General features: G+C 48.9%; 50 protein-coding genes and 1 tRNA gene (1 of these 51 running past the window's edge). 34 read left to right on the top strand and 17 right to left on the bottom strand.

Going from position 1 to position 57,671, the window contains the following annotated elements:
* Nucleotides 1–235: 235 nt before the first annotated feature.
* Complete coding sequence (tal, locus tag ACFVYJ_RS01460; RefSeq protein WP_419414405.1) at nt 236–1,186, bottom strand: transaldolase; 951 nt, start codon at nt 1,184–1,186, stop codon at nt 236–238.
* Nucleotides 1,187–1,199: 13 nt separating this feature from the next.
* Nucleotides 1,200–2,225 carry a tRNA dihydrouridine(20/20a) synthase DusA gene (gene dusA / locus ACFVYJ_RS01465; RefSeq protein WP_419414406.1) on the bottom strand — a complete coding sequence of 342 codons (1,026 nt, stop codon included), beginning with the start codon at nt 2,223–2,225 and terminating at the stop codon, nt 1,200–1,202.
* Nucleotides 2,226–2,611: 386 nt separating this feature from the next.
* Between dusA and ACFVYJ_RS01470 the strand changes: the two genes are divergently transcribed.
* The 11 genes from ACFVYJ_RS01470 (at nt 2,612) to ACFVYJ_RS01520 (ending at nt 11,445) form a co-directional block, all read left to right on the top strand.
* A complete protein-coding gene (locus tag ACFVYJ_RS01470) occupies nt 2,612–2,989 on the top strand; it encodes a diacylglycerol kinase (protein WP_419414407.1) in 378 nt (125 codons plus the stop codon).
* A gap of 69 nt (nt 2,990–3,058) precedes the next feature.
* Nucleotides 3,059–4,555, top strand: a complete 1,497-nt coding sequence (gene gltX / locus ACFVYJ_RS01475) for a glutamate--tRNA ligase (RefSeq protein ID WP_419414408.1) — start codon at nt 3,059–3,061, stop codon at nt 4,553–4,555.
* Nucleotides 4,556–4,693: 138 nt separating this feature from the next.
* Nucleotides 4,694–4,769: transfer RNA gene (locus ACFVYJ_RS01480), tRNA-Ala, on the top strand.
* Nucleotides 4,770–5,136: 367 nt separating this feature from the next.
* A complete protein-coding gene (locus ACFVYJ_RS01485; protein WP_419414409.1) occupies nt 5,137–6,123 on the top strand; it encodes a thiamine pyrophosphate-dependent dehydrogenase E1 component subunit alpha in 987 nt (328 codons plus the stop codon).
* Nucleotides 6,124–6,153: 30 nt separating this feature from the next.
* A complete protein-coding gene (locus tag ACFVYJ_RS01490; RefSeq protein ID WP_419414410.1) occupies nt 6,154–7,170 on the top strand; it encodes an alpha-ketoacid dehydrogenase subunit beta in 1,017 nt (338 codons plus the stop codon).
* Nucleotides 7,171–7,172: 2 nt separating this feature from the next.
* Nucleotides 7,173–7,406 (top strand): biotin/lipoyl-containing protein, encoded by a 234-nt coding sequence (locus tag ACFVYJ_RS01495; protein WP_419414411.1) that lies wholly within the window; start codon nt 7,173–7,175, stop codon nt 7,404–7,406.
* 16 nt (nt 7,407–7,422) lie between these two features.
* Nucleotides 7,423–8,106, top strand: coding sequence for a 2-oxo acid dehydrogenase subunit E2 (locus ACFVYJ_RS01500; protein WP_419414412.1), 684 nt, complete (start codon nt 7,423–7,425; stop codon nt 8,104–8,106).
* Between the two features lie 7 nt (nt 8,107–8,113).
* The gene (locus tag ACFVYJ_RS01505) at nt 8,114–8,893 is read left to right on the top strand and encodes a lipoate--protein ligase family protein (RefSeq protein WP_419414413.1); all 780 of its coding nucleotides are present in this window, start codon (nt 8,114–8,116) and stop codon (nt 8,891–8,893) included.
* A 48-nt stretch (nt 8,894–8,941) separates the two neighbouring features.
* Nucleotides 8,942–9,484 carry a Twin-arginine translocation pathway signal gene (locus ACFVYJ_RS01510; protein ID WP_419414414.1) on the top strand — a complete coding sequence of 181 codons (543 nt, stop codon included), beginning with the start codon at nt 8,942–8,944 and terminating at the stop codon, nt 9,482–9,484.
* An 18-nt stretch (nt 9,485–9,502) separates the two neighbouring features.
* Nucleotides 9,503–11,083: a GMC family oxidoreductase gene (locus tag ACFVYJ_RS01515; protein WP_419414415.1), complete on the top strand. Its 1,581-nt coding sequence runs from the start codon at nt 9,503–9,505 to the stop codon at nt 11,081–11,083.
* Between the two features lie 173 nt (nt 11,084–11,256).
* Entirely contained in the window at nt 11,257–11,445 is a 189-nt protein-coding gene (locus tag ACFVYJ_RS01520; RefSeq protein WP_463254774.1) for a hypothetical protein, read from the top strand.
* Nucleotides 11,446–11,625: 180 nt separating this feature from the next.
* Here the strand turns inward: ACFVYJ_RS01520 and ACFVYJ_RS01525 are convergent, their stop codons facing one another.
* Nucleotides 11,626–12,831 carry a porin gene (locus ACFVYJ_RS01525; RefSeq protein WP_419414417.1) on the bottom strand — a complete coding sequence of 402 codons (1,206 nt, stop codon included), beginning with the start codon at nt 12,829–12,831 and terminating at the stop codon, nt 11,626–11,628.
* A gap of 1,139 nt (nt 12,832–13,970) precedes the next feature.
* On the opposite strand from ACFVYJ_RS01525, the gene ACFVYJ_RS01530 reads away from it, so the two are divergent.
* A complete protein-coding gene (locus tag ACFVYJ_RS01530) occupies nt 13,971–14,432 on the top strand; it encodes a YncE family protein (protein ID WP_419414418.1) in 462 nt (153 codons plus the stop codon).
* Between the two features lie 30 nt (nt 14,433–14,462).
* Here ACFVYJ_RS01530 and ACFVYJ_RS01535 read toward each other — a convergent pair whose 3' ends face one another.
* The 3 genes from ACFVYJ_RS01535 to pqqA form a co-directional block, all read right to left on the bottom strand.
* On the bottom strand, nt 14,463–15,689 hold the full coding sequence (locus ACFVYJ_RS01535) for a HupE/UreJ family protein (protein ID WP_419414419.1): 1,227 nt from the start codon (nt 15,687–15,689) through the stop codon (nt 14,463–14,465).
* 66 nt (nt 15,690–15,755) lie between these two features.
* A complete protein-coding gene (locus ACFVYJ_RS01540; RefSeq protein WP_419414420.1) occupies nt 15,756–16,340 on the bottom strand; it encodes a VOC family protein in 585 nt (194 codons plus the stop codon).
* A 243-nt stretch (nt 16,341–16,583) separates the two neighbouring features.
* Nucleotides 16,584–16,658, bottom strand: coding sequence for a pyrroloquinoline quinone precursor peptide PqqA (gene pqqA, locus ACFVYJ_RS01545; RefSeq protein ID WP_419414562.1), 75 nt, complete (start codon nt 16,656–16,658; stop codon nt 16,584–16,586).
* Nucleotides 16,659–17,095: 437 nt separating this feature from the next.
* Between pqqA and ACFVYJ_RS01550 the strand changes: the two genes are divergently transcribed.
* The 6 genes from ACFVYJ_RS01550 to ACFVYJ_RS01575 all read left to right on the top strand — a co-directional run bounded on the left by ACFVYJ_RS01550 (nt 17,096) and on the right by ACFVYJ_RS01575 (nt 24,812).
* Nucleotides 17,096–18,709 (top strand): pyrroloquinoline quinone-dependent dehydrogenase, encoded by a 1,614-nt coding sequence (locus tag ACFVYJ_RS01550; protein ID WP_419414421.1) that lies wholly within the window; start codon nt 17,096–17,098, stop codon nt 18,707–18,709.
* An 84-nt stretch (nt 18,710–18,793) separates the two neighbouring features.
* Nucleotides 18,794–19,225 carry a c-type cytochrome gene (locus ACFVYJ_RS01555; RefSeq protein ID WP_419414422.1) on the top strand — a complete coding sequence of 144 codons (432 nt, stop codon included), beginning with the start codon at nt 18,794–18,796 and terminating at the stop codon, nt 19,223–19,225.
* A 13-nt stretch (nt 19,226–19,238) separates the two neighbouring features.
* Complete coding sequence (locus ACFVYJ_RS01560) at nt 19,239–20,000, top strand: substrate-binding periplasmic protein (RefSeq protein ID WP_419414423.1); 762 nt, start codon at nt 19,239–19,241, stop codon at nt 19,998–20,000.
* A 315-nt stretch (nt 20,001–20,315) separates the two neighbouring features.
* Nucleotides 20,316–22,343 carry a sigma-54-dependent Fis family transcriptional regulator gene (locus ACFVYJ_RS01565; RefSeq protein WP_419414424.1) on the top strand — a complete coding sequence of 676 codons (2,028 nt, stop codon included), beginning with the start codon at nt 20,316–20,318 and terminating at the stop codon, nt 22,341–22,343.
* A 260-nt stretch (nt 22,344–22,603) separates the two neighbouring features.
* Nucleotides 22,604–24,322, top strand: coding sequence for a PQQ-dependent dehydrogenase, methanol/ethanol family (locus ACFVYJ_RS01570; RefSeq protein WP_419414425.1), 1,719 nt, complete (start codon nt 22,604–22,606; stop codon nt 24,320–24,322).
* A gap of 70 nt (nt 24,323–24,392) precedes the next feature.
* Nucleotides 24,393–24,812: a c-type cytochrome gene (locus ACFVYJ_RS01575; protein ID WP_419414426.1), complete on the top strand. Its 420-nt coding sequence runs from the start codon at nt 24,393–24,395 to the stop codon at nt 24,810–24,812.
* Nucleotides 24,813–25,186: 374 nt separating this feature from the next.
* Here the strand turns inward: ACFVYJ_RS01575 and ACFVYJ_RS01580 are convergent, their stop codons facing one another.
* The 3 genes from ACFVYJ_RS01580 to ACFVYJ_RS01590 all read right to left on the bottom strand — a co-directional run bounded on the left by ACFVYJ_RS01580 (nt 25,187) and on the right by ACFVYJ_RS01590 (nt 28,268).
* A complete protein-coding gene (locus tag ACFVYJ_RS01580; protein WP_419414427.1) occupies nt 25,187–25,420 on the bottom strand; it encodes a hypothetical protein in 234 nt (77 codons plus the stop codon).
* Nucleotides 25,421–25,660: 240 nt separating this feature from the next.
* Nucleotides 25,661–27,142, bottom strand: coding sequence for an aldehyde dehydrogenase family protein (locus tag ACFVYJ_RS01585; protein ID WP_419414428.1), 1,482 nt, complete (start codon nt 27,140–27,142; stop codon nt 25,661–25,663).
* 250 nt (nt 27,143–27,392) lie between these two features.
* A complete protein-coding gene (locus ACFVYJ_RS01590) occupies nt 27,393–28,268 on the bottom strand; it encodes an AraC family transcriptional regulator (protein WP_419414429.1) in 876 nt (291 codons plus the stop codon).
* A gap of 161 nt (nt 28,269–28,429) precedes the next feature.
* On the opposite strand from ACFVYJ_RS01590, the gene ACFVYJ_RS01595 reads away from it, so the two are divergent.
* Complete coding sequence (locus ACFVYJ_RS01595) at nt 28,430–29,308, top strand: SMP-30/gluconolactonase/LRE family protein (RefSeq protein ID WP_419414430.1); 879 nt, start codon at nt 28,430–28,432, stop codon at nt 29,306–29,308.
* 69 nt (nt 29,309–29,377) lie between these two features.
* Here the strand turns inward: ACFVYJ_RS01595 and ACFVYJ_RS01600 are convergent, their stop codons facing one another.
* Genes ACFVYJ_RS01600 through ACFVYJ_RS01610 form a run of 3 tightly spaced genes read right to left on the bottom strand, consistent with a single transcriptional unit; the run spans nt 29,378 to nt 31,678 of the window.
* Entirely contained in the window at nt 29,378–30,256 is an 879-nt protein-coding gene (locus ACFVYJ_RS01600) for an NHL repeat-containing protein (RefSeq protein ID WP_419414431.1), read from the bottom strand.
* Nucleotides 30,253–30,744 carry a hypothetical protein gene (locus ACFVYJ_RS01605; protein WP_419414432.1) on the bottom strand — a complete coding sequence of 164 codons (492 nt, stop codon included), beginning with the start codon at nt 30,742–30,744 and terminating at the stop codon, nt 30,253–30,255. The genes ACFVYJ_RS01600 and ACFVYJ_RS01605 overlap by 4 nt, the downstream gene beginning before the upstream one ends.
* A 25-nt stretch (nt 30,745–30,769) precedes the next feature.
* On the bottom strand, nt 30,770–31,678 hold the full coding sequence (locus tag ACFVYJ_RS01610; protein WP_419414433.1) for a hypothetical protein: 909 nt from the start codon (nt 31,676–31,678) through the stop codon (nt 30,770–30,772).
* 79 nt (nt 31,679–31,757) lie between these two features.
* Between ACFVYJ_RS01610 and ACFVYJ_RS01615 the strand changes: the two genes are divergently transcribed.
* The 6 genes from ACFVYJ_RS01615 (at nt 31,758) to ACFVYJ_RS01640 (ending at nt 38,052) form a co-directional block, all read left to right on the top strand.
* Nucleotides 31,758–31,994: a hypothetical protein gene (locus tag ACFVYJ_RS01615; RefSeq protein WP_419414434.1), complete on the top strand. Its 237-nt coding sequence runs from the start codon at nt 31,758–31,760 to the stop codon at nt 31,992–31,994.
* A gap of 185 nt (nt 31,995–32,179) precedes the next feature.
* Nucleotides 32,180–32,743, top strand: coding sequence for a QcrA and Rieske domain-containing protein (locus ACFVYJ_RS01620; RefSeq protein ID WP_463254783.1), 564 nt, complete (start codon nt 32,180–32,182; stop codon nt 32,741–32,743).
* Nucleotides 32,744–32,813: 70 nt separating this feature from the next.
* The gene (locus ACFVYJ_RS01625; protein WP_419414436.1) at nt 32,814–34,604 is read left to right on the top strand and encodes a PQQ-dependent dehydrogenase, methanol/ethanol family; all 1,791 of its coding nucleotides are present in this window, start codon (nt 32,814–32,816) and stop codon (nt 34,602–34,604) included.
* Between the two features lie 76 nt (nt 34,605–34,680).
* On the top strand, nt 34,681–36,120 hold the full coding sequence (aldA, locus tag ACFVYJ_RS01630) for an aldehyde dehydrogenase (protein WP_419414437.1): 1,440 nt from the start codon (nt 34,681–34,683) through the stop codon (nt 36,118–36,120).
* A gap of 107 nt (nt 36,121–36,227) precedes the next feature.
* Nucleotides 36,228–37,082 (top strand): YncE family protein, encoded by an 855-nt coding sequence (locus ACFVYJ_RS01635; protein WP_419414438.1) that lies wholly within the window; start codon nt 36,228–36,230, stop codon nt 37,080–37,082.
* A 442-nt stretch (nt 37,083–37,524) separates the two neighbouring features.
* The gene (locus tag ACFVYJ_RS01640) at nt 37,525–38,052 is read left to right on the top strand and encodes a DUF1097 domain-containing protein (RefSeq protein WP_419414439.1); all 528 of its coding nucleotides are present in this window, start codon (nt 37,525–37,527) and stop codon (nt 38,050–38,052) included.
* 941 nt (nt 38,053–38,993) lie between these two features.
* Here ACFVYJ_RS01640 and ACFVYJ_RS01645 read toward each other — a convergent pair.
* From ACFVYJ_RS01645 to ACFVYJ_RS01660, 4 genes are all read right to left on the bottom strand, one after another.
* Nucleotides 38,994–40,208 (bottom strand): hypothetical protein, encoded by a 1,215-nt coding sequence (locus ACFVYJ_RS01645; protein ID WP_419414440.1) that lies wholly within the window; start codon nt 40,206–40,208, stop codon nt 38,994–38,996.
* Nucleotides 40,209–40,511: 303 nt separating this feature from the next.
* On the bottom strand, nt 40,512–40,967 hold the full coding sequence (locus ACFVYJ_RS01650) for a hypothetical protein (protein WP_419414441.1): 456 nt from the start codon (nt 40,965–40,967) through the stop codon (nt 40,512–40,514).
* A 68-nt stretch (nt 40,968–41,035) separates the two neighbouring features.
* Entirely contained in the window at nt 41,036–43,063 is a 2,028-nt protein-coding gene (locus tag ACFVYJ_RS01655; protein WP_419414442.1) for a sigma-54-dependent Fis family transcriptional regulator, read from the bottom strand.
* A gap of 593 nt (nt 43,064–43,656) precedes the next feature.
* Nucleotides 43,657–43,953, bottom strand: a complete 297-nt coding sequence (locus tag ACFVYJ_RS01660) for a late competence development ComFB family protein (RefSeq protein WP_419414443.1) — start codon at nt 43,951–43,953, stop codon at nt 43,657–43,659.
* A 439-nt stretch (nt 43,954–44,392) separates the two neighbouring features.
* On the opposite strand from ACFVYJ_RS01660, the gene ACFVYJ_RS01665 reads away from it, so the two are divergent.
* The 5 genes from ACFVYJ_RS01665 to ACFVYJ_RS01685 all read left to right on the top strand — a co-directional run bounded on the left by ACFVYJ_RS01665 (nt 44,393) and on the right by ACFVYJ_RS01685 (nt 52,810).
* Nucleotides 44,393–44,779, top strand: a complete 387-nt coding sequence (locus tag ACFVYJ_RS01665) for a hypothetical protein (RefSeq protein WP_419414444.1) — start codon at nt 44,393–44,395, stop codon at nt 44,777–44,779.
* Between the two features lie 270 nt (nt 44,780–45,049).
* Nucleotides 45,050–46,678, top strand: a complete 1,629-nt coding sequence (locus tag ACFVYJ_RS01670; protein ID WP_419414445.1) for a flavin-containing monooxygenase — start codon at nt 45,050–45,052, stop codon at nt 46,676–46,678.
* A gap of 55 nt (nt 46,679–46,733) precedes the next feature.
* Nucleotides 46,734–47,774 carry an alpha/beta fold hydrolase gene (locus tag ACFVYJ_RS01675; RefSeq protein WP_419414446.1) on the top strand — a complete coding sequence of 347 codons (1,041 nt, stop codon included), beginning with the start codon at nt 46,734–46,736 and terminating at the stop codon, nt 47,772–47,774.
* Between the two features lie 1,025 nt (nt 47,775–48,799).
* A complete protein-coding gene (locus ACFVYJ_RS01680) occupies nt 48,800–49,354 on the top strand; it encodes a helix-turn-helix domain-containing protein (RefSeq protein WP_419414447.1) in 555 nt (184 codons plus the stop codon).
* Between the two features lie 408 nt (nt 49,355–49,762).
* A complete protein-coding gene (locus ACFVYJ_RS01685; protein ID WP_419414448.1) occupies nt 49,763–52,810 on the top strand; it encodes a CHASE domain-containing protein in 3,048 nt (1,015 codons plus the stop codon).
* Nucleotides 52,811–53,073: 263 nt separating this feature from the next.
* On the opposite strand, the gene ACFVYJ_RS01690 is transcribed toward ACFVYJ_RS01685, so the two are convergent.
* Nucleotides 53,074–53,418, bottom strand: a complete 345-nt coding sequence (locus ACFVYJ_RS01690) for a hypothetical protein (protein WP_419414449.1) — start codon at nt 53,416–53,418, stop codon at nt 53,074–53,076.
* A 273-nt stretch (nt 53,419–53,691) separates the two neighbouring features.
* Between ACFVYJ_RS01690 and guaD the strand changes: the two genes are divergently transcribed.
* The 4 genes from guaD to ACFVYJ_RS01710 all read left to right on the top strand — a co-directional run.
* A complete protein-coding gene (gene guaD / locus ACFVYJ_RS01695; RefSeq protein WP_419414450.1) occupies nt 53,692–54,993 on the top strand; it encodes a guanine deaminase in 1,302 nt (433 codons plus the stop codon).
* 181 nt (nt 54,994–55,174) lie between these two features.
* Entirely contained in the window at nt 55,175–55,813 is a 639-nt protein-coding gene (locus ACFVYJ_RS01700) for a hypothetical protein (RefSeq protein WP_419414451.1), read from the top strand.
* A gap of 147 nt (nt 55,814–55,960) precedes the next feature.
* Nucleotides 55,961–57,400 (top strand): diguanylate cyclase domain-containing protein, encoded by a 1,440-nt coding sequence (locus ACFVYJ_RS01705; RefSeq protein ID WP_419414452.1) that lies wholly within the window; start codon nt 55,961–55,963, stop codon nt 57,398–57,400.
* 77 nt (nt 57,401–57,477) lie between these two features.
* Nucleotides 57,478–57,671: the beginning of an EAL domain-containing protein gene (locus ACFVYJ_RS01710; RefSeq protein ID WP_419414453.1), read on the top strand. The gene runs 1,024 nt beyond the window's last position; only the first 194 of its 1,218 coding nucleotides appear in the window; the start codon lies at nt 57,478–57,480; its stop codon lies beyond the right edge, outside the window.

Here is a 57,671-nt window from a genome sequence, read left to right on the forward strand (position 1 = left end):
TTTTTTGGCTTATTAAATACAATTTTAATAAAAATTAGGAAAAATTCTCATAGCGCTATATCGGCAACATATTAGAATGGGTGCTGTTAGGGGTCGAGACAGATGGAATTGTCACAGCGCAGGGACGCGCATCGACTTCGACCAATCAGGGACGATTGGATTCCAGCATGGATGCTGGTGGAAAAAGCCCGGTGGCTGATTAGCCTCCGGGCTTTTTTTATTCTGAATAGCAGGTTTAACTGGAGAGTAACAGTTGTTCTAGTTTTACCTGATCTGCAGCAAAGTTGCGGATACCTTCTGCCAGTTTCTCTGTAGCCATGGCATCCTCATTCATATTCCAGCGGAACTCTGCTTCAGTGATGGCCCAGCGCCCTTCAGTGCTGGTGGCATTCTTAGCCGCCAATTTGACGTCTAGCGGCGCATTTATCTGCTCGAGTTCTTCCATAAGTGTAGGCGCAATGGTCAGCCGGTCGCAGCCGGCCAGTTCGCGAATTTCATCTGTATTCCTAAAGCTGGCGCCCATAACAATGGTGTTATAGCCATTGTGTTTGTAGTAATTGTAGATACGGCTGACTGATTGTACGCCGGGGTCGTTCGCTCCCTGAAAGTCAGCGTCCTGATGCTGTTTGTACCAATCCAGAATACGCCCAACAAAGGGGGAAATCAGATATGCACCAGCATCTGCACAGGCCACGGCCTGGGCAAAGCTAAACAGTAGTGTCAGGTTGCAGTTAATGCCTTCCTGCTCCAATTCCCGAGCTGCGGCAATGCCTTCCCAAGTGGCTGCAATTTTGATCAGAATACGCTCGCGGGAAATGTCGTTGGCTTCATACATGCCAATGAGTTTGCGTGCCCGCTGGAGGGTCGCTGCAGTATCAAATGACAAACGTGCATCGACTTCTGTCGAGATCCGCCCGGGAATGATCTGCAGAATTTCACTGCCGATATCCACAGCCAGGCAGTCAGTCATGTTGTTGAGCTGCTCAGCACTGCTGCCGCCTTGGCGGTCTGCCCAGGTTTTGGCTTTCTGTAGCAGTGGGGCATAACGGGGGAGTTGTGCCGCTTTTAGTAGCAGTGAAGGGTTGGTAGTAGCATCTACCGGGCGGAAGCGTTCGATCGCCTCAATATCGCCGGTGTCAGCTACGATAGTGGTAAGTTGTTTCAATTGTTCCAGCTGATCTGACATCTTGTAAAAATCCTTAAATTCGTCGACTTATGCAGGCCAGTGCGTCTAACAGCGTGTCGGGAGTGGCCTGTTTATGGTGTCCATGTTCGCTTATGAAACGACGGAATTTTTTACCGCCAGGCTGAGCATGAAACAGCCCCAGCATATGGCGGACAATGTGGTAGAAAGGTGTGCCCTGAGCCATCTGTTGTTTTATGTAGGGTAACATGGCGCGTGCTACCTGATCCCGTTCGGGCTTAGCATTATCGGCGTTAAATAGCGCCTGATCGACATCTGCCAGTATGAAGGGGTTATGGTACGCCTCTCTGCCTAGCATAACCCCGTCGACATGGCTAAGGTGTGCGAGGGACTCATCCAGTGATTTAATGCCGCCGTTGATAATAATTTCCAGCTCTGGAAAAGCCTGTTTTATTTGATACACCCAGTCATATTTCAGGGGTGGGATCTCTCGGTTTTCCTTTGGGCTGAGGCCATCCAGAATCGCTTTGCGCGCATGGATGATAAATACGTTACAGCCGGACTGTCTTACGGTATCGACAAAAGCAAACAGTTGTTCATAGCTGTCCATATTGTCTATGCCCAAGCGATGCTTTACGGTAACAGGAATAGATACTGCTGACTGCATGGTATGCAGGGCATCGGCAACTATTTGTGGGTGTGCCATCAGGCAAGCGCCAATCATATTATTCTGCACCCGATCGCTTGGGCAGCCAACATTCAGATTAACTTCACTGTAACCATATTGCTCTGCCATCACTGCGCATTTAGCCAGATCCGCAGGGTTACTGCCGCCCAGTTGCAGCGCCACCGGCTGCTCCTCTGGGTTGAACTGTAGAAAGCGGGCAGGTTCAGCATGCAGCAGAGCCCCGGTTGTCACCATTTCGGTATAGAGCAAGGCATGCTTAGTCAGCAGGCGATGAAAATAACGGCAATGCCTATCCGTCCAGTCCATCATCGGCGCTACGCAGAAGCGACGGCTGAAACCGGTTTGAACTGTTGTTGGTGTTATAACTGTGTTGTGATCGATTACAGGTTGCATGCAGTCTGACTAATTGCAGTTGGTTCCGGTGGGGTTCGCGCTGTTTGCAAGGCTGAACGTACTCGTGGTTACCGGAAGCAACATGGATGCTGTTGAGCAGAAAGTGTTTTCGAGTCTCTGCTATATTGGTGGCCATTATACACGCCTGGCATGATGGCTTCATGCAACATGCCCGGGTAGGAGAGTGCGACATCATCAATAGATCTTTGCCATGCCTCTCAATTATATTGCCGATGACTTGTTGGCGTTTCTCTTCTTCTGCATGTGCCAGTAAAAGGCTTATTCGTATGCAGTTACGGTCGCGATATGACATGTAATTGCCATAATAAGCACCGAGTTGGCATGCTAGAATCATCACTTTATTGTACTGATGGCGATTAACTTCCATGCAAAGCGTGAGTAAACAGACCGGTTTGAAACGTTTTTATTATGCCACCCGGTATTCTTGGCAGGGAATGTGTGCGGCATATCGCCAGGAACCTGCTTTCAGATATGAAGTATGGGCCAGTGCTGTGCTGATTCCATTGGCTTTTTTTGTGGCACAAACCCCTCTGCAGTTTGCCGCGTTGGTGAGTAGTTGTTTGTTGGTGATTGCTTTTGAGTTGGTCAATACCGCAATTGAAGCGGTTGTAGATCGTGCGGGCACTGAATACCACAGCTTGGCTGGTCTGGCTAAAGACCTTGGCTCTGCGGTCGTGCTGGTGTCGCTTCTGATCGGGGCTCTGATCTGGGGAGCGATAATCTGGCAGAATCAAGGCTGGTAGAGTCCGCTGCACTGGCCGGGTATAATCCGCTTTCTATCGCTAACGCTGTTTTAACCATCAAGGATATCCATGACCGTTCGTACCCGTGTTGCGCCGTCACCGACTGGTGATCCCCACGTCGGCACCGCTTATATCGCTCTGTTTAATCTGGCTTTTGCTCGTCAACATGGGGGGCAGTTTATTCTGCGTATAGAAGATACGGATCAGACCCGTAGTACGGCAGAATCGGAGAAAACCATACTAGATTCAATGCGTTGGTTGGGTCTGGAATGGGATGAGGGGCCGGATGTAGGCGGTCCGCACGGGCCATACCGTCAAAGTGAGCGCAAGGATAGTTATCGTGATTTTGCGATGCGTTTGGTGGAAGAGGGTAAAGCTTTTCACTGTTACCGGACCGCTGAAGAGTTGGATGTCCTGCGTGAAGCGCGCCGAGCTGAGGGTAAGCACACCGCGCTGAAACAAAGTGATTTGCAACTGCCTGAAGATGAAATAGAGCAAAGGCGTGCTGCCGGTGCACCTTATGTTGTGCGGATGAAAGTGCCAGAAGAGGGCGTATGTGTTATTGGCGATATGCTGCGCGGCACTATCGAGCTGGATTGGAGCCAGGTGGACTGTCAGATTCTGCTGAAATCCGATGGCATGCCCACGTATCATCTGGCGAATGTTGTGGATGATCACCTGATGGAGATTACTCACGTGATCCGTGGTGAAGAGTGGATCTCTTCAGCACCCAAGCACAAACTGCTTTATGAATATTTTGGCTGGGAGATGCCGCAGCTGTGTCACATGCCATTGCTGCGTAATCCCGACAAATCGAAGCTGTCCAAACGGAAGAATCCGACCAGTATTCTTTATTATCAGCGTATGGGTTACCTGCCTGAAGCGCTGCTCAATTATCTGGGGCGTATGGGCTGGTCCATGCCAGATGAGAGTGAAAAATTCTCACGCCAGCAGATGTTTGAGAATTTTGATATTCAGCGTGTCTCGTTGGGTGGTCCGATCTTTGATCAGGAAAAACTGAGCTGGCTAAATGGCTTGTGGTTACGAGAAGACCTGACGCCTGAGCAATTTGCCCAAGCTTATCAGCAGTGGGCTCTGAACCCTGAATACCTGATGCAGATCGTGCCGCTGATTCAGCAGCGGGTGGAAAAATTATCGGATGTTGCACCGCTGGCTGGTTTTTTGCTTTCAGGGATGCTGGATCTTGAAGCCTCCGACTTTGACTATAAAGGTTTAGATCTGGAGCAGACGCGCAGGGTACTGCAGTTTGCTTCCTGGTTGTTGGACACCGAATCGCAGTGGCACAAGGATCGGTTATTCGCTCAGCTCAAACAGTTGGCCGGAGCGATGGAACTGAAAATCAGAGACTTCCTCTATCCGCTGTTTATCGCTATAGCCGGCACTAACCAAACGGTATCTGTGATGGACTCCATGGCGATTCTGGGACCGGATATGACGCGAGCCCGCTTAAGGCATGCGCTGAATATTGTTGGAGGTCCGTCGAAAAAAGAGGGTAAACGCTGGGATAAAGAGTTTCGGGCAATGCAAGCTCAGTTCGAAGACTGATTCTGTTGTGGTTATACGGTCTGATCTTGGTTTGCCGGGCTGTATAACCTTTTGATTAAGAACACCTTTTTAAATTTCGTTTTTTTGAAATTTAAACTTGACTCAAAAAGCCGCTCTGCTTACCATAGCACCGCTCTTGGGGCCTTAGCTCAGCTGGGAGAGCGGTTCGCTGGCAGCGAACAGGTCAGCGGTTCGATCCCGCTAGGCTCCACCAAGAATTCAAAAAAAACCAGTCCGTTGCGGCTGGTTTTTTTATGTCTTTTTTCGGGCGTTCTGCTGTTTTCAGCTTCTTAATCAAGGCTGATTTATCGCCCGCAGAGCAAATATTGGACTTGTTCGCAGGTTCCCTCATCTTGCGCCTTCTTTACCCATCCTCATATCGTGACTTTGCGCTGAAACAGAGTGTCGCAGTCTTTGCGTCATCTTGATGTATGCGGCCTTCTTGGTTTGTTTTTTTTATAAAAAATCCCTTAATAAACAGTCATTTGTCTTAATGGCACGCTGATTGCTCCTATTGGGTCTGAAACGATTTTACATTGTGAAATTGTGTAGTGGCTGCATATCAGACTCGGGAGTGCGTAATGAAACCTAGCCAAGAACAAGAAATATGGATGTATAAGCACATGCTGATCAGTCGTTTCTTTGAAGAGACGATTGAAACTATTTATATGGAAGGTAAGAGCCCAGCCTTCAATATGGCCAATGGTCCCATCCCAGGTGAGATGCATCTGTCCAATGGCCAGGAGCCATGTGCAGTAGGCGTGTGTGCTCATCTTAATGCTGAAGATGTAGTGACTCATACCCACCGTCCACACCATGTGGCGATTGCTAAAGGCGTTGACCTGAAGGCGATGGCTGCAGAGATCTTTGGTAAAAAAACCGGTTTGAGTGGTGGCCGTGGTGGTCACATGCATATTTTTGACCCCAAAGTGAATTTCTCTTGCTCGGGCATTATCGGCCAGAGTATTGGTCCTGCTGCCGGTGCTGCTTTGTCACGTGTGATGCAGAAAAAACCGGGTGTTGCGGTGGCGTATCTGGGTGAGGGTGCGGCTAACCAAGGTGCGTTTCATGAGGGCCTCAACCTGGCTGGCGTTTGGAAGTTGCCCGTAGTCTTTATCATCGAAGATAACTCATGGGGTATTTCTGTTTCCAAGCGTGCCAGTACTGCGGTTGAGCGTAACTCAGATCGTGCGGTGGCGTATGGCATGCCGGGTGAGTTTATTGAAGGTAACGACCCTATCAAGATTTTTGAAGTGGTAGGCAAAGCTATTGAACGCGCGCGCCAAGGCGGTGGGCCGACCCTGATCGAGATTGAGACTTCGCGTCTGGCAGGTCATTTCATGGGTGATGGCGAAGCTTATCGTCCAGCGGGTGAGAAAGAAGCATTGAAGAAAATCGACCCGATCCCAGTGATGCAACAGCGCCTGGAAAAAGAGTACGGCTGGAGTGCTGAGGACGATGAGGCTTTACGTACCGAGGCACGTGCCATTGTAGACGAAGCAATCACATTTGCCCGTGAGAGCGACTACCCAGCGCCTGAAGAGGCGATGGATAAAGTCTTTGTTTAATGGCCACGATCAGTCTTTGGAGAATAGCAAATGAGCAAGGTTAAAGAACGTAAATTGACGATTGCACGTGCGATGGCTGAGGCCATTTCAGTGGAAATGAAAGCTGACGAAAAAGTCTTCGTCATGGGTGAGGATATCGGTGAGCTGGGTGGTGTGTTCGGTAATACCCGTGGCTTGTATAAAGAGTTTGGTGCAGAGCGCGTCCGCGATACACCGATTTCTGAGACTGCTTTTATTGGTGCGGCGGTAGGCGCTGCCTCCGATGGCATGAAGCCAATTGTTGAGCTGATGTTTGTCGATTTCTTTGGTGTGTGCTTTGACGCCATCTACAACATGATGGCCAAAAACACCTATTTTGCCGGCGGTAATGTCACTGTTCCGATGGTATTGATGACGTCTACCGGTGGTGGTTATTCCGATGCGGGTCAGCACTCTCAGTGTGTACATGCGACGTTTGCACATCTGCCAGGCATGAAAGTGGTCGCACCTTCTAATGCCTACGACGCTAAAGGCATGATGATCTCAGCGATCCGTGATCCTAACCCAGTGGTATTTATGTTCCACAAAGCCCTGCAGGGCATGGGTTGGTTGGGTACAGAAAAAGATGCCATCGTGCATGTGCCTGAAGAAGCGTATGAAGTACCACTGGGTAAGGCTGCAATTGTGCGTGAAGGTACCGACGTCACCATCGTGGGTATCACCTCCGGTGTGCATCATGGCTTGAAAGCGGCGCGTGAACTGGAAGCTCAGGGTGTTAGTGCTGAAGTTCTAGACCTGCGCTCTCTGGTGCCACTGGACCGTGACGCCATTATTGAGTCTGTTAAGAAAACCGGCCGCCTGATTGTGGTGGACGAGGATTATCACAGCTACGGCATGACCGGCGAGATCATCGCCACTGTAGTTGAGGCCGGAGTGCCTATGAAGGCAGCACCAGCGCGTGTTGCATATCCGGATATCCCAATTCCGTTCACCCGTCCTATGGAACAGTGGGCACTGCCAAGTCCGGAAAAAATTGTTTCTGCGTTTAACACTATGAAGGAAGTATGAGTATGACAACTGATGTAATTATCCCTGCAGACCTGTGGGAAGAAGATTCTGAAGCCGTAATCACCTCTTGGTTGGCAAGTGATGGTGGTGATGTCACTGAAGGTGATGTGATCGCTGAGCTGATGGTTGAGAAAATTCAGTATGAACTGGAGTCTCCGGCTACAGGTAAGCTTTCCATCTCTAAAGATGTGGATGAAGTGGTAGCTAAAGGCGACCAGATTGCCAGTATTGGTTAAGTAAGAGGACGTTGTAATGACTACCGCAGAAGCAATCAAAGTTACACCCCTGCGTGGTTTGCGGGGAATGATTGCTAACAACATGCGACGCAGCCTCGATGAGGCTGCACAACTGACACACCATGCGGTGTGTTCAGTTGACAACATGTGGTTACGCAAAGAGAAGTTGGCAGAGCAGGGTATTAAAATTTCGGTAGAAGACCTGCTGGCTGATTATGTTGTCCGTGCGCTGAAAAAACATCCGGTGATTAACGGTCGGGTAGAAGATGGCGAAATTCGGATTTTCAGCAATATCGATATAAGTTTTGCTATTGCTTTGCCAGGCGGTAAATTGATGGCACCGGCGGTCTTTTCCGCAGATAAGAAAGACCTTGAAGAGCGTGCCGAGTGTCGCAAAGACGTGGTAGAGCGCGCCCGGATTAACAAGCTTACTGTATCAGAGATGACCGGTGGCACGTTCACGATGACCAACCTTGGGCGCAGTCGGGTACGGTTCTTCACGCCGATTGTCAGCCTGCCACAGATCGCCATCCTCGGCATTGGTGAGACCTATAACGAGCTGGGTCTGACGGAAGACGGTGAGTTAATCAGTCGCAAAATGATGGGTCTGTCCCTGACGTTTGATCACCGTGCGATCGACGGTGGTCCAGCAGCAGATTTCTTAACTGACTTGTGTCTGGAAATAGAAAGTGAACAGTAATTTGCTTTTGAAAACAGATCGTATTGCCAAAGTAGTGGTACCACAACCCGTGAATATCACTACTGGGCTCGAACTGGAAAAAAAGCTGATGGATGCTGTCATGGCGGGTACTTCAGATAAAGGGTACCTGTTATGGCGGAGCCGCCGGGCCTTGGTTGTGCCACGTAGTGCCACGCATAAGCCGGGATTTGCTGCTGCCAAAGATTATTGTGATTCCAAAGAATGGCCGGTTATCACCCGATCAACCGGCGGTGAGCTGACCCCGCAGGATCCAGGTTTTATCAATCTGTCCATGGTGGTCAAGTTAGATAAAGGCCAGCTTAGTATCAAAGGGAGCTATGAGCTGATCTGTGATGCTATGTCGCGCTGGCTGAGTAAGTACGGCATCAAGAGTACCTATGGTTCTATTGATGGAGCGTTTTGTGATGGTGACTACAATCTAGTAGTCGACGGTAAAAAAATTGCCGGCACGGCACAACGCTGGCAGCGTATTCGCAACCCCGATGCGCTAGCTCAAGGTGGTGATACCGCGCTGTTGATCCATGCCGTTATCTTATGTGATGGCCCGTTACAGCAGATGTGGCAGATCTGTAATGAATTTTATGAAAAGTGTGAGCTACCTCCGTTTATTCGGGATGAGTGTCACCTCACGCTTTCTCAATTGATGGGACAAAACGGCGAATATTTTGTTCAGAAAGTGATGAATGACCTGGCTGACGAGATGAGTCGTTACATCGATCAATTGAATTTTGTTAATGCTGAAAGAGTTGTAGAAAAAAGGGCTTAATTGCTTATTTTTCCTTAACTAATAAGGAAGTGAATGACTGGAGGCACTATGAATAAAAATAACAAAACGGTCGGACCGATGATGAATCGCAGACGTTTTTTATCCACTACCGGGGTTATGGCGGTAGGTGCATCAGCAGCATTACTGGGTGGTGGTTTATTTGCGCCCGATAGTTTTGCCGCTCAGCAGATTGGTAAAGATGCCAACGCAACACTGCTGAAAATGGCACGTGATATCTATCCGCATGACACACTGGAAAATAAATATTACAGCCAGGTGATGGATCCGATGGCCAAAGGTGCCGAGTCAGATCCGGAATTGCTGAAACTGCTATCTGAAGGTGTGGCGCAACTGGATAAGGTTGCGATGGATAAATTCGGTAAAAAGTATGCTGCGATCGCCAAGGAAACTGATCGTGTGGCGGTACTGAAAACCATTGAATCCAGTCCGTTTTTCCAAAAGATTAAAGGTGCCCTGATGATGGGTATCTATAACAACCCTGAACTTTGGCCACGATTTGGTTATGGCGGCTCTGCCTGGGAAAAAGGCGGCTACATCAACCGTGGTTATAACGATATCGACTGGCTGTAAGTAAGGGAGTTGTGAACAATGTCTACTAAATTTGATTTGAATGACGATAGCCTGGTGGTAATCATTGGGTCTGGTGCCGGTGGTGGTACCCTCGCCAATGAACTGGCTCAGAAAGGTATCAAGTCCGTGGTGTTAGAAGCAGGCAAACGCTTCAAGATGGATGATATTGAAAACGACGAGTGGAAAATGTTCGGCAAGATTTCCTGGCTGGACAAGCGTTACGTCGTTGGCCCAGCACGTATTGCGGAAGATTTCCCTAACTTGCCCGCCTGGATTGTAAAAGGTGTCGGTGGTGCCACTATGCACTGGGCGGGTGTTGCCATGCGTTTTCAGGAACATGAGTTCAAAATGAAAACCACCAATGGTGTTGTGCCTGGTGCTAACGTGCTTGATTGGCCGATCTCACTTCAAGAGATGAAGCCTTATTACGAAAAAGCTGAGGATAAAATGGGTGTTACCGGTACTAAAGCGACCGGTATGCCACACCACAGCCCGAGTAACCATGCCAAGGTAGTGGCCGAAGGTGCAAAACGCATCGGTGCTAAATGTGAAGCGGCAAACCTGGCGATTAACACTGAAGTTCGTGACGGTCGTCCGGCCTGTCAGGTTAATGGTTTCTGTATGCAGGGCTGCCGTATCGGTGCCAAGTGGTCCACCATGTATACCGAAATTCCTAAAGCGGAAGCGACCGGTAATACCGAGGTTCGTCCTCAGTCTATGGTGCTGCGTATCGAGCATGATAAAACCGGTAAGGTAACCGGTGTGCTCTATGCCGATAAAGATGGTAATCAACATCTGCAGAAAGCTCGCGTGGTCGCTGTTGCGGGTAACTCAATTGAATCACCACGCATGTTGCTGAATTCGGCATCGTCTATGTTCCCGGATGGCCTGGCAAATTCCTCCGGCCAGGTAGGTCAGAACTACATGACGCATACCACTGGTGGCGTATATGCTGAATTCGAAAAACCGGTCCATATGTACAAGAGTACGGTGGTGCCGAATATTGTGCATGAGTGGCGAGATAACGATCCAAGCCGAGGCCATGTTGCAGGTTATGAGCTGGAAACCCTGCATCTGGGTCTGCCATTTATGTCAGCCTTCCTTAATCCGGGTAAAGGTGGCTGGGGCCGTGAACTAGCAGACTCCCTGGCTAACTATGACAACATGGCGGGTTTCTGGGTTTGTGGTGAGGATATGCCGGTTGAATCCAATAACATCACCCTGCATCCAACTGAAAAAGATCAGTATGGTCTGCCAGTACCCGTGGTCTACAAAACTGACCATATGAACGATTACAAGATGCGTGAACATGCTTACGCACGCTCTAAAGAGTTGTTCGACGCGGTAGGTGCAATCAAGGTAAATAACTTACCGCCGTATCCTGCTAGTCATAATATGGGTACTAACCGCATGAGCGAACACGCAAAGGACGGTGTCGTGAATCGCTGGGGTCAGGCCCATGATATTAAAAATCTGTTCGTGTCAGATGGTAGTCAGTTCACCACCAGTGGTACTGAAAACCCGACCCTGACAATTGTCGCACTAGCGATTCGTCAGGCCGATTATATCGCTGATCAGATGAAGAAACGGGAGATCTAACGTTTAGCATTGTCGCTCTGGAGAGTAACTTGCACGCCTTCGGGCGTGCTTTTTTTTGCCTGTTTGTCAGATGGCTCTGTCGAACAGAGTGATAGCAGGCGCAGAGCATTGAGTGTCAATTCGAGCCTGCTTGCCTGCCGCAGAGTCTTTGAGCCTCAGTACGTTTAGCAGCAATGAATACTCAGGAACAGGAACAGGAACAGGAACAGGAACAGGAACAGGAACAGGAACAGAAACAGAAACAGAAACAGAAACAGAAACAGAAACAGAAACAGAAACAGAAACAGAAACAGAAACAGAAACAGAAGGCTGGGGGGCGGAGCATTACTGCTGTCCATGGCAAAACAGGACATGTTCAGTAGAGCGCAGTGGGTTTAACGGAGTGTTACAGATAATCGAGTATGTCGTTCTAATGATTAAAGGAGAGAATTAATCGTGCGTAAACGGAGGTTGTAACAGCAGGTGAGCTAGGCAGCCAGGCAGGAACTAGAACAGGCCATTGGAAGCCGAAACTTCCAACAGCCTGCGGGGGCGAAATGATATTAGAACGCGAAGTTCAGACCAACGTTGATCAACGTGGTTTTCTCATCTACCGGAGCTGGTGTGGCTACGATAGAGGTCGCGTACTGGGAGATAACACCCATGTCGTCAGCATCAACATATGCCAGTGCGGCATACAGAGTGGTTGACTGGCCCATGGTGTATTCGTTGCTGATCACGAGAGATTTAGTTTCTGCACTGTTAGCAGGTGCATTATCTTCGTTGATGTAATAGGCAACAGTGGCAGTGTTTTTCGCACTCCATTTGTAGTCCACACCTACGCCCAACGCATCCAGATCCAGCACTTCATTACCGCTGGAATCGTTGTTTTCAGTGTTCATGAAGTTGGCTTTCAGAGTGACATCACCCAGGTTGTAGCCAACACCCACTGCCCAGCTTTCAACTACATCTTCAGATGTCTGCTGATCTTTCATGTTATGGAAAGAGCCGGACAAGGTCAGAGGTCCGGTGGTGTAAGCCGCACCCAGTGCGATTACATCACCATCTTTCTGGGAGCCTTCCTGGCCGCCAAAGGAGTACAGCACACCGAAGTCCAGGCCGCCGATGGTGTTACGGTATTGAACAGCATTTTTAAAGAAGATGCCCACGTCGTTGTTTGCGTTACGGCCGGCTCCACTGGCAGAGTCATTTACTGTGGTGAATAGCTGGCTGTAAGCCCAAGCATACAGGTTAGAGAACTGCTCTTTAAAGATACGTGGTTCAGTACCCAGATGCGCCAGCAAGGCAGGCCCATACTGGCGACCCATGATGACAGTACCCCAGTCACCACTCACACCCAGGTTAGCTTGACGACGGAACAACAGGCGACCGCTGCTATCGTCTGCGTCTGTTGCAGCATCACCGGTACCGTGGAACATACCGGTATCCAGGTCAAAATGTGCTTCTAGGTTAAAGAAGGCGTTCCAGCCGTTGTCCAGTGGACGCAGACCTTTGAAACCGATAACAGTCTGACGCAGACCACTGGTTTCCATGCCAAGTTTTTCATCACCATCAGTGGACACGTTGTCCTGGTAAAGTATACCCACATCCAAAATACCGAACATGGACAACTGAGTGCCACCCGCTTCACCGATCAGAATGTCTGCAGAAGCTGTGGATGCTGCAGTAGACAGCATAACCATGGCAGAAAGTGTTTTAAGCGAGCTGACCATGCCCCGTTTGGCGCAGGTTACTTTTTTATTATTCATCTGTGTACTCCCCCTAAGGAAACATAGGTATTTTTTCAACAATTAATCTCTGGCGGCACTTATTAAGTGTCAGGTAAGCAGAGATGAATCGGATCGCGTTCTGAATATTCAAAAATATGCAGCGCTATGTTGGTGTGTGCACTAATGGTGCCAATTTTTATCAAGCGGCTTTTTTTAGTCTGTTATGTAGTTTTTAGGTGGGATTAGGCATTAATTGCTAGTGGTTTTTAAGTTTTACATACCAAGCTGGCCGTAAAGTAGATTTTGTGAAAAAAAATTACATAATTCTAAGCACGATAATTTTGATTTCATCATAACCTTTGTAGAAATTAGAACAGACTGTTCCAGTTTTTTGAGACATTGTGTTGCATGCAGGAGGCAGTCTGCCTGACGGCTGAAATTTCCATGTAATTGAGAAATATGAACAGCGATTCTTTCAAAAATAGGAATGCCTTTTCTGTCACCCAGGTAACCGGGGCTGCTACAACGAGGTGTCGCACCTGCGCCACTAAGTGTTGCAGCTGTGCTTTTTTGTGGCTAGGGTTTTAAAAATAAATTCATATAAATCAATTATTTATTAAGTTGGTACTCTAATTGCTTTTATCTTCTTCGATGTTCGCGAATTGGAGTTCGCCCCCTGATTCGTGAAGTCATGTTGTGAGTCTTTTCGGCCACCGATCCTGTAATGCGCCGTCCTTCTTCGTAATTGTTGCAGGAGTTAAAGGTTAGGTGCTGGTCTGTAATGCGAGATATGGATCAGCATAGAAACACCCTAATTAGCCGATGATGCCCGGTTGAACCTGATTATTTTTATCGACCCCTTCAGATAATAATCACGTTGAACCGGGCTTTTTTTTAGAGGTTTAATCATGGTTTTTGCGTCATTGTTTTCACGATCAAAGCAGTTGTTTGCTCTGCTTGTGTTCGTTGTTATGGTTTTGACGTTAGGTATTTTATATTTATCTTCATTGTCGGGTATGTCCGAAGAGGGTGAAGGGTATTTTTATGTGAGAGAGTCTAATAGCACGGTATTTGTTTATAGCGATGTTACACGCTCTCCTATTGGTTTATTTCAACTGCCTGCATCAGGCAGAGTGGGTGATATAAAAATATATGGCAAACAGCTTTATTACTCCGATATGAGTAACAAAGCGGTCATGATGCTGGATATCGAGTCCGGTGTTATCAACACGCATATTCGTCTGGAAACACGACCAGACCGTTTCTGGATCTCCGAACGCCAACAGCTGCTCTACATTCTCAATGAGTTAAGGTCGCAAATCTCGGTATACAGCCTCGATCATCCCGGTTTGTTAAGTCAGATACCCCTGGGTGAGTTTCGGGGAGAGATGGTATTTGATGCAAAATCCGACCGCTTGTATGTGGCGCTGAATGATCAGACCGTCCAGGTAATTGACCTGGCGCTGTTTCGGTCTTTGGGGTATGTCAGTGTAAAGCAGGATATTGATGTGATGCACCTGAATATCGCTGATGAGCAACTTTGGGTACAGGAGGCTAATAACCATGTGGTTTCCGTGGTCGATCTGAAGAATCATGAAATCATCAAGCAGATGGGGCCTTCCAACGAAAATGATCGTTAAATCAGGGCTGATCTTATCAGCCCTGATGCATTACGTGACCGCTTCAATAATCGGCATTACGCGGGTTACTACCCAGTATTGTGAGACGATTAAAGCCAGGATTGACACGTAAAATCCCAGTTGCCGTTTAGGTGGCGCATAATGATGGATTAGCCATGTCAGGCAGAATGCCAGTAGGTAAATCATAAGCTGTCCGGCTTCAATGCCTAGGGTGAATGTGCCCAGTGTCAGCCAATCACTTTGTCCTCCCGCTTGTTCAAGTTCACGGAATACAAACGAAAAACCAAAGCCATGAATAAAGCCGATGCATAGCATCGGGGTGCTGTTAAGGTGATGACCTTTATCCATCAGCAAAGCAATTGCCGTAAGGGTAATCGACAGGGCGATTAGCAACTCTATCCCGGGAATAAACAGGCTGGAGTTTATGCTGATATTTTCGCCCACCAGTAAGCTGAATGAGTGACCGATGGTAAACGCTGTGGCCAGCGTGATCAGGCGTATAATGCTGTTGGAGGTGAAGAAAATCAGCAGGATAAACAGCACATGGTCCAGGCCAATAAAAATATGCACCAGACCTTCCCAGAAGCCTTTGGCACCACGCTGTAGGGCCGACGGCATATGTTGTGAAGAAATGTCCAGAATGCCGACGGTCGTCTGTGACTGTCTGTTGTCATTGCGATAGATATTCACCACATTTGCCAGCCGGTTGATGGCTTTAAATTTGTCACCAAGGGCGCTGAAGATGGTTAAATCGTCAGTGATGAGTGAAGTGCCTTCCAGGCGGAACCTGATATCAATGCCGGTATCAAACATTTTGACGACGTTGTCTTCGATGCTGATCGCTGAGCTAAAGTTGGATTCCGCTGAGCTGATATCAACAAAGGGGCGCCGGTCATCAGAGTTAAACAGGTGTATCGCTTCGATAGAGGCTGCCTGCTGTTTACCATTGATGTTGAACTGATAGCCTTGCTGAATTCTCCGCAGCAGCTCGTCCGGGGTATTTGTCAGTCGTGGCAGGTCCAGTAAGTAGTCGGTACCGTTCTCGGTTTGAATTTGACGGGTATATTCCACTGAGCTGTTGGCATCTATACCGCCCCAGCTGTCATCAAGCAGAACTAATGGCAGCGGCATACGCATCAGAACCATAACGTCTTGCTGGTCCTGATAGATATGTAAAATTCTGGGTTCAAAATGTGTAAAGTGTGCCTGTGCTTGTGATGTTAATAGAAAAAGCAGCAGGTATAAGCCGTATTTCATGATTCGCCCTCGAAATATGGGAGCACCCTATGGGTGCCCCCGGGTTGACGCACTGCTACGTCATAATTAGTAGCGAGGGTCCCACATGCGGCGACCGGTCTCTTTCTCGTAGCCCTGTCCATATGGGTAGCTGACAATTTCCAGCTGCATACCCCAAGGGGCCATAAAGTAAACCCAGGTCAGGCCTTTCATGCCTGTTTCAGTGAAGGTATGTGGTTTGCCTAGTACTTTGATGCCTTTTTCTTCCAGAAAGGCAACAGCGGCTTCCATGTCATCCACATAAAAAGCCAGGTGGTGTCCACCGATATCGCTGTTACGTGGCGGTGTTTTGTTCTGGTCCGGGGATGTGTATTCAAAGATCTCCAGTGCCGGTCCATTGCCGCAACGCATCAGATGAGCTGTTTTGATTACCGCTTTTTTATGGACATTCAGGTTTTCGGTCATCCAGTCATCGTCAAAAGGTCCAAATGGGCCAATTGAGTAGAAGGACTCGCAGCCAATAACGTCTTTAAAGAAAGCAGTTGCTTCTTCCACATTGGGAACGGTAATACCCAGGTGCTGCGTACCCCGCATTCCAGGCATTCCAGCCAGAGCTTGCGTGCTAAACACTGCCATCAAAGCCAGTGCAGAAAGGGTTTTTATTGTTCTCATCCTTAATTGCTCCATTTATGTATAAACAACTAGAGCAATTCAAAATGCATGCCAGCTAATAATGTTGACATATTCCGCCGGTTTACGGGGAAGTGGGCGCTGGCAGCTGGGCGATTGCATCAGGCAGGGTGATGCAGTGGCACATTGTGTTTCAGGTAGTGATGCACAGTGTTGCTATATTGTAGGAGGGTTTTAGTCGAGAGGGAGGCAACCCCTTGCTGGGTAGGAGTTGCCTCTGGATCTTCAGCGGTTAGCGAAGTACATAGTAACTTCGAAACCAATTCGCAAATCTTTATAAGCAGGTTTTTGCCAGTTCATATTTTTATTCTCCGTTGTATGTTCAGTGTAGCGATGATTAGTCGCGATAAAGATAAAGCAAGCTTTATGCCTTAAGTTTATTTTTAAGCGAGTGACGCTGTTTTTTCTTCTGTTTTGGTCTCGTGACACACTGTCTCAACGGGTGACAAAGTGTGTCAAATCGCAAGCATTAAGCGTGATATATGGGGAGTTTTTGTATGTTTTGGCTTTTGCTGTTTTTTATAAAAATCATTTAAATTCAATTGGATATGTCTTTGTGTTTTGTTGTTTAATTGATTTGGCCTGTTTGTTGCTGCATCAGGTTTGGTTACAGCCGCAGACAGATTTCCACAAAGGTACCGTCTGCTTTTCATTCGTTAGATGGAGAAGATGAAGTGATTACAATAAGAAAACTTATGCTGTCGGCCAGTGTTGCATCAGCGCTTGCAATGTCTGGCATGATGTCCACAACCGTTGCAGCGGATTCTTCCAATGTCAGCCCCAATGACTGGCCGCAGTACCATCGTACGTCCGATGCCTGGCGTTACAGCCCACTTGATCAGATCAATGTAAAAAACATTGATAAGTTGAAAGTGGCCTGGATTCATCAGCCGGGGGATATTCAGATGGGTCTGCAGGCAACGCCAATCGTTATTGATGGCGTAGCTTATTATATTGGGCCAAATAATAACGTGTTTGCGCTTGAAGCAGATACGGGTAAGCAGTTGTGGCACTACCAGCCAGAACTGGATGAAATTGTAAATGAGGTGTTCTACGTCGCTGCGAGTCGTGGTGTTACTGTCGGACACGGCATGGTTTATATTGGTTCTCTTGATGGCCGTTTTATCGCGCTTGACCAGAAAACCGGTGAAGAGAAATGGTCTACCCAGATTACTGATCTGGAAAGCTGCTACGGCTGCTTGTTCTCCTCTCCACCACAGCTGGCGGGTGATGTCCTGTTCGGTGGTACCACCGGTGGTGACCAGCCAACTCAGGGTAAAATCTTTGCGGTTAACGCTTTGACTGGTAAGCCAATGTGGACCTTCGATATTTTGCAGAAGGATGATCCAAAGAGCTGGCCGGGTGATTCTGGTGAAGTCGGTGGTAGTGGTGCATGGTTGCCAGGTACCTACGACGCGAAAACCGATACCATCTATATCGGTACAGCCAATGCGGCGCCTGATTTCTACGGTGCTGACCGTATGGGTGACAACAAGTGGAGTGCCAGCCTGCTGGCCATCGATCCTCAGACGGGTAAGCTGAAATGGGGTCGCCAGGAAATCCCTCATGATGTATGGGATTACGATGCATCCTATGAAGCACTGGCTCTGAAACACAAAGGTAAAGACGTTCTGGTTCACCTGAACAAAAGCGGCTTTGTTTTCGTTGTCGATAAGAAAGATGGCGGCATTGAAAACGTATGGCCACTGGCTCAGAACATCAACTTTGTTGATGGTATCGATCCTAAAACCGGTGCACTTGGCAAGCGTAAAGCGATGCCTGTGGGTGAAGAAACCACTATCTGCCCATACCTGCTTGGCGCACGTAGCTGGAACCACGGTGCCTATAACCCTAAAACCGGGTTGTGGTACACCAATGCCATGGAAGTTTGTAACATCGTAGTGCCAGCAGCACAGGAACATGAAAGTGTTGGTCTTGCGGGTCTGTACCTTGGCGTAAGCAAGCTGGTTGCCGTACCACCTCCAGGTGGTAAAGCCTCCGCTCGACTGGATGCTCGTGATCCAATCACCGGTAAACTGAAATGGACCATCGACTATCCGCTGCCAGGTTTGAGCAGTGTACTGACCACTGGTGGTGATTTGGTATTCAACGGTTCACCGAAAGGCATGCTGCATGCCTATGATGCGAACAATGGTAAAGAAGTGTGGAACTTCAACGCCGGTTCAGGTCTGCGTGGCGGTATTGTCAGCTACTCCGTGAATGGTAAGCAGTACATTCTTGCTGCTACCGGTATGGGTTCTCATGCGCCAGGCTTCATGGCGAGTGCTTTCCCAGAAATGGGTGGCCTGCCAGGTGGTGCTGCGCTGATCGCCTTTACACTGGAAGACTAAGCTAGACGGCTATAAGCCTATATAACAATAGAGGGGCAGTTTATCTGCCCCTCACTTTAGTAAGAAATCTTGGGAATGTAGAACATGATGTTTGATATTAAATCTGTTGTTAATCGTTCTGTGCTGTTGGCAAGCGTATTGGTCAGTGGGGTTGCCCTCGCTGTAGCTCCGCCAGCAGATAGTGGATCAAGCAAGAAAAAATCCAAACCGAAAGAAACGCCTGAGGTGGTTGCCGCCGCAAAAGCAACCGTATTTGGTCAGTTAGATGAATCAGTCGCCAATGGCGAAAAGCGTTTTAATCAGTCCTGCGTATATTGTCATGGCAATCGGGGTTCCGGTGGCAAGGCGAAAAAGTTGCAGGGACGTGATTTCGAGCCAGAATATCTGTTTAAAACCATCAGTAACGGTAAGCGCCGTGGTGCGTTGGTTATGCCGCCCTGGAAACGTTCGTTCAGCCCTGAACAGCGCTGGGAGCTGGTGACCTATATTCTTTCTCTCAGTAACAGCGAAAAGTAGAAGGAGGCAGCATATGCGCCTTAACTTTCGAAACACCTTATTTGCTGTTGCACTGATTGCAGGTGGCCAGAATGTGCTGGCCGACAGTTTGCAGCATATACAGGATTCCGGTGAGCTGGATGTCTGTGTAAACCCGTTTCAGCCGCCTTTTTCTGTACGCCAGCCTGAAGTACAAGGCTTGCAGATAGATGTGGCAAAGGCCTTGGCTGACAGCCTGGGTGTTAACCTCAATCTGTCATGGATTGTGCAGAAAAGAGACTCCAAAAAGACCCGCTGTGATCTTTATGCTGGAGTTGCCAGGCTGGGTGACGGTAAGTCTAAATATGTCCGCATTACACAGCCTTATATGGAGCTGCAATTCAAGCTTGTACTGCCCGCCGATAGTCAGCCAGTGAAGGGGTTGGATGATTTGAAACAAACGGTAGTTGGCGTACCTGCAGGCAGCATGGGTGCGCACTTGCTTAACGAGGGCGCGGTACCCGTTGCGATTCGTTTCAATGATGAGTTATCGCGTTTGCAGGCTGTGGTTGATGGCGAAATCGGTGCTGCGCTGGTCAGTAATGTCACACTGGGTTATATGCAAAAACAAGGTCACAGTTTCAATGTTTATGATGCTGAGGCTTTGCTAGGTAATAAGTTAAATTACCTTTACGCTCTGGGTTTGCGTAAAGCGGATGATGCAACTGAAACTCAATTTAATGAACTACTAAAAACATTAAAAGAAGATGGGAGTCTGGATAAGGTTTTGAACAAGTATGGCGTTAGTGCGCTGTAGTTGAATGGTATGCCCCAACTTCGCTTCTGCGCTCCCAAGCAGAATTTTGAGCGCGTGCAAACGCGCTCCTTTTTTTCTTATCGGGAATGCTGAAAGGTTAGAAGCTAAAGGTAGCAATATGTTCACTTGCATGCGTACAGAATACGGACAGGTCGCAGGCAGAAAGTAAAATCCTTAATAAATCTAAGGAAAAGCTTGAACTGAATCAATGCTACAATCTAAGATGATCTTTAAGAGTGTATACCTCTTATAAATATAAAAAATACCTGGCAGCCAAGATGGGCTCGTGGAACTGCACAGGTGAGGGTGAAATGAATGACTTACAAGAAGGACCATCTCCTGGCCGGATCTGCCAAGAGTGATTCCGATGTAACATGCAAGGATAGCGACGGCGAAGTTAATAACTATATTCAAAATTCCTGGGATCGTTGCCGGGACCGATACAAAATTGATCCGAATTCCGATATCGAGTTGGTGAACCTTTCCGACTCCGAAGTACGCCAAAAGCGTGAACCCCTGGAAAAACTGCTCGCTGACTCCGCTGGTGTATTTGATAAAATCCGCGCGGTTTCCAAAAACAGTGGTTATACCGTTTTACTGACAAACACCGAAGGGCTGGTTGTTAAATCATTTTGTGACTCAGGTGTGAGTCATGAGCTTGAATCTCGTGGCCTGCGTCAGGGTAGTCTCTGGGCCGAATCATTGATTGGTACCAACGGTTTAGGCACCTGTCTCACCGAAGCTGTGCCAGTCACTGTGTATGCCGAAGAACACTATGGCTCGGCATTGCAGAATTTTAGTTGCTCAGCAGCTCCGCTGATTGATCCCGCCGGGAACCCGTTTGGTGCGTTGGATGTTTCTACTTTTGCCACTGGTAACCGTTTAGGTCAGGCGCTGGCATTGAATCTGGTGTGTGAAACAGCAGATGAAATTGAAACACTGATTTTCCGTGAAGCCTATGAAAACCAGCGTATTATCAGTATGTCGACATCAACAATGCTGGCACCGACGACAGCACTGGTGGCAGTAAATGAATGCGACACCATTATTGCGGCAACGACCCCCTTGTTGCTTGCCATGGGCTGTAGTGACCGCTATCAACTGGTTGGTAAGAAATTTTGCGACACCTTCGAGCTGACATTCGAACAACTTGAGTCAACCGTCATTGTTGAGCACTCCATCCGGATTGGTAACTTCCGCAAAAAATTCTTCGCTACATTGATTCCTCCGGTTAATAAAACCGCGAAAATCAGTAAAGCGCACATGCTCAAGCTGGATGTGGCCAAAAAACACACTAAAACTGCTGATCCTGAGTGTTGTCCATTGCAGGCAGCAGCGGGTAAAGACAGTGGCCTGCTGAGGCAGGCCGCTCGCTGTGCCCGAATCGTTGATAAAGGCATCAGTATTTTGCTCGAAGGCCAGACGGGCACCGGTAAAGAGGTTTGGGCGCGGGCGCTGCACAATAGTAGTAGCCGTCGTGATAAGCCTTTTGTCACCCTGAACTGTGCGGCAATACCAGAATCGCTGATTGAGAGTGAGCTTTTCGGTTACAGTGCGGGTACATTTACCGGCGGGTTGAAGTCCGGCAAGGTCGGTAAGATTCAGGCCAGTAATGGTGGCACACTGTTTCTGGATGAAATTGGTGATATGCCGCTTGAATTGCAGGCTCGTCTGTTGCGGGTATTGGCTGAGAAAGAGATTATCCCATTGGGTGAAGTGAACCCGCTTAAGATCAATCTCAATGTCATCTGCGCAACCCACCGTGACCTGAAAGAGTTTGTCGGTCAAGGCGATTTCCGAGAAGACCTGTACTACCGGATCAGCGGTTTCCGGATTCATCTCCCCAGCCTATCTCAGCGGGAAGATAAACCGCATATCATCAACAAGGTGTTGACCGAGTTGTGCCGTGAAGAGTCTGATGCCGACAATGTGTTCCTGGCTAATGATGCCATGGCTCAGCTTAGTCAGTACTCATGGCCGGGTAATATTCGTCAGCTGAAAAATGTGCTGCAGTTTGCATTGTGCATGCGTGAAGAAGACATGATCCGGCTGGTAGACCTGCCGGAGGAAGTTTTTGCTGAAGAGCGGTTAGCACCTGTAACAGAAACGCCGCATGACGATGCGGTCAGTAATTACCCTCCTTCTCGTTTGGTGTCGATCAGTCATCAGGACAGCGCAGGACTGTCAGAAAAAGAAGAGTTGGAGCAAGTGCTCGAGCAGCACCGCTGGGTAGTGACCCGCGCGGCTAAGGCGCTGGGTGTTAGCCGGTCAACGCTGCATCGGAAAATTAAAAAACATGGTTTGCTAGTGGAAGGCCAAGAGCCGGAAGCTGTTAACGAATAAACTGTTTTGTCTCAATCTAAAAAAGCCATGCAACTGCATGGCTTTTTTTGTTTTGGCCTGCAGCAGCCTGTAGCAGGTGCCACACTTTGTCTCGAAATCTTTTCTCTTGCCTTTAGTAAACTCTAAATAATTCAAATGCTTACGCACATGGCATGTCTTTTGCGGCTGTTTTGTCGTACCAAACGCAAGAACATGGAACAGCCTTGTATAGGGTAACTGTTTAAATATTTTTGTTCATAATATTAATAAGAGGCATCAATATGAGAGCACGATTTGGAGTAGGAAAAGCAGCAGGCATAGGCTTATTTGCGCTGACGGTTTCTATGAACAGTCATGCATTAGGTGTAAGTGTACTGGAAGGTACCCACCTGAATAACTTTGTAACGGATGACATGCTGCTGAATGCGGACAAGGATCCTAATAACTGGCTGCATTACGGCAGGGATTATGAAGGTACCCGCTATTCGCCCTTGATGCAGATTAATCAGGAAAATGTCAGTGATTTAGTGCCTAAATGGAATCTTTCATTTGGCGTAATCGGTGCGCAGGACAGCCAGGTTATGGCGGTGAATGGTCGTTTATATGTGACGTCCAGCCACAATATCGCTTTTGCATTGGACGGTACTTCGGGTGATGTGCTGTGGAAATATCAGCGTGCACTGCCCGGCGATCTTGGCCCTAAACTCTGTTGTGGTTCAGTTAACCGTGGTGTGGCTGTTTATAAAGACAAAGTTTACATGGCCACTCTGGATACGCACATGGTGGCACTGGATAACAACACCGGTGAAGTGGTCTGGGAAAAGAAACTGGGTGACTACAAAACAGGTGAAATTTTAACCTCTATGCCGATGATTATTGATGGCATGGTGGTTATCGGTAACTCCGGTGGTGACCTAGGTGCCAATCCGGGTACTGTTTATGCGCTGGATGCAGATACCGGTGAACTGATTTGGAAAACCTACACGGTTCCGATGACCGGTAAAGAGAAAATCGCTAAGACCTGGGCCGGTGATTCCTGGAAAACTGCGGGTGGTACTCCATGGCTGCCGCCTTCATATGATAAAGAAACCGGCTATATCCTGTATGGGGTAGGTAACCCAGTACCGGATTTCGATGGCAGTGTGCGTGAAGGTGACAACCTGTATACCGGTTCCACTGTAGCGATCGACCCGAAAAACGGCAAAATTGTTAAACACTTCCAGTACACCCCGCACGATGTCTGGGATTATGACGGTACTAACGAAGCGATTCTGATTAAGGATAAAGAGGGTCGTAAAACCTACCTGCATGCAGACCGTAACGGTCACCTGTACTCCATTGATCGCGAGACCTATAAGTGTAACTGGGTTGTGCCAATGCAGCGGGTTAACTGGGTTGAGAGCTTTGATAGCAACTGCCGTCCAAAAGTAAATCCGGATAAAGTGCCAACTGAAGGCAAGGTAACCACTGACATCGCTCCGACCCTGGGTGGTGGTAAAGAGTGGCACCCAGCGGCCTACAGCAAGCGTACCGGTATGATCTATGTGCCAGTTATCGACATGTCCATGGACCTGGAAGCTAAGAAGCAGGAGTTCAAGCCAGGTCAGTGGTTCCTGGGTACTAACACACTGCGTCTGCACCCTGGTGCGGGTTACCTGAAGGCGTTTAATGCGACCACCGGTGAACTGGAGTGGATGCGTTCACAGAATGTACCGGCAACGGGTGGTGTCCTTACCACAGCGGGTGGTTTGGTCTTCAACGGTGATGCTGAAGGTTTCTTCCGTGCAGTGAAAGATGACACGGGTGAAACCCTGTACGAATATAACGTTGGTACCGGTATCCACAGTAACCCAACTACCTACATGGTGGGTGATACTCAGTATGTTGCTGTGTTGGTCGGTCCTGGTGGCGGTAGTTTGTGGCCATTGGTTTACGGTGAATTCTTCAAGCACAACACCAAGGGTGGTGGTCTGTTTGTATTCGCTCTGCACAAGAAATAAGGACTGGTTTCTATAAGGAAATAGGGAGGGGGCCGCAGGCTCCCTCCAGCTAACTTTTTAGGGTTTAGGTATGCGTCGAGTTAAACAAATTACATTAACCTTGTTGCTGTCTGGCATTGTGTCGGGTGCGTGGGCATTCAGTCCTGAAGGACTGCAGCAACAGGGGCCGAGTGAAGAGGTACTGGCGGAACTGTCCGGTCAGCACCTGGATAATCCGGATTCAATTGCAACAGGTCGTCAACTGTTTGGTAATACTTGTCTGTTCTGTCATGGACCTGAAGGTAAGGGTGCCCGAGCGCCATCGCTGGTGACGGGTGCCTGGCGTCCGGGTGGCGGTAATACACCAGAATATTTGTATTCTGTGGTGATTAATGGTCGTCCGGGTACCATCATGGGGTCGTTTCGAGAAAGTCATACAGATGAGCAGATCTGGCAGATCATAGCGTTTTTGCGGGATGTCTCGACAAAAATTGCGGGTGAAGCAAAATAAAGACTATAAAGCCGGTTAACACCGGCTTTATTACAGGGCCTTCATTCAGAAGGACATCGGTTTGGGGGATTCGCGGCTTTCGCCAATCTCCTTCCAGCAGTAATGTGTTGCCAGGTTCGGTTGTTTCTTATAATCGTGCTTGCGGCCATAAGCTGTCCAGCGATACATAGTTTGCTGGGGGGCAGGCCGTTGTATCCCGCAAAAACAGCTATGGTTCAGTTCACCCAACCCTAGCACATGATCTTCTCGGTGGTTGAATAAGCCCACTCTGACACCTTGTCCACGATAACGCTCAAGCAAAACTGGCTCACCACAATAGTACAGTCGGTTGAGATTAAAGGCTGCTTGCCAGAAAGGACTTTGACTGGTCTATCTCATATTGTCGCGGTATACCGCTTGCGGTTCCGACGACATTTCCCCCCCCCCTCGAATGCCAGCACAATCACACTGCCGGGTGAGTCGATATAGGTTTGCAGATAACGTTCCTTGTATGCCAGATCGCCACCATATACATAAGGAAAGTCATAAGAGAGCGGAGTGCTCAGGCGGACCAACTGCGGAATGTATTGCTGTAACGGTTCACCTGAATAGCACTGTAAACGTAGCATGGTAAATCTCTTACGTGGCGAAATGATAATGCAGCGGGTACGCGCATATCTGCAGTCCAAGTGTCTGAATGGTATTTAATCCTGTTACTGTCGGGATAACAAAATATAAACAAAATTGATGAGTAGGCCAGTTGTGTCGGCATGTTAGGCACCGGTACAGCGACTTAATGTATGGCTTCAATTACACTGGCGGGCAGTGAAGAAACCCAGACGGTATGCCTGGGTTTCTTGGCAGGGGGGTTAATCCAGTGGGCGGGCCACTGTCAGGTCACGCAGGTAATCATAAAATGTCTCGGGGCAGTTTACGCCGCCACCGACACCGCTTTTATTAATACCGCCATATGGCAGGCCATAGGCAAAAACGTTGTGTGCATTAATCCAACTGTTACCGGCAATCATCTGCTCGGCTACGCGGTTACACCGTTCCAGGTCTTCACTGAATACACTGTTGGCCAGACCGTAATCCAGACTGTTGACCAGTTCGAGTGCTTCAGTTTCGCTGCTGAATTTCACCAGGTAAGCCGCCGGGCCGAAAATTTCTTCACGGAAGCAAACATTATCTGCCGAGCCGCCCAGTAGGTAAGGGGCGACATAGAAACCACCTTCACTGCCTGAAATGCTGACGGCACCACCTTCCAGAATGGCTTCGGCACCTTCGGACAGGCCCTTATGCAAATAATCCAACACGGTATCTTGCTGGGCCTGACTGACTAACGGGCCCATTTCGGTTGCAGGGTTCAGGCTCGGGCCAATCGCAGTTGCCTTAAGGGTCGCCGTGACTTTTTCGACAAATTTATCGTAGATTGATTCGTGGATCAGCCAGCGTGTGGCGGTACAGCATACCTGCCCGGTATTGAGGGTAATGGCTCCTGCTAGCTGCGTAACGGCTTTATCCAGGTTTGCGTCTTCAAAGACCACGGCTGCGCCTTTACCGCCAAGTTCCAGCTTACATGGTATGGGACGTTCTCCACACATGGAGGCGATTTGCTTGCCAACTGTGGAGGAGCCAGTAAAGGAGATACGGCGTATTTTTGGGTGTTGTACCAAAGGCGTGCCGACCTTACGGCCTGCACCAACCACTACGTTAATGACGCCTGGGGGGATACCTGCCTCTTCTGCCAGTTTGCAGAAATACAACGTGGTCAGGGGTGTCAGCTCAGCAGGTTTGATGACTACAGTGTTACCGGCAGCCAGTGCTGGAATGACATTCCACATTAAAAGATCAAACGGGAAGTTCCATGGAAAGATAAAGCCGCATGCACCGTACGGTACACGGTGTACCCGGGCATCGATAGCGGTCAGATTAAGTGGCTTGCTGTATTCCGCCCGGGTTGCCAGGTCGGCATAATAGCGAACACACTCTATGCCAAATGGAATGTCAAAGCCTTTGGCGTTGACGACGGCTTTACCGACATCCAGCGCTTCCAGCTGCGCCAGGGTATCGATTTCTGCTTCAAGTTTGTTGGCCAGTTTATTCAGCGTCGCGGCACGTGATTCGGGTGTACGCTTCGACCACTCCCGAAAGGCCATATCAGCGACTTCTACAGCCATGTTTACATCTCGCTCGTCGCCGGAGGCGACACTGGCGATACTTTTGCCGTTGGACGGGTTGATGACATCTGTACTCGCACCAGATTTGCTGGCCTGCCAGGTGCCGTTTATAAACAGCTGTAAAGGCTGGCTAAGAAACGCTTTGGCTTCAGAACATAAGATATCTGACATATCTGTCTCCACATTATTATTGTTGATGGACAATCCAGATATTGGCTTTCGCACTTTACGTGCCAGATTGAGATGTCAGTGATAATCTGCCGTTTGTCTTTTTAATTAATTGAATTAAAAAGACTTTTTATAACAGTCCTCAATGTGTGGGTATTGCTTCCTATGTTGTGTTGTAGAGCAGTTGCAACAAACGTATAGCGCCCCTGCGACAAATGTTGAGTGAAGAGGCGCGCGTTTTGACAGGATTAGGCTAGTGGGTCAGGTCCGCTCTCGGAGATAAGCCAAATAGTCGGCTGTATTCCCGGCTGAATTGAGATGGGCTTTCATAACCCACTTCATAGGCTGCGGCGGATACTGAAAACCCTCTGCTCAGCATAAGTTTACGTGCCTCTGTCAGGCGCAGGCGTTTGATGTATTGCAGCGGACTGTGCTGAGTGACTTTCTTAAAATTCTGATGAAAAGAGGAGATGCTCATGTTGGATAATTCTGCCAGTCTGGGTATCGATATGCTGTTGTTCAGGTTGCTCTCAATATAGCCGGTCACCCTATGAATCCGGTGAGAGATATTATCCCCTCTCACTAACTGAAACAGCAGATTGGCTGGCATACGACGTAATAGGCGAATGTATATCTCCTGTAATCGGATCTGTTGCAGGTCAGCAAGGTCGTCAGGCTGGGCAATCAGTTGCAGGTAATTTTCAACACTCTGTAGCAGTGTGCTATCCACAGGTACGACCTGCAGGCAGAACAGGTCAGGCTCTTCTGTGCTGCCGATATCCAGCTGCATTTGCTCAGCGGTCAAACTGAGCAAATCAAAATCCAGTTCTATTTGTAAGCCAAGAAAATCACTGGTCAGGTTGCATGATTCTATGTGGGTTGTGGCGGGCAGGTTCATAGAGGCAATCAGCCCGTCCCCCGCGGAATAAGTGACGTTGCGGCCGTTGATGTCAGCTGTTTTCCGGCCTTTGATGACTAGGCACAACGAGGGGGTATAGAAAGCCGGGCAGCTATTGCCTTGGCCATTTAGCCTGACAAAACTGCAGTGTGAAAGTGGCGTTTGTAGCTGGCCAATATCGGTGCTGAAACAACTTAATAAGTGTTCAATACGCTGGTAAACGTTATGCATGGTTCTGTCCCGAAGTATGTCTAAGCAGGTTTATCCGGGTTAAAAGCAAGTTTCTGACCACTTTTGTAGAAATAGGCATACCTGCTGTAGCTATTAACCTGCCTCCGGTGGGTTATAGAGGTTATTTTTGTCAGAGTGTAATTATGTAATTAGGTGTGCCAATGAAATATTCAAAACGATCTTTATGTGCCGCAATGGCACTCTCGCTCTCAGTGGCTGCAAGTGCCGCGGAGCCTGAACTGAAACCTGTATGGCAAACCGGGCCCGTGTTTGAACATCCGGAATCGGTTGCCTATGACACCACGACTAATGCGCTGTACCTGTCCAATATTAAAGGTGAGTTTGGTGCGGCAGATGGCGATGGTTATATCGCTAAGCTGTCCCTGGCTGGCGAGGTGCTCGAAGCGCACTGGGTGACTGGGTTAAATGCACCTAAGGGTATGGCGGTTAAAGGGCGCCAGTTGTTTATTGCCGATTTGACTGAACTGGTGGTTATCGACCTTGATCAGGCGAAGATAGTGAAACGCTATAAAGCGGCGGATAACAGCTTTCTCAATGATGTGGCGATTACATCTGAAGGTGAGGTGTATCTGACGGATACAGCGACCAACCGAATTTATCAGCTTAAAGATGACGTGCTTGAGGTCTGGCTGGAAACCCCGCTGCTGGAAAGTCCGAATGGTCTGTTTGCTGACCAGGGCAAGTTAATCGTGGCCAGTTGGGGCGTACCGACAGAAGGCTGGAGTACCAAGGTGCCGGGGCATTTGCTGGAGATCTCTCTGGATGATCGCCAGGTGGTGTCATTCGGTTCAGATCAGCCGGTAGGTAACCTGGATGGGATCTGGCGCTATGATGCGCGCTCATTCATCAGCACTGATTGGATGGCGGGCAAGCTTTATCATATCGACGATGCCGGCAAGGTGAACACACTGTTAACTTTGACCCAGGGGTCCGCAGACATGCTATATATGCAGTCGTCTGGCCTGCTGTTGATTCCGCAGATGCTGGATGGCCAGTTGCGGGCGTATAAAATCAAGTAGTTGTCAGCTGGTGAACAGGTAGCGTTCAGGGAGTTGCAGCAGGAATATCCTGCTGCAACTCTGGCTCGCTCAGGGCGTGACGATGTACGCAGTCAGTTTGCCAGCATTCATCAACGGGATGTATAGCATCCTTCTGCTGCGTAAATAGAGCATATCGGCTACGCCGGGTTCCAGCTCCGCCACTAGCTGGCTGGAACCATCACCATTCACCTGCAGTAAAGTACCCGCCATCCAGTCGGTGACCAGCATGGCGTTGTCCCCCAGTTTTGCGACACCATCAAGATTGCCTATGGGTTTATTGCTGCCAAAGTCCTGCAGCGTTTTATCGGTCTCAGTTAGCTGTAACAAGTGGCCGGGCACCTTGGTGTTCCAGCCTTCTGTCGGTACGCCCCAGCTGGCAATGAAAATATGCTGGTTATCCAGATAGATACCATTGGGGTTTTCCAATCGAGGATCTACCAGCCAAGTCTCCAGTTTGCCGCGATAAAGTCGGTAAATCTTGTTGTGTAGCGTATCTGTTACATAGATAACACCGGCGCTATTGATGGCAACATCATTCAAAAAACTGTCTTCAGTCGTGGTGAAGCGTTGCACGATTGTGGCGGTTTCTACATCGATCACCACCAGTGTATTCAGGTCGGCAACAAAGAGCTTATTACCAAACATCGCCATCCCCTTCGGCGCATTTAATCCAGTTACCCACTCGAGCTTGCTGATATTGCCCTCCAGATCCAGCAGTGAGATAAAGCCATTCTGATCCGCTTGTGTAGGATCTCCGTTGATATTGGACACATACAATGACTGGCGCAGAATATCGAAGACCACTGATTCTGGTTGCTTTAACAGTGCCGGGCTTTGCCAGGCTTCAGTGACCAGCGGCGCTGCATGTGTGACGGAAGAGAGAGAAAAAAACAGGCTGAATGCTGCGTAATATAATGTTTTTTTCATGGCTGGTTTCCTTGTTTGTTCGGGGTAGTCAGCACGCGCAGGGATTGCATGCTCAGATATTCCTGTTGAGTACAAAAGCGCTGCTTGGCCTTAGGGTTAGCAAAGGCAAGGTTGAGTCCCTGTGTCAGGCCCTGGCGATATTGCGCCAATTCACTGATCAGGGCGTGGTTATACAGTGCCCATTGGTCGTCGGACATTTTGCGTGCGATTTCAGTGGCAGCGACATTCTGTGTGCCGGCGACAATAAATGCCTGGAACATTTCTCTTTGCCGTTCTGTCGGCGGCAGCTCAACCTCATTGGCCAGCTCCTCTAAACCGCACCAGCGCAATATTGCCCCGGCCCTGATTTTGTCACCGTTAAAGCGCAGCATCTCTGACACGGTATCTTGTTGTAGTTTGATGAGTTGTGGTGCGGTTTCCTGTGCTTGGCACAGGACCGAAACCGTGCAGAACGTGAACCCCAGGTAAAGGCAGTGCATGAATTTCATGAGCGTATTTCCGTCTTATAAGGAGTTAGAGATCTGCGACAATGGCCTGTACTTTTTGCTTATAGATTGCTTCCGGAATCACCCCCTGTTGATACAGCGTTTTCAGTTTCCGCAGGCGTATTTCTATATTTGATGTTGCCGTTTCGCTTGACGGCGGTTGTATTTGTTCCAGCTTTTCAATGCGCGACTCCAATGCTGCATTGGCGGCTTCCTGTGCGGCAGCCACATATTCCAGTTGTTCTGGGGTATCAGCCTTTTTCAGGGCGTACTTATAGGTTTGGTTTAAATCTACTTGCAGCCAGTCGGGGCGCTCGGCAACTGGTGTGGCCCCTTTGAAGCTGAGTAGCTGCCAATCGTGGCTGGCTGCCTTCTCTTCACTGCCAGTGGGCAAGCGGTAGCGTGCCAGTTCAACTTTTGAGGCGAAACGACTATTGCTGACAGACGCACCGGAACGGACATATTTCTTTTGCAGATCAACATGTACCTCGCCAAACAGCAGGTTCAGTTTGTTATCGCGGATAAACGCCGTGCCACTGACACTGAGGCTCTTTTCGCCAAAGTAAGCAGGGCGCAGATCAGAGATTGAAAACACGATGGATTCGTCTGTTTGTGCCTGGGTAAGTCCGGCACTGATCTGCTTTGCCAGCATGTTGATCTCGCGGTCAGTGAATACCCGTCGCTGCGTTTTTCCTGTTTGACTACCCAGCAAGCTGGTGTTTTCAGCAACGGATACAGATAACTGGCTGAGTATCGGCGCTATTGCTTCGGCTGAAAGCGGGTATGGGTGCTGGTTTAGCTGGTGGGATGAACTGTTTTTAACGGCCACATAATCGGCAGATGACCGCCACAGTGTTTGCGGCGCTGCCAATAGATCTGCTGATGTCAGACTGAGGCTATTTATCAGGGCGAGGGTAATGAGAGTTTTGCGGCTCACGATGGATTTCCTTTTTTTATAGTTGTGACCCAGCGGGTTTTGCAAAATCTCTGCCATCCGGTAGTGGCAGCGTAAACCTATGTATTACCAAGGCTATAGCGGTGTGCAGGCCAGTAGTCAGCGTTCAAGTGTTGCGCCAGAGGAACAGTTGTTGCAAGGCGTTTTTGAGGTGCGACACGTCAGTCAAGGTGGGATTGAAACAGCGGTGGTTGGTGAAGGCGCGTGGTGTGCTTTATTTGGCGTGCTGGGTGTGGCGTTGTTGCAACTAAGGCTGCAACAACTGTTGTGTTTTTCAACCTTTGTGTCAGTAGATTGAGACGTCACGGTTTCTGTTGAATTTAGTTTATTTGGAAGATAAATCATTATAAAACAATAACTTATGTTTTTTCGTTTAGGTGGCTTTCCTGTTTTGGCATAGCGTTTGCCATTTATGGGTTCAAGCGGGCAAATCAAATCAGGGTTAACCCGCACCCATAAAGATAATAAACGGTGAAGTTAATCGTGGAACGTAGAGCATTTATCAAATCATGCGCATGTGTTGCCGCCATTGGTAGCACTGCAGGACTGGCATCTGAAGCTGAGGCTGCCAGTAAAAAGCCTTCAAATATGCGTCCTAAACCAGGCGATGTTCTGGTGATCGAAGATGGTCATGGCAACGCACGACCTATCTCGGCATCTGAATTGGTGCTTGGGGCGCAGCAGGTAATGGCCTTCCCTCAGGATCCGGAGAGCGGTGTGATTCGCAGCGGTTCCCGTTTCAACAAAATTATGGTGATGCGGTTAGATACCGCGCAGATGGATGAAGACACCAAGCAGCACTCAGAAGATGGTGTGGTGGCTTATTCCGCGATCTGTACTCACCAGGGTTGTGACGTGAATTCCTTTATTGAAGACAAAAAAGAGTTCTTTTGTTTTTGTCACTACTCACGCTTCGACCCCTATGCCGCCGGCAAGGTCACCAATGGTCCGGCAACCCGCCGTCTGGCCATGCTGCCTATCAAGATTGTTGATGATCTGATTGTGGTGAAAGAAGAGTTCACCCGATCCCCCGGTTATAAAAAATAAGTTTCTGCAGTGTCTCTATTCCCCGAAATGGGGGGTTCCTATGAAGACAATAAAAACAGGAGTGAGCTATATGTCATTTGCAAAACGATTTGGGGCTCTGACGGTTGCTGTTGCAGTCGCACCTGCCGCGTTTGCGGTCGGAGGTGGTGTTGCAGCCAAGTCTAACCCGCTTGAGAAATACAGCCCGGTTACCGAGGAACGGTTGACTAATCCGGAGCCAGAAAACTGGCTGCAGTGGCGCGGTAATTATGAGGGTTGGTCCTACAGTCCCCTGGATCAGATTAATGCTGATAACGTTGATGACCTGGTACCGGTTTGGTCCTTCTCAACGGGTGAACTGGAAGGTCACCAGGCACCGCCCATTGTGAACGATGGTGTGATGTTTATCTCGACCCCGAATAATAAGGTTATTGCGCTGAATGCCGAAACCGGTGACGAGCTTTGGAGCTTCAAAAAAGAGATTCCGGAAGAGCTGTTCCAGCTACACCCGACTAACCGTGGTGTTGGTCTGTATGGTGACATGGTTTACCTGGCAGCAACGGATGCCTGCCTGGTGGCCCTGAATGCAAAAACCGGTGAGCAGGCCTGGGAAACCTGTGTTGCTGACTGGCAGGACGGCTACTACATGACACTGTCACCACTGATTGCTAAAGGCAAAGTCATGGTCGGTGTCTCTGGTGGTGAATACGGTATTCGTGGCCATATTACTGCCGTTGATGCGAAAACTGGTGAGATTGCATGGAAGACTCACACCATTCCGGCACCGGGTGAGCCGGGTAGTGAAACCTGGAAGGGTGATGCATGGAAAACGGGTGGTGCCTCAGTTTGGATTGCAGGTACTTACGATGCAGATATGGGCGTGGCTTTCTACGGCACAGGTAATGGTGGTCCTTGGATGCCTGATACTCGTCCTGGTGACAACCTGTATGCCAACTCAGTGGTCGCGCTGGATGTGGAAACCGGTGAGCTGAAAGGTTACCACCAGTACCATTGGAACGATGCCTGGGATTGGGATGAAGTATCTCCTCCGGTCATTATCGACTACGAGCACAAAGGCAAAAAAATCAAAGGTCTGGTGCATGCTGGACGTAATGGTTACCTGTGGACCCTTGAACGTAACAAAGATGGGTCTATCGACTTTGTCGATGCTGAAGCGTATGTAAAACAGAACGTGTTTAAGAGCATTGATCCTAAAACGGGTCGCCCAACCTACGACCCTGCACATACACCAGGTACGGGTAAAGCGGTTACTTTCTGTCCGTCACTGTGGGGCGGTAAAGACTGGCCACCTGAGTCGTATAACCCAAAAACTGGCCTGTTCTATATCCCGGCACATGAAAACCTGTGTTCAGAGATGGGCGGTGTCGAACTGGGACCACGCAAGTCTGGTGAGCTGTACATTGGTGTACCAATTGCGGACATCCTGACCAATATTCGTCTGGCTGAAGGCGCTGAAGATCACATCGGTGAAATTCAGGCATGGGACCTGAAGTCCGGTAAGAAAGTATGGCAGTTCAATATGAAAGAGATGAACTGGGGTCCTCTGTTAAGTACTGGCGGTAACCTGGTGTTCTCTGGTGGCTCTAACGACCGCGTATTCCGCGCGCTGGATGCCCGTACGGGTAAGAAGCTGTGGCAGTACCGTGCTAACTCCGGCATCACTGCCGTGCCATCCAGCTGGAAGGTTAATGGTACTCAGTTTATCGGCGTGCAGGCTGGCTGGGGTGTAGACGCCCAGCGTATGCAGGGTGCCTTTGACGCAGTGATGGATCACACCACTGTGGTACCTCAGGGCGGTGTGCTGCATGTGTTTGCTTTGAAATCTAAGGCTGACAAGTTGATTGAAGCTGCGACCCAGTAAGTTGTCCTGATCAAGCCGGGTCTGTACTTATACTGTATGGGTCCGGCTTCTTTTCTTGATAGTTGAGATTCAAGCCATGACTGACATACCTGTATATCAAAATTTTATTAATGGCGAATTTGCGCCAACGCCAAAAAATACTATTGACGTTCACAATCCAGCTAATGGAAATCTTCTGTCCCGGGTGCCTGAATCTGAAACCGGAGAGGTGGAGCACGCTATCGCTGCAGCCAAAGCCGCTCAAACCGGCTGGGCCGCGAAACCTGCAATCGAACGTGCGGGTTATTTGCGTAAAATAGCGACTAAAATTCGTGAAAATGCTGATGAGTTGGCAAAGGTGATTACTCTGGAACAAGGCAAAATATTGAGCCTTGCCCGTGTTGAAGTCGACTTTACTGCTGATTATTTAGATTACATGGCCGAGTGGGCTCGGCGTATTGAGGGTGAAATTATTACCAGCGACCGGGTGGGCGAGAACATTTTCCTGTTCCGCAAACCCGTGGGTGTTGTCGCAGGTATTCTGCCGTGGAATTTCCCGTTTTTCCTGATTGCCAGGAAAATGGCACCAGCGTTGATCACTGGTAACACCATTGTCATCAAGCCAAGTGAAGAAACGCCGAACAACTGCTTTGAGTTCACCAAGCTGGTTGCAGAGACTGATTTGCCGCCGGGCGTATTTAATGTGGTCTGCGGTAGCGGGGCGCAGGTGGGTAGTACGTTAACCTCACACGCAGGGATTGATCTGATCAGCTTCACCGGGAGTGTGGAAACGGGTGCGCGAATCATGGCCGCTGCAGCACCGAACATCACTAAGCTTAATCTGGAACTGGGCGGTAAAGCACCTGCCATCGTGTTGGCGGATGCGGACATTGACCTGGCAGTGACCGCCATCAAGAACTCGCGGGTTATCAATTCTGGTCAGGTATGTAACTGTGCTGAGCGTGTATATGTTGATGCCTCAGTAGCAGATCAGTTTATCGATAAAATTACCAAAGCGATGGCCATGACCACTTATGGTGATCCGATTGCACGGCCGGATGTTGATATGGGGCCACTGGTTAACCGTATTGGCTTGGACAAAGTGGCCGCGATGGTTGAGACGGCAAGAGCGGCGGGTGGCACCATAACGACCGGCGGTAAAATTGCTGAGCTTGGCCAGGGATTTCACTATCAGCCGACCGTTATTGCTGATTGCCGTTCTGATATGGAGATTATGCGCAAAGAGGTATTTGGTGCAGTACTGCCAATTCAGGTGGTCTCTGGATTGGATGAAGCTATCACCTGTGCCAATGCCTCCGAATATGGTCTGACATCTTCAATTTTCACTAAGAATCTCAGTTTTGCGTTGCAGGCAGTTAACCAACTCAACTTTGGTGAAACTTACGTTAACCGCGAAAACTTTGAAGCTATGCAGGGTTATCATGCCGGTGTGCGTAAATCAGGTATTGGTGGTGCTGATGGGAAGCATGGCCTGTATGAGTACACGCATACGCATGTGGCATATATCCAAACCTGAGTGAGTATGTCCGCTGCCGGGGGTCGGTAAATATACGCTAGGGCTGATGAAATCAGCCCTTTGATACTACTTCAACCGCACATTCATCCATTGCGTGTGACCAAAAAATGCTCAAGCTTACCTTCATACTCCAAGCTATCCCCGTTGCGATTAAACAGTGCTGTGGGCTGGGGGCGATTATCGCTCTGCTATGGATTGCGATGCTGATGCTACAACCGAATGAGCAGTCAGGACTCGTCTTTGTTGCGGATGCTAAACAGGGCATGGTGAATGTGTATGATGCCAATAGTTTATGGATGCTGTCGCAAATAAAAACTGATTTTCAACCAACGCATTTGTATATCCATTCAGGTAAACAATTTTTATATGTTGTCTCCAGGGTGGATCGTCAGGTCGGTGTGGTGGATATCAAAACCTTACGCATGAAGCAGCGTATGGCGTTACCCGACTCCGCTCGCTGGCTGTGTTTTACGGACCATCAACCGGGACTTTTCAGTAAGAGTCCAGCAGGGGTAGCTATGCCGTTGCCGCTGCTAAAAAAAGGGGCCAATATTCCAGCTTCATCGGTCGTCGATCAAACCCCGCAAGGGCATAGCTGTCAGTCCCAGTTAATTGCTGAGCATGATCCGGACAGTGCTATTTTTACTGCGCAGAGACTGCAGTCTGGGGCCTCCGCTGTAACCTGGTATCAGAGTGGTTTCAGTCTGGGATCGGGTCTGGGCTCAGCGGCTGAGTGGAACTCCCGGCGCTGGTCTGATAACTGGCAACAGTTGTTCTTCTCCTCGCCACAATGGGTCAACCTTTCTCAACTAACCAACTATGGTTTCAGTCAAGACAATAACTGGCTGTATATATCTGTGCCGGATACGCAAAAATTGCGCGTTATTCATCTGCCGGATTATGCTAAAAACAGCGTCCTCTCGCTGAATTATGTGCCTTCTGCAGTAGCCGTCGATCGATAGCTAACAGCTACGAATAACGGCCTGTTGAATCATCTTTTTAACAGATAAAAAAACCGCTTGAGTCTGCGTGTGTAAGCTCCGTTTCTTCTCTGGTTTGAAATCTAAGCTGCATGTTATTCCGGTATTGGTCGCAGGTATTGCATTGATGCGTATTGTGCCAAGCCATCACTTGTTGCAGGTCTGACACAGTGAATGGGGCGAGTGTCGACTTTTTTGTTGCTGTATCTGTTATTTTTTGGGGACTAGTAAGAGTTGTGTTTTTTCTACGATTTTTATGATTTTAAGTTATTGATATTTAAGATAATAAACTATTTTTAAAATTTCGGCGTTTGCTGTTTTTTTTATTGAGATTGGCACCGAACCTGCAGTAACTGGTGTGAATTTGTCTTTAAGACGAATGACACATTTTCTAACCTCAAAAATAACTAAGGGAATGTCATTTATGAATCCTTTAACAGCAACCTCTCTGAGCATTGCGCTGTTCGGTGCACTGGCTACCTGGTTGGCGCTAAGCCCGTTATCAGGTTTTGTTCTGATCTGGGCGATTTTTATTGCCTGGGCGGCATTTGCTGCACTGGGAGCGGATAACAGTGCATTTAAAAACACTGTTGTCTGTGGACTGTTTGGCGTCATTATCGGCTGGGTGGGTGCCTATCTGTTTTTGGCGCTACCGTTCGCGGAAAGCATTGGCGTACCTTTGTGGGCAGCGATCGTGGTGGCTGTCACTGCGTTTTCGGTGGTCTTTGCGGCTAACCTGTCATTTCTAGGCGCGGTGCCCGCATCTGTGCTGGCCTATGCGGCGACCTTTGCTTATCTGCTGCAAACCGAAGGCAAAATGTCGTTGGGTACTCTGACGTCATCCTCTTTTGAGAACCCATTGTTGATTATTTCTCTGTCAGTGATTCTGGGCGCTGTGTTTGGCAAGGTTTCTACCCTTGCTGCTAACAGTGTGTCTGCCGCAGAGGCCTGATTGGTAATTTCGCTTCGCTCTCAGTATCGCCCCTCTACGCGATACTAAATCCGCTTGAGTCTTGGCGGTTTGCCCTGCATATGCAGGGCTTTTTTTGCTGTAAAAATGTTTATTTGACTGTCATGTGACTAGGAAACCTACGTATCAGTCCAAAACGCTTCTGGCGTGTAGAGCAACTTGAGATCAAGGCAGCGATTACAGGCATGCTGGTTGCCTGTCGAAAATCGGTAACGCAGAGATCGGATTGATCTGAAATCCCTATGGTGCGGGCTCTAAAGCAGCCTTCTGCTTTGTCAGGCAGTTTGGAAAGGACTTGTTATTCCACTGCGCAGCCTTTCGCGCATCAGGCTAATTTATCGCCCGCAGAGAAAGTTTTGGACTGATTCGCAGGTTCCCTATGGAGTAGCGGATTTTGATGAGCGTGTGACTGGCATGCTGAACCAGCCAGGTTACGCACAGTGGCTGTTTTATCCATGGTGTTATCTATGTTGTGCCCCATCGGCGGATAACTTAGTTCGGGTATTTCTGCGTCAATGCGAAGCCATGCTGCAGTTTGTAAGTGAGTGTTGGTGAATCTAACCCGGCCTGTGCAAAAACCGTTAGCTGAGTGTACGTAATCACTTGTTTTCTGTTTGGTCGCGGGGGTTCTGAATCAGATTTAATTTATGTTTCGTAACTTATGTTTAGTAATTTGGTTTTCAGTAACGTGCTGTGGCTATCATGGTTGTCTGTGCGAATGGGTGGGCAGGTGGAGTGAGACTTGAATTGAGTACGCGATAAGCCAGGTAGTGCTCTGGGGGTTTGGGTCCGTAGGGCAAGGGTACATGCACAGTTGGGGGCATGTATTGAAGTGCAGAACAAAAAAGGACATCCCGTAGGATGCCCAAGCTCGCCAAAGGGTGCGAAGATGAAGGCTAAGCATGGCTTAGCCGGGCTGAGACTTAGAAAGTAACGGAGGCTTCCATAATGAAACCATCCCATTCGGTGCCACCGGCAGCGCCGAATATGGTTGCGCCACCACCAGAGAACTGGTCTTCTTCCTGCTTCACATACTCAGCTTTGAACAGCGTAGCGTCGTTGAGCCAGAAGCCAGCGCCTAGCTGCAGGCGGGTTGCGTCACTTGGACCGCTAACACCGGTGCTCTTGTTGGTAGATTCGGCATAACGGGCAGCCAGGTATAAGCTGTTGCTCAGGTCAACCTTACCTTCAACTGACCAGAACTCCATTTTGGATTTTTCTTCGATATAGCTGGTTTGCAGGGAGCCTTCACCGCCCGCCCAGCTGTAATCATCTTCAGCTTCACCATACAGTGCGTGTAGCAGGAAATTACCCGCTTTGTACTGCACATCGGCCTGCCAGATAAAAGCATCTACGCCGGGCACAATCAACGGGTGAGTTGCACGGGCACTTGGTGCGGTATTGGCAAACTGGTAGTTATCACCATCACCAATAGCGATCAGAGAGCCGAATGGCTTGCCAACGACGCCTTCCAAGTCATGGTTGGTTTTGAATGTACCGACACCAAAAGACAGGCCATTATTCAGGTTGAGGGTACCGCGCAGGCCCAGGTTGTAACCGTGGCCAGGTGAGAAATCAGTGAAGAAATCAGGCGTCGCCAGTACGGCATCCCAAGTCATGTTAGTGCCGCTTTCCAGATTATGGGAGCCATACGCCCACAGACCTTCTTCAGCAGTGATCATGTCAACCAGACCGTTACCAACAAATGGATTGCTCTGTACAGCAGCCCCATCAGAGTAACGGATAAAGTTCATTGTGGTGGAGATCACATTACCCAGGCGGATACCGATGTTATTCGGCAGGTCAAACTGGATCCAGGCCAGATCCTGGCTGATAGCAGCACTGCCATTGTTCCAGTCGTTTGGTTCTTCAGCCAACTCGGCAAAAACAGACACATTTTCTGCAACCTGGGCATTAATGTTCAAAGCAAAACGCATACGCTGAAAAGCCGAATCGGCATCGGCATCGGCAGGGTTTACTGCGGCCCCATCGACATCGATACCGCTTTGCCAGGCCTGCATGGCTGCACCACTGATTTTAATTTTGCCATCCATAAACTCGGCAGCGTTGGCAACGCCTGAGGCGCTCATGGCAATTAATGCGGCAACAACATGCTTGCTGATTTGTGTTCGTTTCATTAACGAATCCCCCAAAATTAGACATTTTTTTATTTGAATGGATTAAAAGGGTTTTACATGCCCGTTTAATTCAAATCTGTTATCGCAATGCCTGTGCCAAATTAAATAGGCTTTGGTTTTTGTCTGAATAAAAATTCAAGCTGTTGATTTATAATGAATTTAATGAAATCTTTGTTTCGCTTTTTTTAATGGGTAAGGCTTGTAAGGCGTAGGGCTCAGATCAGTTGTTGCAGGGATGCATTACGGGTTGCGACAACTGACCTAAAAAAATGGCACCTGAAAAGGTGTCATTTAAGGGGGGAGTTATTTCTGGCTTAATTGCGGTGGTGCATTGATGGTGATGGCAATTTGATACTGATTATTTTGCTCGCCGACCAGATAAACGACTGAACCAAATTCAGCGGGTTCATCGCCGACAGTGTCTTCAAAATAGATTCGCATCAGATGGCTGACGGGCATATTGCTGTGATAGGCACGACTACCGACACTGAAATCTTGCAGAAACTGTGTGTCTGCTGCTTCGAACTCGGTACCGATCACTTTGCGGCCAAAGTTGTTGCGGGTATATACCCGAATCATTTTTTGTTTGTATTTTCTGACGCCGTCCCAATTGATAAGCTCAGAGATAGCATCGAAGTTTTTTGCTTCATGGGCTTGAAGGAATTGATCAAGCAGAGCTTCCTTGGTGGTGGGAAGCTCTGCTGCAAAGATGTTAAGGCTGGTTAGAACTAATGCGAGCGGCAGAAGTTTTTTAATCATTTTTATACTCTCCTTATTTACTGCTTTGAAATGCAGTCGGGATAAAGCAGAGCCTGTGCCAGTTATGATTAAAAAATTTCGTTAGGCTGCATAATGTTGTATTTCTTCATTTTGCGGTACACCGTTGAGCGGCAAATACCTAACTCATCAGAGACCTGGGTGATGTTCCATTTGTGTTTGCGCAGGCAGTCAAGTAGGTGTCGTCCCTCTTCATCACCGACTCGCTCTGATAGAGTGCTGACGCTGGTTTCAGCTTGGGGGCGGGGTTCTTCCGGCAGGTTTTTGTGGGTGCCTCTTAGTTCCACAGGAAGCGAGTCCATTGTGATATGCTGCTGCTCAGACACGGCCAGTGAATAGCGGAGTACATTTGCCAGCTGGCGGATGTTGCCCGGCCAGTGATAACCGTGCAACACCTGTAGCGCCTGCGGTGCAAACGTGACACCGTTAGCACCACCCAGCTCATTGTCCAGAATGCAGTTGATGATGTAGTCCTTGTCATCACGGTCTCTAAGTGACGGCAGTTTTAAGGCCATACCATTCAGTCGATAGTAAAAGTCTTCGCGGAATAGCTTTTCCTGTATACGTTGGGTCAAGTCTTGGTGAGTGGCCGAAATGACCTGAATATCAAGACGTGTGGGCTCTGTTGCGCCCAGGGGCAGGATCTCCCGTTCTGCCAGTGCCCTGAGTAAACGTGTCTGTAACTGCACCGGCATATCACCAATCTCATCCAGAAATATGGTGCCGCCGTTGGCGAGTTCCAGTTTGCCTTTCATGCCTTTGCGGTTGGCACCGGTAAAGGAGCCACTGCGATAACCAAACAGTTCACTTTCGATCAGTGATTCCGGTATTGCTGCGCAATTTAATGCGATAAAAGGGCCGTCTGCGCGATCACTGGCATCGTGAATTGCCCGGGCAAAGGCTTCTTTGCCGGTGCCGGTTTCGCCCGTTATCAGTATGGGAATGTCTTTGTTAATGACATGCCGGATCTGTTGCACATTCTGCTGTACCGACAGATCATGGCCGGCCAGCTGTGCCAGTGATGGATGTTTGTGTAACCGGGTTTTACTGATTTCTTTAGGCGCGTTGCTGGTAGCAACGGATTTTGTTGCAGGAATACGTAGGCTGATCTCAAGCTCTTCATTCAGAGTGGGTGATTGCGTCCGAACGCTACGGGCACCGCCATGGCTTTGATCCAGCATTTCGTCGACCGTTAGGCCCGTCAGCTCGATTATCGATAATCCCAGTAATTGCTGTTCTGTACAGAGTCGGTTTTCGTATTCGGCGAAAGCTGCACGGTTGGCGCCGATAATCACGCCTCGGTCATTGATGGCGATTAACTGCTCATGTGCCAGATCAGTAAAACCATTCAGGGGTTTCATGTACATAGTGATCTGGCTGCGATAGGCCTGGCGAAAGAAGGCGTTTTCAATCATTCGACTATACATCATGACCATTTGTAAGGTTAGGTACTGATGTTGCTTGTCGCCGTCAAAGCCAAGACAGGATGCATTCAGGCAGCCTTTCAGGTTACCCAGAGGGTCGAAAATGGGCGAAACTGAGCAGCTTAATTTGTTCTGTTCATGAAAAAAATGTTCTTGGCGATGGATGATCAGTGACTTCTTTTCCACCAGGCAGGTGCCAATACCGTTGGTGCCCATACTGTTTTCAGCCCAGCGTGAACCCAGAAGCAAGCCAGCATCCGTCCAGGTATCGAGCATGTGATCTGGTAGGCTGGCATCTAGTGCTAAACCCAATTCATCTGTCAGTAGAACTGCGTAGCCGGCTTGGCTGATGCGTTTTGACAGGCCGTTCAGGCCATTGCGTGCAATCTGTAAATAATCCTGATGCTGTTCCAGTTGCTGTTTAATTTCGCCAGAGGTGAGAATCTCGACCTCCTGGCTGATCGCGGGGTCAAGTCCATAATCAAGCAAGCTCCTTTCCCAAGAACGGGTTATCAGGGTATCGGGTAGTACATTACGTTCCTGAAAGTGATTGCTCACATAGTTAACCATATCCTTGGTTGATTTGGTGTGGTGAGGATTCTGCATGATCATTTCGCTCCAGTCTTCAGGGCCAGAGAACGTGCGTAGAAGCATGCTTGACTGTGAGGAGCCAGGCAGGGCCTGAAGGCATAGTCTTTTTTATTGTTTTAAACGTAGTCTAACAGTATTTGCCAATACCGTAGTTGAATTCATTGCAGGTTATGTGCCAGCTTCGGGAGTGTGGTATAGGCGTTTTTTGTGCCGCATGACATATGGTTAACCTGATGATTTATTAAGCTTTTGTGACTGCCTTATAAAAACATCTTTATTGCAGGGTAATAATGAAAAAAATAGATGCTGCACGTGTCGCGTATCTGAAAAATACATCTGTTGCAAAAGTGCTACAACTGTAGCATTTCTAGTCCAGCCGCTCGTCTGCAGCTGCGATTTGGCCAAAACAACCAGGTAATGGGTTGCAAGCGGCAGGGAACCTACGAATAAGCTCAAAACGCCTCTGAAAGCCTCATGGAGCGGGCTCTAAAGCAGCCTTCTGTTTTGTCAGGGAGCTTGGAAAGGACTTATCATTCCACTGCGCTGCCTTTTGCGCATAAGGCTGATTTATCGCCCGCAGAGCAAGTCTTGGACCTGTTCGCTGGTTTTCTAGCACCCGGTGCAGATGCTAGTGTATGAAAAAGGCTGGTGAGCCTTCAGTCGTGGGGGTTGGACTGTACGATTTGAATGGCCTTGAGCACCTGGTAGCGGGCAAACTTTTCCAGGCTTTCAAGTTCTGCCTTCAGGCTAGGGGGAAAGGATTGTTTATCCAGTACGTTGCATACATATTTCGGCGGCACGTTATTCAGGGCGATGGCGGCAATGTCCTGTACGGTGATGGAGGTTAAGCTGATCTGTTCTTCACCCGCTTCGATGATCTTATGCAATTGTTTAAAAACGATTTCTTCGGTCAGGTTCACCAGGTCATCGGTGTAATACATTTGTTTATACATAACTGATCCTTAACATCAGGTCACCGTTAATAGGAGCCGGTCCTGTTATGACAGTACCCTGCTCGGAACACTATCATATGCCAATTACCAGCCTAGCAAAAAGCCGTCATGCAGAGTGGATATTTTACCGTGATGACTCCTCTGTAGCGTAGCAGCTTCATTGTCAGTGTAACCGCCGCTTCGGCTATGTATGGCAGGTCTAGCAGGGGGACGTACGGTCATGTAATCGGCCCACTTTTCTCGCGGTATTAGAAATCCTTACCTCACTTTAGGAAATATTCAAAACAATCTAAAGAATGTTCAATTAATTTAATGTTTGTCTGTAGTACTTTTTAGATATTTCGTAGATGAATTGTTTGTTTGCTGGTTTGAAAATTCTACATAACCAAAAGGTTCTATAGAATTTTCCATAGAAATATAAAAAAGGTCGTAGATAATCATGAATCAATCCAGGAAAGGTAATTTGAAGTCGGCTAGGCGTATTCTTGATAATCATATTTTTTTATATAACAAATATGTCGATGACATTATTAATGTGCAGAGGAATACAGTGGTCGACCAGTTGATGGAAGATTATGATAGTACGTCCGTGTTGGTAGTGAATGATAAATTTTATTTGGGTGAGGATAGTATAAAAAAATACTACGAAAATTTCTTATATGATGATTTTTGTCCATTAAAGAAAAAAGTGCAGATTGAAACCTTGATTGTTGAAGGGGATCTTGTGCACTTGAAATGGGATGCGAAACCCGCTTTTGATGAAACGGCTGAAATTATTTACGTGCATGAAAATAAAATAAAATATCAAAAAATATCCTATAAGTAAGACCTGTTTCCCTACTCCTTTTCGTGGCATGGCGGGGTTGTTGCCCCTGATGACCTTGCTTGCCGCTTTTTTGGGTTTGTCTCAATTTTCCCCACTGACTTTCTGCTTTTAGTTGCCAGATTTTTTCAAAAAACACACCTTTTTTTGCAATATAAAAACGTCCGTTATGGTTACCGTTAAGGCGTCACTTTAAATGAGTCTTTCCAAGAAAAAGCATTTAATTAATGTCTTGGTATGGCTCAGGATAATCATAAGAAACGGAGAGGTGTTATGAGTCCTACTACTGAAAATGTAACAGTATTAGATGCAATGGTAATTGGTGCAGGGGTTGCTGGTTTATATCAGCTGCACCGTTTACGTGAAATGGGGATGAGTGTGCGGGCTTATGAAACAGCGACAGGTGTGGGTGGTACCTGGTACTGGAATCGTTACCCTGGCGCACGTTTTGATTCCCAGGCTGAGATCTATCAGTATTGGTTCTCGGAAGAGTTATATAAATCCTGGAAACCAAGTGAGCGTTTCCCGGCGCAGCCTGAAACAGAAGAGTGGTTAAATTTTGTGGCTGATCGCCTGGATCTGAAAAAAGATATTCAATTCAGTACCCGTATTGCTTCAGCTCATTATGATGAGGAAACTGGTCGCTGGAATGTCACCACGGATGCGGGTGAGCATATCAACTGTCAGTTCCTGGTGGCTTGTTGCGGCATGCTGTCTGCGCCATTGGAGAATCGCTTTAAAGGTCAGCAAACATTCAAGGGTGAAGTGTATACCACCGGTCTATGGCCAAAAGGTGAAGTAAACCTGAAAGGTAAAAAGGTCGCTGTGATTGGTACCGGCGCTACCGGTATTCAGGTTATCCAGACTATCGCACCTGAAGTCGGTTCTATGAAGGTGTTTGTACGCACACCTCAGTACATTATTCCTATGCGTAACCCTAAGTACAGCGAACAGGATTGGGCAGGTTGGTGTGACCGTTTCAACGAACTGAAAGCTAAAGTACGTACCACGTTTGCCGGCTTCGACTACGATTTCCATGACAAAGCCTGGGCCGATTGTTCGGTTGAAGAGCGTCAGGCACTGCTGGAAGACCGTTGGGAAAATGGTTCTCTGGCACTGTGGCTGGCGTCGTTCCCCGAGATGTTTGTGGATGAAGGTGTCAGCGAAGAGATCTCTGAGTTTGTACGAGGCAAGATGCGTAGCCGCCTGGGTAATGATGAGCGCCTGTGTGATCTGTTGATTCCGGATAAAGATGACTACGGTTTTGGTACCCACCGTGTACCGTTGGAAAACAAGTACCTGGAAGTGTACTTACAGGACAATGTAGAAGCGGTGGATTGCCAGGCTGCACCGATTCAGGAGTTTGTACCTGAAGGTATTAAAACTGCTGATGGCACAGTGCATGAATTCGATGTAATCATTTTGGCGATCGGTTTTGATGCAGGTTCCGGTGCGTTGAGCCGTATTGATTTCCGTGGTCGAGGCAATCGTTCTCTGAAAGAGCAGTGGCAGCAGGAGATTACCACCGCCATGGGTATGCAGATCCACGGTTATCCAAACCTGTTCACCACGGGCGCGCCACTGGCACCGTCTGCAGCACTCTGTAACATGACCACCTGCTTGCAGTATCAGGTGGATTGGATTACCAACTGTATCGATCATGCGATCAAAAACGGCAAAAAAGTGGTTGAAGTGTCTCAGGAAACCGAAACGCAGTGGGTTGAACATCATGACGAAGTTGCTTCTAAAACATTGGTCGTGAAAACTGACTCTTGGTATATGGGCTCCAACGTGGAGGGCAAACCGCGCCGTCTGATCTCCTATATCGGTGGTGTCGGTAACTATCATAAGCATTGCGATGAGGTTGCGGCTGAGGGGTATCCCGGCTTCGAGATGCGGTAATCAGCAACGTCAAATAGAAAGGCTTACACCCTGATCACAATAAGAGGTGAATGATATGAGTGATTACTACTCACAGGAAAATCATGGCCCGTTTGAACTCATCGATATTGGTGATTTGAACCTGGAAGAAGGTGGCCAAATACCTAACTGCAAACTGGCGGTTTCCATATTTGGTACCCTGAATGCAGCCAAGGACAATGCCATCCTGATCCCGACCTGGTACTCCGGTACTAACAAGATCATGGAGCAGGTATATCTCGGTGAAGGCCGGGCATTGGACCCAGCCAAGTATTTCATCATTATTGTCAATCAAATCGGTAATGGTTTATCGACCTCTCCCAGCAATGCCGAGGGAGAGTTGAGTGGAGCGGGTTTCCCGTATGTCAGGATTGGCGATGATGTCAGGGCGCAGTATAAGCTGCTAACTGAGCACTTCGGGCTGGAAAGTCTGGCGTTAGTTGTTGGTGGCTCTATGGGGGCTCAGCAAACGTATGAATGGGCGGTGCGCTACCCTGAGTTTGTTAAACGCGCAGCTCCCATCGCAGGTACAGCGAAAAACAGTGAACATGACTTCATCTTCGCTGAGACCCTGGCCGAGGCCATTATGACCGACCCTAATTTCAATGCTGGCAATTATGCCTCAGCGGAATCGGTAGCGGATGGTCTCAAACGCCATGCTAAGCTTTGGACTGTGATGGGGTGGAGCACAGACTTTTTTGCTGCAAACCGTCACAAAGCGCTGGATTTTGAGTCCATGCGTGCTTTTGTTGATGAGTTCATGACCGGTTATTTTGCCCCGATGGATCCAAATAACCTGTTACGGATGCTCTGGAAATGGCAGCGTGCGGATGTAAGCCGCCATACCGCAGGTGATCTTGCTGCGGCGCTGGGAAGGGTTCAAGCCAGAACGTATGTGATGCCGATCAGTCACGATATGTTCTTTCCACCATCCGATGCGTTAGAAGACCAGAAGCAGGTTACCAACAGCGAGTTTCGGCCTTTGCATTCGATTGATGGTCACCTGGGTCTGTTTGGTACTGATCCAGCCATGCTGGAGCAACTTGATAGTTATTTGGGTGAGCTGTTGCGGTCGTAAGGCCGCTCTCAATCCCAATTCTTGACAATCAGCTCTCCTGTTTAGGTGAGCTGGGGGAGCCTACGAATAAGCCCAAAGCGACTCTGAAAGCCCCATGGGGTAGGCTCTAAAACAGCCTTCTGCTTTGTCTTGCAGCGTAGAAAGGACTTGTCATTCCACTGCGCGGCCGTTCGCGTATAAGGCTAATTTATCGCCCGCAGAGAAAGTCTTGGGCTTGTTCGCAGGTTCCCTGGGTACAGGTCGACAACCTTTAGAGAAGATATACGCGGCAGTAAGGACTCATATTGCTGATTGATATCTTTTAGGGGGTGATGCTTAGCAAGCCCCCCTTTTTTTGTTGTTTTAATCTCCATGTAGCCTGCAATGGTTTGTTGTGCATTGACGATCCGCAGCCTGGGTGTGCGTATGATCTTCAGACAAATCGTTCGAATTTCGAACGGTTGCTCCCGCCTTTTTTTTGAAAAAATCAGAAAAGTATTTATTTTTCAGATAGGTATATATTGTGTTTTTGTTTGGCACAGTGCTTGCGTTGCAAGTAATTGCACGGGTAGAAGGTTTGCCCGGGCGTTTGAAACGCGACATTGCGAGCGTGTTAAAAATAATAAGATGATACAACCGCCGGAAGGCTTGGCTGATGTTGCAAAAAGTTAAACATACCTTGTGCGACAAGAGCGGGTTGCTTCCCATGAGAGTTGACGCGTATGCCACATATAATAAAACCTCAGGAACTCCCACAGTGGGTGCCTGGCAAGTTGTTAAGTACCAGTGAAAATCTAGGCTGGCATGGAATTGCGCAGCGTTCCTATCGCTATCAGGGGCAAGATGTTCCCATTCCTCCTATCGATCATTACATGATTGTGCGTTACAACAGGGCCCATACTCCCATGCAGCGGTGTTTTGATGGGCGCTGGAGTAAGAAAGTCTGCAGCTCTGGCGATCTATCCTTATTGACCAGCCTCTCGGATTCGCATTGGTGTTGGACTCAGGAAATTGATGTCGACCATGTTTATATCTCAAATGAGCTTATGTCACGTGTCGCATGTGATGCGCTGGATAAACCCATTGATGAAGTGTTCTTGCATGACCTGCTACAGATGCAGGACCCCGTGCTGCTGCAGGTTGTTGATGCCATTCATAATGAGGCGCGTAATACCGGCCTTGGTGGGGCACTGTATGCCGAATCGCTGGGTTTGCAATTGGCCGTGCACCTGTTACGCAACTATGCCAACGTCACGTTTAAGGCTTCAGAATCGGTAGGGTCTCTGACCCCGCTGCAAAAGCGGCGGTTGGTAGAGTATATCCACAGCAATATCCAGAACAGCATTCGCATGGAGGGTCTGGCCGAGATAGTGGGAATGGGGGTCTGGACCTTTTCCAGAAAATTTGCCGATACCTTTCAATGTACCCCGCATACATTTGTAACCTCATTGCGGGTTGAAAAAGCCAAACAGATGCTGACTGACGGGAACTGTGCCATTAAGCAGATTGCCGGTGACTGTGGCTTCTCTGATCAGGCGCATTTGACCCGAGTGCTACGCGCTAAGCTTGGTGTCACTCCGGGGCAATTGCGCCGTGCTTAGTACAGCACCAGATGATGCCAAAAGCGATAACGTCTCACCCCCTCTCTGGGCCTGAAATCTGATAATCAGGACAGGGTTTAATGATCCATTTTCAGCCGCGCCGATCAGGTAATTTATGTTGCTTGACCGGCGTTTTTTTATGTCAATACATCGCTGTTGCTTATCGCAAGTTAACATCGAAAAGTTGCTTTTTTTTAAGGCTTTAGTCGAGTATTCATTTTGTTTCAAACACTTGAGCTTTGATAGCTGGCAGCGTAGAGTTTTAAAATTCTATCAGGCACCGCTTATGGCACTTGATTGCAATAGTGGTGGATTATGTTTGCCTACCGTATTAAATAACTTATAAAGCTATAATTCTCTGAGCACAAACAGTGAGTCCATTACCTGACAATGACAACTGCAGAGGCTGTGCGTTTGACTAACTCGAACACGTCTTTCCGCTCCCTTCTTTGGGCAGCACTGATTTTAGTTGTGGGCTTGGTGCTTGCTTTTCTGGTCACCCGACAGATAGCCAATTTTCAGCACGCTCAGGCACAGCAACGGTTTGACACCCTGGCCGATCAGGTGCTCGGTAGCTTAACCGGCCGGGTACTGAAATATGAGCATGGCCTGAGGGGCATGCGGGGTGTTGTCAATGCATTGTGGCCGGATGAGCTGAACTATGAAAAAGTGCTCTCCTATGCCGCTAGCCGGGAAGTGGATAGGGAATTTCCAGGTTCTCGTGGTTTTGGTTTTATCCAAAAAGTGCCAAGAAATCAGGAGGCCGCTTTTCTACAGGCGGCGCGGGAGGTTGGCCGGTCTGATTTTAAGATCAGTGAGCTGAACGCACACGTCCATGACCGGCTGGTAATCCGTTATATAGAACCGGTCACTAACAACCGGCAGGCCGTCGGACTGGATATCGCTTCAGAAAATAACCGGCGTACTGCAGCATTACAGGCGATGCGGACTGGTGAGGCTACACTGACCCACCCGATTACACTAGTGCAGGCATCTGGTGCTGTACGGCACGGTTTTTTGCTGTTGATCCCTACGTATACCCCCGGCATGCCGATGGCAACGCCGGCAGAGCGAGAAGCAGCGGCATTTGGCCTCGCATACACCCCGCTGTTGATGGATGAAATACTGGAAGGGCTGGACATGATCGGACAGGAACTTTCCCTGACCGTGTTGGATATTGATGCTGATGGCAGTCCCAGCCTGTTTTATGCCGCAGGGGAATTGGCTGAATCGCAACGGCAGCCGAGTTTGACCGGTCAGCGGCCCATTCATCTGTTCGGTCGTGACTGGATTGTCGAGGTGAAAGCACTACCGGCGTTTTTCTCCCAGCTCAACCACCAACCACCGGTGCGAATTTTCTTCCTGCTTGCTTTGGCATCCCTGTTACTGGCCACCGTGTTGTATGGTTTTCTGGAGCTGCGTTCACGCAAGCACCGCTCACTGCGGGAACAGGCACGTATGGCTGCGATCATTGAAGGCTCTAACGATGCCATTATTGCTTTAGACGGGGCACGTAAAATATCCCTGTTTAACGCAGCGGCAGAAGCTATATTTGGCTACTCGGAAAGCGATGTTATCGGCACGGATGTTGAAGTGTTATTGCCGGGTCTAAACCTTGATCAATTCATCTCACCCGACCGGGCTCTCCGGTCTGATAAATATGCTAGTGCACAAATGCCGCTGCGTGCCCGCCAGATTGATGGTAGGCATCGACAGGGCAGTACCATTCCGACGGAGATAAACCTGTCGGTTACCCAGATGGACGGGCAGGATACATTGACCCTGATTGTGCGCGATATTACTGAACGCCAATTGTTAGAAAAACAGTTACGCCAGCAAAATGATGAACTGGAACGCCGGGTAACTGAGCGCACTATCGATCTGGAACGCGCTCGCGCAGAGGCCGAAAAGTTATCCCAGATTAAAAGTGAATTCCTGGCCAACATGAGCCACGAAATCCGTACCCCACTGCACGCTGTTTTGGGTATGGTCTCACTGCTTCGTGAGAGTACGTTGCAGCAAGAGCAGCGAGTTCAGGCGGAAACCATACATGAGAGCGCGCAAATGCTGCTGGGGTTGATTAATGACATTTTGGATATCTCCAAAATCGAAGCGGGCAAAATTGAACTGGAACCCGTTGATTTTAATCTGTTGTCATTACTCGAAGGTCTGGAAAACTCATACCGTCCTATGGCAGAGCACAAAGGCCTTGTGCTGACCACAGAGTGTGAGGTGCAGGCACCGCTGTGGTTACGCAGTGATGTGGCACGTATCCGCCAAATCCTTACTAACCTGGTCGGCAATGCAATAAAGTTCACCGAGCAGGGACAGGTGCAGATCAAGTGCCAAATCCTCGATGCCGGCAGTGATAGTGTACATCTGTTATTCAGTGTCAGGGATAGTGGAATTGGTATTAGCAAGCAGCAGCAGGCGAGTCTGTTTCAGCGTTTTCAGCAGGTAGACGGCTCGTTGACTCGTCGCTATGGTGGTACCGGTCTGGGGCTGGCTATCTGCCGACAATTGGCGGACCTGTTGCAGGGCAATGTGACAGTCAGCAGCGAGGAGGGGGTTGGTTCGACCTTTACTCTGGAGCTTCAGCTGCCAAGAGGTACGGCCGCGGCAGAGAGTTCAGATACGCATCTGGATGAAAAGACCTTTTCTGGCCGGGTGTTGGTGGTTGATGATGTGGCAGCCAACCAGTTGTTGGCCAGCATGACCTTGCGCCGGTTTGGGTTGGCGGTGGATGTGGCGGATGATGGTCTGGCAGCGTTACGCCAGTTGGCCATGTTTCAATACGATCTGGTATTTATGGATATGCAGATGCCAGAGATGGACGGTCTGGAAGCTACCCGTCGCTTACGCAGTGGTGCAGTGGCCGGTGCCGATAGCAGAGTTCCTGTGGTTGCCATGACGGCGAATGCTATGGAGGGCGATAAACAGCGTTGCTTACAAGCGGGTATGGATGACTACATTGCGAAACCGATTGAGCCAGCTGCACTGCAACGGGTTTTACAGCAGTGGTTATCAGGGCAGGCGGTCAAAAGTGTTGAGCCTTTTGCACAACCCAATGTGAGCCTTCCTGCTGTGGCGCCAATCGTTGCGCTTGAAGCTTCAAATTCAAGTGTATGGGATTTACCGGGTCTGTTAGAGCGTGTCATGGGGGATCGGAATCTGGCAGCTAAGCTGCTTCAGGCCTGGCTATCCGAATGGCCGGATATGTTCTACCGGCTAGCCGAATCGGTGGACCAACGTGATGCTGAAGCTATAGCGAAGCATGCCCATGCCATCAAGGGTGCTGCAGCAAATCTGGATGCCAACACCGTGCGGGATCTAGCTCTGGAGCTGGAGTTGTCCGGCAAGCAGAATCAGCTTAATCAGGCAGATGCTTTGTTGGCGCAGCTTGACATAGCACAGCAGCAGTTTGAGCAAACGGCCCGGCAGGAACTTAACCTGTAACGCGGTTCTTCTTCTGCACCGGGCCATCATGCCCGGTGTTTCTTACGTGGGTTCATTTTCACCGCCTGCTGCAATTAAATGCAGTTTTTGGATATTCCGTGCATTTTTCGACCATAAACCCTGTCTTAACCTCGTTATTTTAACCTCAGGCCTTCCTCTTTAAGGTCTCACGATAATAAGAAAATCGAGGTTAAAAATGATCGACAATAATTACGACTCTCCAGACCTACATGGCCACTACGAGTTGCATTCAATTGGTGTTCTTAAGTTTTCAGGGAGAGGTTCAAGCCCAGCTCGGCAAGTTTTTTGGCAGCCAGATCGATATGTACACGAATCTCATGATCGGTGCAGCGGCGTCCAGAACGTTGTCGCCGGTCGGATGCCTGCGCACGCTCTGCATCTTTGCGCCGGTTTCTGATGATTCTGCGCTCACAGCACCGTCGTCTGCGCTCCTTGCCAGCGTAGTTCTGCTGCTGGTATCTGAGGTACCATTCACGGGCGATCGCGAGTGAGGGCATCGGCTTGCTGACAGCGGTCAGGCGCGGTGCTTTTTTGGCCCAGACGTAAAAAATACGTTCGCCATCGAAATCTCTGACCAGAAAGATCATCCCCAATACTCACTTGCTGCAACCGCCTGCGAGCTGCAGGCAGGCAGTAACCCCGTTGTTACTGCTGGTTTTATTGTAAAGGATCGCTGTGATCGGGCCAAACAGCTCACCAGGTAAAGGCAGTCAGACGCTAGCTGATACCAAGTTAGGGCGGAGTGGTATGGGGGGAACAGATAAAACCCAGTGTCTTGCTGGTAGCAGCAGTTGTCCTTGTACTTAATGGCCGTTTAAACTGACTGCCTTCTTAGGCAAGTTAAACTGCAAGGGTGCTCTATGAAACAGTGTCAGGCTTTTCGGGGGCGTGTACTGCACTTTACCGATAACCCACAACACTCCGGCGAAGCGGCTTATGAGTATTGGTCCGATGGCATGTTGCTGGTGGCCGATGGCAAAATACACCATGCCGGTGACTGGAATAGCCTGGCCTCGAAACTGCCAGCAGGCACTGAGTGTATCGAATACCCTCATCATCTGCTGATTCCGGGGTTTGTTGATAGCCATATTCATTACCCGCAAACTGAGATGATTGCGGCTTACGGTGAGCAACTGCTGGACTGGCTGCAGCGCTATACCTTTCCGGTTGAGATGCAGTTTGCTGATCCTGATCACTGTGCCGCTGTTGCCCGCTGGTTTCTGGATGAACTGTTGCGTAATGGCACCACGACGGCGATGGTGTTTTGCACCGTACATCCAACCTCGGTTGATGCGCTGTTTCAGGAAGCTTGGGAGCGACGTTTGCGTTTGATCGCAGGCAAAGTTTTGATGGACCGGAATGCGCCTGAAGCGTTACTGGAAGATGCAGAGACGGGGTATCAGAGTTCACAACAGCTGATAGAGCGTTGGCATGGAGTTGATCGTCTGTCCTACGCAGTTACTCCCCGTTTTGCCCCTACCAGCAGCTCCGAACAGTTGGCGCTGGCCGGCAAGTTGTTGAAGCAATATCCGGGGCTCTACTTGCAGACGCACCTGTCAGAAAATTTGGCTGAACTGGCGTGGGTAAAAGATCTGTATCCGGATGCCCGACACTATCTTGATGTGTATGCACAAGCCGGGCTACTCGGGCCCCGCAGTGTATTTGCCCATGGCATACACCTCTGTGCAGATGAGTGGAACCGCCTGGCTGAAACGGACTCTGTGCTGGCGCATTGCCCCAGTTCCAACCTGTTTCTGGGTTCAGGATTGTTTGATTTGCAACAGGCCCAGGCCAGTGGTGTGCGCTTAGGTATGGGTACGGATGTGGGCGCCGGCACCAGTTTTTCCATGTTGCAGACGCTGGCTGATGCCTACAAGGTCCAGCAGCTTCAGGGGGTGGGACTGGAGCCGTTGCAGGCTCTGTATATGGCGACCCTCGGTGGTGCCAGAGCCCTTTCGCTGGATCACTTGATTGGTAGTTTCCAGCCTGGGTATGAAGCCGACTTTACTGTGCTTGATCTGCATGCGACGCCTTTGATCCAGCAACGGCTGGAGTATTGCAGGGAACTCAAAGACTTGTTGTTTGTGTTGCAAACACTGGGTGATGACCGCTGTGTAGCCGCGACTTATATATTAGGCCAGTGTTTGTATCAACGGTTGTAGTGCAACGCTGACGCAGGCCAATTTGGGGGTGGGCTGAGGGCTGCTTCAAATTCTGTTATTGATTCGCAAGTGTAATTCACGCACAATTTATAGGTTTTTATTCGCCGGGACAGTCTATACCTGGAGGGGTATATGCCGATATTATGAGCCTAACGCTATCCTATAATCCCTCTGAGGTGTCATGAAAAAACTGCTTTTAGTGGGTATTCCAACCCTGCTATTGCTGGGCCTGGCGGTTGGAGCGGGGCTGTTTATACGCAACCTTCAACAGCAGCTTGTGGGTTACCAGGAGGTTGGATCTCTGGAGCAAATGCAGGTATTCAATCTGGAAAACCAGGATCTCAAGCTGGCACGCGATGCGCTGGCAGACAGGTTGAGTATGCAACAAAAAGCCTTTGTTACTTATCGGCAACAGGCGGTAGCGTTGCTTGAAACACAGGCAGTAAGACGTCTGCAAACCGCTCCGGCAGCTTTGTTGCCTTCCACTGGCCCTATGGTACTGGCTGCAACTGCTACCCAAATCCAGCAGGAAAATTGCCAGCAGGTTGAACAACTTTTGGCGCTTGAAATGCAGCTTTATGGTGAGTTTGACCCTGCTGCGGTGATGCAGAAACAGCGTGTCTGCGACAGTTTTATTGAGGGGGAGTTGCTCCCGCTGGTCCGGGTGAGAATGCTAAGCCTTAAAGCATCACTCGGTGGTGACCAGGGACACCTGTCCGGCGATGTTGATGATGCTTTTATCGCCAACCGTAACCTGCTTCAGCAGTGGAACATACCGGTCTCTGAATCGCTTGAGCGACAGTTAAAGATTCGGCACTGAGCACGGTTGCAATTGGTTTTATCGATTTGGGTTCAGGTATCGTGCCTGGGCAATTCAGTAGATTTGACGATACCCATTGGTAACAGGTGTTAGCGTCCCTGGTGCCCCATTAGCGTGGTATGCAATAGGTGGCACGGAGGCAAGCTTTTGAAACAATCACGTGTTTTTAATACCTTGAGTGGTAACAAGCTGGTTATCGCTATCTGCATATTTGTGCTGTTAGATTGCTCGATCCTGGGTATCAATATCTTTATCACACATCAGGTAGAACAGGATGCCCTGGCTATTAATATCGCCGGTCGGCAACGCATGTTGTCTCAGCGTTTCACCAAAAGTTTGTTATTAATTCAGCAGTCGGCACAGCCTGAAGCTTATCTGCAGGAGCTGAAGTACAGCTATAGCCGCTTTGTCAGTACATTACAGGGGTTTACCAGTGGCGGTACTGTGTTTGATGGCGCAGACAATCCGGTTTGGATCAGGCAGATTCAAGATGAGAAGGTGCAGGCGATATTAAGTGACACCTGGGCGATTATAACGCCACTACAGCCGCTGATTGAGGCTCAACTGGCAGGCAATAATTCGCCGCGCCAGCAACAAGTCGCGGTGCAAACGGTACAGCAGGAAAATCTCAAGGTGCTCAAGCTGATGAACAGCCTGACCTTGCGCATAGAGCAACTTTCCAAGATCAAGACCTCCCTGATCAGGCAGGTACAAAGTGCGGCTTTATTGTTTACGTTGGTTAATTTTTTCTTTGTAGTCAAATATCTGTTGCAGCGAACGCGTCAGGCTCAGGCTGAGTCGCGCAGCCTGTTGGATCTGATTGATAATACGTCTGCCTGCCTGTTGCTGACAGATACCCGGGGCCGGATTGTAATGAGCAATAAGGCCAGCCAGGAAGCTTTTGGCTACAGTGCCGATGAATTCAGTTGTCTCAATTGGGACAAATTACTGCAAACGGATGGCGGTCAGGATCATGTGGTGTGTAAAAATGGGCCCCTGCTGCCGGTAGAGCTGAAACAGAAAAAAGTCCGCTTTAATGGTGTGCAGTACCGGGTAATGACGCTGGTCGATCTGAGCCGGGTGACTGAAGAGCATGCCCGGTTAGCCTATATGGCCAACCATGATCCGTTAACCGGACTGGTGAATCGCCGTGTATTATTCGACCGTATTGAATTGGAGCTAAGGCATGCCCGCCGATCGGCTTTGCAGCTTGGGGTGTTTTTTGTTGATCTGGATAAATTTAAAGCGGTGAACGATACCTATGGCCACAAACAGGGCGATGAAATTCTGGTCAAAGTGGCGAGCCGTTTGCAACATGCAGTACGAGAGACAGATACAGTCGCCAGGTATGGTGGTGATGAGTTTATCCTGTTGATGACAGGTGTCAGTGATAAGGCTCAGTTTGAGGCCATGAAACATAAGCTGCGCAGTGCTTTTGCCGTACCGTTTGATATTGAGGGTAAACCCTTTCAGATCGATGCCAGTGTGGGGTTTGCCTGCTATCCCGCCGATGCTAATAATGCTGCTGACCTGGTGCAGCATGCCGACCAGTTAATGTTTGCTCAAAAAGACAGCGAATATCTGTAAATCGGGGTGTTTGTTAATGATACGCACAGTTGGCGTTTATCTTGCTGTGATACTGAAAACCGTTTGAGTACTGGATCATGAGCCGCACAGTTTTACCCTATTTTCAGCCCATCATAGAAACTGCAACCGGTAAAGTCACTGGCTATGAAGCACAACTATTTGAACGTCTGGCCGATGGTTCTGTGGTGCCTGCTGACACGCTGTTAACGGATACTGAGTTGCCGTTAGAAGAGCGGTTGGAGTTGGATCGTGACGTGCGTCTGCAGGCCTT

Origin of the sequence: Pontibacter sp. JAM-7 (assembly GCF_048548695.2) — a bacterium.
Lineage (GTDB): Bacteria > Pseudomonadota > Gammaproteobacteria > Pseudomonadales > Balneatricaceae > Neptuniibacter.

Bases quoted from the DNA above. Each gene is read 5' to 3' on its own strand.
- tal (WP_419414405.1), bottom strand. From the start codon at position 1,186: ATGTCAGATCAGCTGGAACAATTGAAACAACTTACCACTATCGTAGCT.
- dusA (WP_419414406.1), bottom strand. From the start codon at position 2,225: ATGCAACCTGTAATCGATCACAACACAGTTATAACACCAACAACAGTT.
- ACFVYJ_RS01470 (WP_419414407.1), top strand. From the start codon at position 2,612: ATGCAAAGCGTGAGTAAACAGACCGGTTTGAAACGTTTTTATTATGCC.
- gltX (WP_419414408.1), top strand. From the start codon at position 3,059: ATGACCGTTCGTACCCGTGTTGCGCCGTCACCGACTGGTGATCCCCAC.
- ACFVYJ_RS01485 (WP_419414409.1), top strand. From the start codon at position 5,137: ATGAAACCTAGCCAAGAACAAGAAATATGGATGTATAAGCACATGCTG.
- ACFVYJ_RS01490 (WP_419414410.1), top strand. From the start codon at position 6,154: ATGAGCAAGGTTAAAGAACGTAAATTGACGATTGCACGTGCGATGGCT.
- ACFVYJ_RS01495 (WP_419414411.1), top strand. From the start codon at position 7,173: ATGACAACTGATGTAATTATCCCTGCAGACCTGTGGGAAGAAGATTCT.
- ACFVYJ_RS01500 (WP_419414412.1), top strand. From the start codon at position 7,423: ATGACTACCGCAGAAGCAATCAAAGTTACACCCCTGCGTGGTTTGCGG.
- ACFVYJ_RS01510 (WP_419414414.1), top strand. From the start codon at position 8,942: ATGAATAAAAATAACAAAACGGTCGGACCGATGATGAATCGCAGACGT.
- ACFVYJ_RS01515 (WP_419414415.1), top strand. From the start codon at position 9,503: ATGTCTACTAAATTTGATTTGAATGACGATAGCCTGGTGGTAATCATT.
- ACFVYJ_RS01520 (WP_463254774.1), top strand. From the start codon at position 11,257: ATGAATACTCAGGAACAGGAACAGGAACAGGAACAGGAACAGGAACAG.
- ACFVYJ_RS01525 (WP_419414417.1), bottom strand. From the start codon at position 12,831: ATGAATAATAAAAAAGTAACCTGCGCCAAACGGGGCATGGTCAGCTCG.
- ACFVYJ_RS01530 (WP_419414418.1), top strand. From the start codon at position 13,971: ATGAGTAACAAAGCGGTCATGATGCTGGATATCGAGTCCGGTGTTATC.
- ACFVYJ_RS01535 (WP_419414419.1), bottom strand. From the start codon at position 15,689: ATGAAATACGGCTTATACCTGCTGCTTTTTCTATTAACATCACAAGCA.
- ACFVYJ_RS01540 (WP_419414420.1), bottom strand. From the start codon at position 16,340: ATGAGAACAATAAAAACCCTTTCTGCACTGGCTTTGATGGCAGTGTTT.
- ACFVYJ_RS01550 (WP_419414421.1), top strand. From the start codon at position 17,096: ATGATGTCCACAACCGTTGCAGCGGATTCTTCCAATGTCAGCCCCAAT.
- ACFVYJ_RS01555 (WP_419414422.1), top strand. From the start codon at position 18,794: ATGATGTTTGATATTAAATCTGTTGTTAATCGTTCTGTGCTGTTGGCA.
- ACFVYJ_RS01560 (WP_419414423.1), top strand. From the start codon at position 19,239: ATGCGCCTTAACTTTCGAAACACCTTATTTGCTGTTGCACTGATTGCA.
- ACFVYJ_RS01565 (WP_419414424.1), top strand. From the start codon at position 20,316: ATGACTTACAAGAAGGACCATCTCCTGGCCGGATCTGCCAAGAGTGAT.
- ACFVYJ_RS01570 (WP_419414425.1), top strand. From the start codon at position 22,604: ATGAGAGCACGATTTGGAGTAGGAAAAGCAGCAGGCATAGGCTTATTT.
- ACFVYJ_RS01575 (WP_419414426.1), top strand. From the start codon at position 24,393: ATGCGTCGAGTTAAACAAATTACATTAACCTTGTTGCTGTCTGGCATT.
- ACFVYJ_RS01580 (WP_419414427.1), bottom strand. From the start codon at position 25,420: ATGCTACGTTTACAGTGCTATTCAGGTGAACCGTTACAGCAATACATT.
- ACFVYJ_RS01585 (WP_419414428.1), bottom strand. From the start codon at position 27,142: ATGTCAGATATCTTATGTTCTGAAGCCAAAGCGTTTCTTAGCCAGCCT.
- ACFVYJ_RS01590 (WP_419414429.1), bottom strand. From the start codon at position 28,268: ATGCATAACGTTTACCAGCGTATTGAACACTTATTAAGTTGTTTCAGC.
- ACFVYJ_RS01595 (WP_419414430.1), top strand. From the start codon at position 28,430: ATGAAATATTCAAAACGATCTTTATGTGCCGCAATGGCACTCTCGCTC.
- ACFVYJ_RS01600 (WP_419414431.1), bottom strand. From the start codon at position 30,256: ATGAAAAAAACATTATATTACGCAGCATTCAGCCTGTTTTTTTCTCTC.
- ACFVYJ_RS01605 (WP_419414432.1), bottom strand. From the start codon at position 30,744: ATGAAATTCATGCACTGCCTTTACCTGGGGTTCACGTTCTGCACGGTT.
- ACFVYJ_RS01615 (WP_419414434.1), top strand. From the start codon at position 31,758: ATGTATTACCAAGGCTATAGCGGTGTGCAGGCCAGTAGTCAGCGTTCA.
- ACFVYJ_RS01625 (WP_419414436.1), top strand. From the start codon at position 32,814: ATGTCATTTGCAAAACGATTTGGGGCTCTGACGGTTGCTGTTGCAGTC.
- aldA (WP_419414437.1), top strand. From the start codon at position 34,681: ATGACTGACATACCTGTATATCAAAATTTTATTAATGGCGAATTTGCG.
- ACFVYJ_RS01635 (WP_419414438.1), top strand. From the start codon at position 36,228: ATGCTCAAGCTTACCTTCATACTCCAAGCTATCCCCGTTGCGATTAAA.
- ACFVYJ_RS01640 (WP_419414439.1), top strand. From the start codon at position 37,525: ATGAATCCTTTAACAGCAACCTCTCTGAGCATTGCGCTGTTCGGTGCA.
- ACFVYJ_RS01645 (WP_419414440.1), bottom strand. From the start codon at position 40,208: ATGAAACGAACACAAATCAGCAAGCATGTTGTTGCCGCATTAATTGCC.
- ACFVYJ_RS01650 (WP_419414441.1), bottom strand. From the start codon at position 40,967: ATGATTAAAAAACTTCTGCCGCTCGCATTAGTTCTAACCAGCCTTAAC.
- ACFVYJ_RS01655 (WP_419414442.1), bottom strand. From the start codon at position 43,063: ATGCTTCTACGCACGTTCTCTGGCCCTGAAGACTGGAGCGAAATGATC.
- ACFVYJ_RS01660 (WP_419414443.1), bottom strand. From the start codon at position 43,953: ATGTATAAACAAATGTATTACACCGATGACCTGGTGAACCTGACCGAA.
- ACFVYJ_RS01665 (WP_419414444.1), top strand. From the start codon at position 44,393: ATGAATCAATCCAGGAAAGGTAATTTGAAGTCGGCTAGGCGTATTCTT.
- ACFVYJ_RS01670 (WP_419414445.1), top strand. From the start codon at position 45,050: ATGAGTCCTACTACTGAAAATGTAACAGTATTAGATGCAATGGTAATT.
- ACFVYJ_RS01675 (WP_419414446.1), top strand. From the start codon at position 46,734: ATGAGTGATTACTACTCACAGGAAAATCATGGCCCGTTTGAACTCATC.
- ACFVYJ_RS01680 (WP_419414447.1), top strand. From the start codon at position 48,800: ATGTCACGTGTCGCATGTGATGCGCTGGATAAACCCATTGATGAAGTG.
- ACFVYJ_RS01690 (WP_419414449.1), bottom strand. From the start codon at position 53,418: ATGATCTTTCTGGTCAGAGATTTCGATGGCGAACGTATTTTTTACGTC.
- guaD (WP_419414450.1), top strand. From the start codon at position 53,692: ATGAAACAGTGTCAGGCTTTTCGGGGGCGTGTACTGCACTTTACCGAT.
- ACFVYJ_RS01700 (WP_419414451.1), top strand. From the start codon at position 55,175: ATGAAAAAACTGCTTTTAGTGGGTATTCCAACCCTGCTATTGCTGGGC.